This is a genomic window from Advenella sp. EE-W14, from assembly GCF_012923605.1.
Lineage (GTDB): Bacteria > Pseudomonadota > Gammaproteobacteria > Burkholderiales > Burkholderiaceae_B > Advenella > Advenella alkanexedens.
Genome location: NZ_JAAVNG010000009.1, coordinates 173,015 through 230,214, shown reverse-complemented (window position 1 = coordinate 230,214; position 57,200 = coordinate 173,015). Strand labels below are relative to the sequence as shown.

The window sequence follows — 57,200 nt, the reverse complement described above, 5'->3', positions numbered from 1 at the left end:
GACATTAATGCCTGTTCGGCCTCTTTGGTAAGCCGAATGCCGCGCAGACCCAGCCGGGCCCGGTTGAACTCCAGAAAATAGCCGGCCAGCATCAGGATGTCCTTGCCTCGCTCACGCAAGGGGGGGATATGAATAGGATAAACCGACAGACGGTGATACAAGTCTATTCTGAAGCTGCCATCCATTGTGCTGGCCTTGAGGTCACGGTTGGTGGCGGCAATAATTCTTACATCCACTTTTTTCGATTTGTCAGCGCCCAGGCGCTGGATCTCGCCATTTTGCAGGGTGCGTAACAGCTTGGCCTGAATATTCAGGGATAACTCACCCACTTCATCCAGGAAAATTGTACCACCATGGGCGGCTTCAAAGCGACCGGGGCGCTCTGTTTCCGCACCTGAGAAAGCACCTTTTACATGCCCGAACAATTCACTTTCCGCCAGGTTCTCGGGCAGGGCAGCGCAGTTGACATGAATCATGGGCTTGTTGTTACGTTTTGAATGACGGTGGATATGTTGGGCAAACAGGTCTTTGCCCACACCGGTTTCACCCAACAACAAAACCGGCAGGTTGGCATCGGCAATGACATTGAGTTCCTGCATCAATTTGCGGATAGGGTCGCTTTGCCCAATGATTTCCTGTTCGACCTTAATGACGGTATTTTGACCGGAAGTCATGCTGAGTTGGCGCAGGCTTTTATTGTCTTTTTCAAGTTGCGTCATACGGATGCAGGTTTGAATCAGCACGGCATGGCGGGCAAGAATATCCATGGATTCTTCGGTAAAAGTGTCTTCTATGGCATCCAGGGTGATGGCACCCCATGGTTTGCCTTCCACATGCAGGCTCATGCCCAGGCAATCATGGACCAGAAGGGGTTCACCGGCCCGGTCATCCAGCAGGCCATCATAAGGGTCGGGCAAAGGCGTGTGAGGATCGAACAAAATGGGTTCGCGCCTGGACAAAATGGCGGCAAAGCGGGGGTGTTCTGCAATTTTGAAGCGGCGACCCAGTGCTTCATGAACCAGACCCTTGGCAGAAACCAGTTTGAGGGCATCATCATCAATGGCCAAAAGCCCAACTGCACCGCAATTAAACTGGGTTTTGATGGTTTGAACCAGTTTTTCAAGCCTTAATGCGCCGGGCAATTCATCGTTCATATCGGCAAGGACACTATATAGCATGGTATTTTTTACCTTTCATGGTTAATTTTACCCTAATTGAGAAGGGTATTATATACCATCAATTTTTCAACTTATTGATATTTCGTTGAAAAAAATAATGGCATGAATATTGCTTAATGCTCCGTGTGTAATTGCGACAGGAGTCTGCACGATGAGTGCCTTACTAAAAAGCGAAATGGAATCGGATCAGGTGCCTTCTATTCTCAAGGTATTGAAACTGGGCAGTGATCAGCCGGATGTATTGATTTCTTACATTCAAATCAATTTTCACGATAAGCATCGAGCTCAATTGCCCGCATTGATCGAGCTGTCTAAAAAAATAGAAATGGTCCATGAAAATGATCCGGCATGCCCGACAGGGCTGTCCGATGTTCTGGCGGGCATATGGCAGGAACTGGACAGTCATATGTTGAAAGAGGAAAACGTTTTGTTTCCCATGTTGGGCAGGGGGATGAAGGAAATGGCGAGAGTACCGATCTCGGTCATGTTACTTGAGCATGAACAGCACGAAGAGGGAATTGACAGCTTACTGGCGTTAACCGGGAACCTGTTGTTGCCGGATAGCGCCTGTGGTTCATGGGAAAAATTATATTCTGGAATAGGGGAGTTTATTGAAGATCTGCGATTACATCTAGCACTTGAAAATGAAGTCTTGTTTAAATAAAAGCGAATTTCTGGCTGATGCTGGCTATTGATGAAACATAAGGCCAATACAGTTAATTTAAGGAATTAAAATGGGTAGTTATAAAAAATTATGGTGGATGTTAATCGCGATTCTTGCGGTAACGTTCAGTATTCTGGGATATTTCGGTGTCGAGGTATATCGCAATGCACCCCCTATTCCCGGAAAGGTTGTGACGGCTTCCGGTGATGTTCTGTTCACCAAGGAAGATATTCTTGATGGCCAGAATGCCTGGCAACATGCAGGTGGTATGCAGGTGGGGTCTATTTATGGTCACGGTGCATTACAGGCACCCGACTGGACTTCAGACTGGCTGCATCGCGAATTGATGGCCTGGCTGAATCTGGCTTCTCTGGACGAATACGGTATTCCCTATGAGCAAACGTCAGAAGAACAAAAAGCGGTTCTGAAGGTCAAGCTTAAAGCTGAGTATCGTACCAACACCTATGATCTTGAAAAAGATGAAGTGACCGTGTCCGATCGTCGTCTTGCCGCCATGAAAGACACGGCCAACTATTATGTGGCCCTGTTTGGTGATGATCCGGCACTGGATGGCTCTCGTGAAAGCTTTGCCATGAAAACCAATACATTGCCTGGCGAAGAGGATCGTTTTGATCTGGCCAAGTTCTTTTTCTGGACAGCATGGACCGCATCAACCGAGCGTCCTGATTACAATAATGCCACTTATACCAACAACTGGCCGCATGAGCCTTTGATTGATAATGTGCCAACCGCTGAAAACATCATCTGGTCCATTATTAGTGTGGTGGTCTTGATTGCCGGTGTCGGTTTCCTGGTATGGGGATGGGCCTTCCTGCGCAAAGAGGATCATGAGGAACATAAAGCACCTGACCGTGACCCCATTACAAGACTGGTTCTGACGCCATCACAAAAAGCTTTGGGCAAGTATTGTGTTCTGGTTGTGGCTCTGTTTGTCTTCCAGGTATTTATGGGCGGTGCCGTTGCCCACTATACGGTAGAAGGTCAAACGTTCTATGGTATTGAGCTTTCAAAATGGTTTCCGTATTCACTGCTAAGAACCTGGCACTTGCAAAGCGCGCTATTCTGGATTGCAACCGGATTCCTGGCTGCCGGCCTGTTCCTTGCTCCTATCATTAACGGTGGAAAAGATCCCAAATACCAAAAACTGGGTGTTGACATTCTTTTCTGGGCCCTGATTGTGCTGGTTGTGGGTTCTTTTATTGGCAACTACCTGGCTATTTCCAATATTATGCCGCGTGAACTGAACTTCTGGTTTGGTCACCAGGGTTATGAATACCTTGAACTGGGCCGTTTCTGGCAAATCGTAAAATTCATCGGTGTGGCTTTCTGGCTGGTCCTGATGCTGAATGGCATAGTCGGTGCGCTTAAACAAAAAGGTGACAAGCACCTGTTGATCCTGTTTACCGCATCATGTATTTGTATTGGTTTGTTCTATGCCGCCGGCCTGTTCTATGGCGAGCGCTCTCATATCACCGTCATGGAATACTGGCGTTGGTGGGTGGTTCACCTGTGGGTTGAAGGCTTCTTTGAAGTGTTCGCCACCACAGCCCTGGCTTTTATTTTCTCTTCCATGGGCCTGGTTTCAAAACGCATGGCAACTGCTGCCAGCCTGGCTTCTGCTTCATTGTTCATGCTGGGTGGAGTTCCCGGTACTTTCCACCACATGTATTTTGCGGGTACAACCACTCCTGTCATGGCTGTTGGTGCTTCTTTCAGTGCACTTGAAGTCGTTCCTTTGGTGGTTCTGGGTTACGAAGCCTGGGAAAACTGGAGACTGAAATCCTTGGCCCCATGGATGGAAAACCTCCACTGGCCATTGGTCTTCTTCATTGCCGTTGCTTTCTGGAATATGCTGGGTGCAGGTGTGTTCGGTTTTATGGTTAACCCACCTATTGCCTTGTATTACATCCAGGGTCTGAATACAACGGCCGTTCACTCTCATGCAGCACTGTTCGGTGTGTATGGATTCCTGGCGCTTGGCTTTGTTTTACTGGTCCTGCGTTATATCCGTCCAAACATGGTGTTTAGTGCCAGTTTGATGAAAACCGCTTTCTGGTGCCTGAACCTGGGCCTGGTGGGCATGATCGTAACCAGTTTGTTGCCAGTGGGGCTTATTCAGTTCCATGCCAGCCTGAGCGAAGGTATGTGGTATGCTCGCGGTGAAGCCTTCCTGCAGCAGGGTATTCTTGAAACCTTGCGCTGGATCCGTACCTTTAGTGACGTTGTGTTCATCATAGGTGCCCTGGCCGTTGCGTGGCAGGTATTTATTGGTGTTACCGGCAAATCCGGCCAAGTGCAAGCCCAAAAGGCTTACGCTGCTTAAATTATTAATAGTTAACGTGATTTGATGAATGGCCTGATCCCTGGGGATCGGGCCATTATTATTCATATATTATTCAAGGAATAATAAAAATATGTTAGATTTACGCGTTTTCCGATTGCATTGTTTTTGAATTTAATCGGGTTTATTTTTAATTTTGTTTTTTATAGGGACTGAATCATGGAGCTGGCAGGTCAGCCAACGGGGAACCCCATCTTGAATTTTATAAAAAATGGCAGTCTGGTGCTTCAGATTGTTATTGGTCTGGTGGCGGGTATTCTACTTGCTATCATCTGGCCTTCGGCCGTTCCTTCAATAAGTATTTTGGGAACCCTGTTTATCAATTTGCTTAAATCGATTGCACCCATCCTGGTTTTTATACTGATTATGGCTGCCATTTCGGGTCATCGGAAAGGTGCGGAAATCCAAATCAAGCCAGTGCTGCTACTGTATGTGCTGGGAACCTTTCTTTCTGCCTTGGTGGCGGTGATTGCCAGTCTGGCCTTTCCTTCCGTGCTTAATTTGCAGGTTGAGTCGGCCCAGTTAAATCCGCCCGGTAATGTACTTGAAGTACTTAGGAATCTGGCGTTAAGTATTGCGACCAATCCTGTGCAGGCTTTGCTGGAAGCAAACTATATTGGCATCCTGGCCTGGTCTATTGCATTTGGTATGGTTCTGCGTCATGCCAGTGACAGTACCAAGATTTTCATTACTGATTTTTCCAATGCGATAACCGCCGTGGTTCGAATAATCATTCGTTTGGCTCCGTTGGGTATCTTCGGTCTTGTGGCCACCACGATTGTTGAATCAGGTGCCGGCGAATTGCTTCGTTATGCTCATCTATTACTGGTATTGCTTGGATCGATGCTGTTTGTGGCTTTGGTGGTTAACCCGGTCATTGTTTTCCTCAAACTCAGGCGCAACCCATATCCTTTGGTGTTCCAGTGCTTGCGTGAAAGCGGTATTACGGCCTTCTTTACCCGCAGCTCGGCCGCCAATATCCCGGTTAATATGGCTCTGTGTGAAAAGCTTGGCCTGGATAAGGAAACCTATTCGGTTTCGATTCCCCTGGGGGCAACCATTAATATGGCGGGGGCTGCCGTTACTATTACAGTACTGACTCTGGCTGCGGTAAATACCCTGAATATCAGTGTTGATTTTCCAACGATTGTATTGTTAAGCATTGTTTCTACCCTTTCGGCATGTGGTGCGTCAGGTGTGGCGGGAGGTTCCTTGTTACTCATCCCGATGGCCTGTAGTCTGTTTGGCATTCCCAATGATGTCGCCATTCAGGTGGTGGGGGTGGGTTTTGTAATAGGGGTATTGCAAGATTCAACTGAAACAGCCCTTAACTCATCTACGGACGTGCTGTTCACGGCAGCGGCCATGTTATCCAAAGACCCGTTAAGATAACTGGCTGAATTTACCGGGAATGCGTATTTTCAAGCGGGGAACTGTTCAGGGGCGATATATTGATGTAGACTTTTGCCCTTGCCACTTTAAAAAGGTGGCGTACCCCGTACGTATTACTTAAAAGCACTTATATGCATTTTTCAACGTTTTCCAAAGTTCTTATAGGAATTATTATTGTTTTTACTGTTGCCTCGGTGGTGGTCGTTGGCAAACTGGAAACGCATTATGCTTCTGAGGCTGTGAAAATGCAGCAGGAAATCGAACTGACGTCTAAGAAACGCAATGAAGCCATCATCAATTCATTGACCAATATGACCCAAAACGTTAGTTTTTCTGATGAAGAACCTGCCATGGTTTATACCGGTTATATTATGGGGGCAGGGTACTCGGCTTATCAGTTCAGGGCCACGCAAGACCAGACATTGCGGGTCAGTCTCAAAGGAGATGATTTTCTGGATATTGTTTTATTCGGCCCAGAGACCAAAGTGCTGGAGCGGGATGCCGACTTTATTATTCCTGTTGAAGGGCTTTATGAGCTGCGGGTCATGTTCAAGGAAAGTATGGAAATCCAACAGGAAAAAGCTGCGCTTGAAAATACAGCGCAGGCAGTTCCCTATACTATCACTTTAACCCTGAAGTAGCGACTTATTGCGGGCCGGCTTTTTTTTCGCCACCCAGTGCACCCACCAGGTCATCCAGTAAATTTGCCAGTTCGGCACACATCAATGTCATGTCGGCATCAAAGCGCTCGGCATCATCCATATTGGAAAAATCGCTGCCTTCCGTCAGGATATCCAGTGGTGCGACGCGTTTGATATCCAGTGATTCGTTCAGGATAAATGACACTCTGTCTGCCCAGGTAAGCGCCAGGCGAGTGCATTGTTTGCCTGCCTCTATGTGTTTGGTGACATCTTCTTTTTCAGGCGTCTGGCGCACATAGCGGACGGTGGCACGGTTTTCGGCACTGGAGCGCAACTCGACATCCTGGTCAATGCTAAAGTTTGCAGGGGCTTCATCCTGGAGCAGCCACTCGGTCATGGCGGCAGATGGGGACAGTTCGGTGAACAGACTTTGAACCGGTAAGGGGTCCAGTACTTTTGCCAGCATGCCAATGACCTCATCGGATTTGGCTGCCGCGGCAGCGTCAATAATTAACCAATGGTTTCGGGTGTCTATCCATACTTTGGTGTCACGAAAAATACTAAAGGCCTTGGGCAACAACTCTTCGGTAACCTGTTCCTTGATTTCTTTAAGCTGTTTGCGCCCCGGGCGGTAGCCTTGCTGCTCTTCAATTTCCTGGGCTTTTTCCTTGGTGAACTGATTAATGACGGTTGCTGGCAGCAATTTTTTTTCAACGCGCAGTGCCAACAGGTACTGACCGTTTAACGCATGTACCAGGGCACCATTATTACCGGGTGAAACCCAGCCCATGTTCTGCATGTCCGACCGGTTGCCGGGCTGAAAAAGCTGTTTCTCGAGCTTGGCCTCGAGATCCTGGACAGAAAGTTGCCAAGCGGGCGATAAACGAAAGACTTTCAGGTTTTTGAACCACATATTTTTCTGCCAAAAGTATCGATTTTAACGTATGAAGGCAAAAAAAACCTGCCAGGGTTGCTGGCAGGAAAATACGGGAACGTGTACAACGCAAAAGTTGCGGGGCGTTGCACAGCGATGAGAAAAAAACTGTTGACAAATAGGTGCTTGAAATTTGACCAGGCAGTTTATTCCCATTTCCTAACTATAAAGATATCATCTGACAATGTCCTGAATTGCCAGGATAAACAGGTTAATATTTACTGTTTGGTGAAATTATGCAAATATTATCACTACTGTCTATGCATACAGTATAATTTAATGCGATAATATCCAATTGAGTTTATTTTGAAGTCACCCAATTAAGGACCCTCCATGGACGACAAACAATCCAAAACAGCATCAGCAGAACGCGCGAAGGCCCTGGCGGCCGCCTTGTCTCAAATAGAAAAACAGTTTGGCAAAGGCTCTGTCATGCGCTATGGCGACAACGAGGTGGCGCACGATATCCAGGTCGTTTCCACTGGTTCCCTTGGCCTGGATATTGCACTGGGTGTTGGAGGTTTGCCACGCGGCCGTGTTATTGAGATTTACGGCCCCGAATCTTCCGGTAAAACAACGCTTACCCTGCAAGTTATTGCTGAAATGCAAAAATTGGGCGGCACCTGCGCTTTTGTTGATGCCGAACATGCCCTGGATGTCCAGTATGCTGCAAAATTGGGTGTTAACCTAAGCGATTTGCTGATCTCCCAGCCAGATACCGGTGAACAGGCGCTTGAAATCACCGATGCCCTGGTGCGCTCCGGTTCGGTCGATCTGATCGTTATCGACTCGGTGGCGGCCTTAACGCCTCGCGCCGAAATTGAAGGCGATATGGGCGACAGCCTGCCAGGCCTGCAAGCCCGCTTAATGAGCCAGGCCTTGCGTAAATTAACGGCCTCCATCAAACGCACCAATTGCATGGTTATCTTTATTAACCAGATTCGCATGAAAATCGGCGTCATGTTTGGCAGCCCGGAAACCACCACAGGTGGTAATGCCCTCAAATTCTATGCCTCCGTTCGCCTGGATATCCGTCGTATTGGTTCCATCAAGAAAGGCGATGAAATCATTGGTAATGAAACCCGGGTCAAAGTGGTTAAAAACAAGGTTTCTCCGCCTTTCAAACAGGCCGAATTCGACATCATGTATGGGGCAGGCATTTCCCGTCAGGGTGAAATTATTGATCTGGGCGTTCAGGCCGGTATTGTGGACAAAGCCGGTGCCTGGTACAGCTACAATGGCACTAAAATTGGCCAAGGCAAAGACAATGTTCGTGAGTACCTTAAAGAAAATCCCGACCTTGCCTTTGAAATTGAAAACAGGATCCGTGAAAACCTGGGCATTATTTCCCAGGCACAATCCGTAGCGCCCACCGACGATGAGGCTGAAATCGAATAATGGCTCGTATCGAATGCGTACTCGTTTACTCAATCTTACGCTCTTAGGCTCTCATTCCCACGCTCCCGCGTGGGAATGCATATCAAATGAATCGCCATTACTTTAATGATTTAGATGATGATAACGATGACTTTGAAACGGTTCGTGTTTCAAAGTCACCGCCTGTGCCTGAAGCATCAAGCGCTGCCAAGGCAGGGCGTTCAGGTGACTCTTTCCAAGGTAAGGGGCTGTTTACCCGTAAGAACAGCCAGCCACCACACAACAATAGTCAGGAAACAGTACGAACTTCTGACTTGCAAAAAACAAAAAAAGCCACCCAGGCCGCCAATAAAAAAACGGGCCTCTCTTTGCTGGCAAGGGCAGTCAATCTGCTTTCCCATCGCGAACATTCAGAGCTTGAATTAGGCCGAAAACTGCTTCCCCATGCAGCATCCCCTGAAGAAGTTGAGCAGGTATTGGAACGACTGAAAAAAGAAAACTGGCAATCCAACCAACGGTTTACCCAAGTATTTGCACAGCAGAAATCATCAAAATGGGGAACGGCAAAAATCCTTCAGGAATTAAAACAGCATAAACTTAATGCTGAAGATATTTCCAACATCAAAGAAGAACTGGAACAAACCGAGCAACAACGTGCTTACGAAGTCTGGCTCAAGAAGTTTCGGGGAGTAAAATATGAAACCCCCCAGGAATACGCACGACAAATGCGCTTTTTACTGTCCCGGGGGTTTAGTTCTGATGTGGTGCGGAAGATAGTGGATGGAGATTATTTTGAGGATTAATCTCGCCAATAAGCCATTGAAACGCTAAGGCCTTTTCTTCCGGAACATTTGTCGTTCAGCCATCAGTTGCGGGTTTCTGCCAGAATACGCTCGGCTTCCTCTTTAACCCTTGCCGGTGCTGTTCCACCAATATGATTGCGTGAAGATACGGAACCTTCCAGCGTTAACACTTCAAACACATCCTCTTCAATGCTGGCATTGAATTCCTGCAATTGCTCAAGGCTTAAGTCAGCCAGGTCACAACCGGACTCTTCACATTTTCTGACGGCCAGTGCAACAGTTTCATGGGCATCCCTGAAAGGCAGGCCTTTTTTAACCAGGTAGTCAGCCAGATCGGTCGCTGTGGAAAAACCCTGCAGGGCAGCGGCACGCATGTTTTCAGGCTTGACCTTGATGCCACCCACCATGTCAGCAAAAATGGTCAGTGTGTCCCGTAAGGTATCGGCCGAATCAAACAGGCCTTCCTTGTCTTCCTGATTATCTTTGTTGTAGGCCAGGGGCTGGCCTTTCATCAGGGTTAGCAAGCCAATCAGATTGCCGTTGACACGTCCGGTTTTGCCTCGGGCCAGTTCGGGTACATCGGGGTTTTTCTTTTGTGGCATGATGGAACTGCCTGTGCAGAAACGGTCTGCCAGTTCAATAAAGCCGACACGGGGACTCATCCACAGAATCAATTCTTCTGACAGGCGTGAAATATGGGTCATCACTAATGAAACAACGGCGCAAAACTCGATGGCAAAGTCACGATCGGAAACCGCATCAAGCGAGTTGCGGCATACGCCCTCAAACTGCAGGGTATTTGCCACGCGTTCGCGGTCAATCGGGTAAGAGGTGCCAGCCAGGGCAGCAGCGCCCAAGGGCAGTTGATTGACCCGCTTGCGGCAGTCTTGCAGGCGCTGGGCATCGCGGGCAAACATTTCGGCGTAGGCCAGCAGATGATGGCCGAAAGTAACGGGTTGGGCAACCTGAAGGTGGGTAAAGCCGGGCATGATCGTATCGTGGTGCTCTAGCGCAACGGTTGCCAGTGCCTGGCGCAGTTGCACCAGCAACTGGCTGGAAATATCAATTTCCTCACGCAGCCATAAGCGAATATCGGTGGCTACCTGGTCGTTTCGTGAGCGTCCTGTATGCAGGCGCTTACCCGCATCTCCGATCAATTCAACCAGACGTTTTTCAATATTCAGGTGAACATCCTCAAGATCAAGCAACCACTCGAACTGGCCCTGTTCAATTTCAGTCAGGATTTGCTGCATGCCTTTTTGAATATCGGCAAGATCTTGAGCAGAAATGACCCCAACATGAGCCAGCATATCAGCGTGGGCCAAGGAACCCTGAATATCAAAGCGTGCCAGCCGTTTGTCAAAATCAACCGAAGCGGTATAGCGTTTGACCAGATCGGAGACCGGTTCGCTGAAACGGGCAGACCAGGCCTGTGCCTTGTTGTCAAATTGATTTTGCGAAGATGTATTGTTGGTCATAATTATGCGGGAGTATGAAAAAAAGTAAAAAATTGGAAGAAGAAATTTATACTAATTATAAGTATTTTATTCGTTGAGAAAGCACAACTGTGTTTTAATTAAAAGTTTAATGGATATTTGATTTTTCTATCATGGAAGCACCTATTTTAATCGGTTTGGCTCAAATTAATGCAACGGTGGGGCGTTTTGCAGACAATGCGGCGCTTATCGTGCAGGCGGCACAAAAGGCTCATGAGCATGGTGTGGATATCCTTGTTTTGCCTGAACTGGCGCTGGTGGGCTATCAACCTGAAGATTTGCTGCTGCGACCCGAATTCATCCATGCGCAGGCTTCCGAGTTCGAGAAATTATGTGCCAATCTGGCAGGCTTTACCAATCTGCATATATTAATAGGGCATGTTTTCAAAACCCCCAAAGGCATACATAATTGTGCTTCGCTGGTGGTTAACGGCAAGGTAGAAGGGGTTTATTTCAAGCAGGAATTACCCAATTATTCCGTCTTTGATGAAAAGCGTTACTTTACTGCCGGCACAGAACCTTTTGTTTTTACGCTTAAGGGCCATTGTTTTGGCGTGGCTATTTGTGAAGATACCTGGTTGCCTACCGTGCCCCAACAGGCTGCCCAGGCCGGTGCCCAAACATTGCTGGTGTTGAATGCATCACCTTACACCATGAATAAAGATGATCTGCGTATTGAAGTCATGCAGGGAAATATCTGTGAACATGGTATGTCTGTTGTTTATTGCAATATGGTAGGTGGACAGGACGAGCTGGTTTTTGATGGTAACTCTTTTGTGCTCGATGCACAGGGCCAGCTTGTTCAGGAACTGAATACTTTTGTCCAGACTCTGGGTATTGTGGAATTAAAAGAAAAACAATTAACGGCAGCACAAGCCTTGCCACTGGCCCAAGTGGACAATAGCCTGCCATTCAATAGCTTGCTCAAAAACAATGATGAACCTCTGGAGTCCGAGATCTGGCGCGCATTGGTGCTAGCCACGCAAGACTACCTTGGCAAGAACTTTTTTAAAAAAGCCTTGCTGGGTTTGTCAGGCGGCATTGATTCAGCCGTGGTGCTTGCTGTTGCTGTCGATGCCATTGGCGCCCAAAATGTGCAGGCGGTCATGATGCCGTCAGAATATACGGCAGATATTTCAGTGACTGATTCCCAGGACATGGCACAGCGATTGGGTGTTAGTTACCATGAAATTGCCATTGCCAGCATGTTTGAGGCTTACCTGAACGCCTTGTCGCCCATTTTCAACAGTCTTCCTGTTGATACAACGGAAGAAAATTTGCAGGCACGTATTCGTGGCACCCTGTTAATGGCACTTTCCAACAAGTTTGGTTCGGTAGTTTTAACCACTGGCAACAAATCCGAACTGGCAACCGGCTACTGTACCTTGTACGGGGATATGGTGGGTGGTTTCGCCATGCTTAAAGACTTGCCCAAAACCTGGGTTTACCGCCTTGCCCAATGGCGTAACACTATTACTTCAGTCATTCCTGAAAGAATTATCACCCGTCCTCCATCAGCAGAGCTTAGGCCCGATCAAACCGATCAGGACAGTTTGCCCGAGTACGATATCCTGGACGGCATCATTGAACGCATGATGGAACAAGACCAGGCGTCAGAAGAAATTATTGCGGCCGGCTATGTCCGTGAAGAGGTTGAGAAAGTGGCCCGTCTATTGAAAATCAATGAATACAAACGTCGCCAGGGTGCACCTGGCCCGAAATTAACGAGAAGGGCATTTGGACGTGACTGGCGCTATCCAATTACCAATGGATATCGTTTCTAGCATCCTCAAATAACCTGCTCAGGTTAAAATTCAAAATAATGAACATGATAAAAGGACAGACAAGGTGAAATTAGTAACTGCAATAATCAAACCTTTTAAACTCGATGAAGTACGCGAAGCCTTGGCTGAAATTGGGGTGAGTGGCCTGACGGTAACTGAAGTCAAGGGCTTTGGTCGCCAGAAGGGACACACTGAGCTTTATCGGGGTGCAGAGTATGTTGTAGATTTTTTACCCAAGGTGAGAATCGAACTGGCCATCCCCGACAGTCAGGTTGACGCGGCTCTTGAGGCCATCGTAAAAGCGGCCCGCACAGGAAAAATTGGAGATGGCAAAATTTTTGTCACTCATATTGAAAAAGCAGTCCGGATTCGTACGGGCGAACTGGATGACCAGGCACTCTAGAAAATATAATGGCCTGGTATTCAAGCCCAGGCATTTTTATGCTACATTCTGTTTTTTGTTTTGACTTGCAGCAGGAATGATTTCATTCCAGAATGCAGGTAAAAAACACTCGGTTACCAATAGAGGCTGCCCGTTTTTCCAGAATGTAGACCGTCTGGCAAGTGTTGGTCTGGCTGGTACAGGATGTAAAACCTTGGCCAGCGTGTTGTAAATGGGCATGGTTCTTTTAACAAGCCCGCATTCAAAGTTTGACCGTACGATGGCCCGATCAGTGTAAAGAATGTCCGCCAAAGGACGGGTTCTTAATTTCCTGATGCCTTGCCAAACGCCATGCGAGGCTTTTAATGGAGTCAGACTGCGTGCGGCAACAGCCGGAATGCCATTGATGGACATTATAATTTCACGGACCCATACAGGACTGGATGCAAACTGCCTGCACGTGCCTGCCTCATCATAGGGCAGGCTTTGTATGCATTCTTTCAATATCCTTATCTCAACAATGCCAAGTTGTCGCAAACCGCCTGTGAGTGCGCCCGGTCGAAACAACCATTGCTTTTGCAAGCCTTCAAGTTTTGGAGGGGGAGCGGATAACCAGTTGGGAGTATCTGTATAAGTGTTCATTACTACAATTGTTCATTTTTTATAAATGGAATATATCAATAATTCACTCAGCATTGAGTTGAAATGCTAAAAAAATTGAGAAATAAATGGAAAAAGCAAGAATTTCTAAACTCATGTCCGAAAAAGGGATGTGTTCACGCCGTGAGGCAGATGCCTACATTGAACGCGGGTGGGTAAAAGTGGATGGCAGAGTGGTGGGACTGGGTGACAAAGCCTATCCCAACCAAACGATTACACTTGATAAAATGGCGCAGGCAAGACAAACCGCAAGGGTAACCATTATCCTTAACAAGCCGGTTGGCTATGTGTCCGGACAGGCTGAAGGCGGGTATCGACCCGCTGCCAGCCTGATCACCCCGGAACGCCAGTTTGATAAAGGCCGTCAACGGTTTGAGCCCTCTCATCTTCGAGGTCTTGCGCCTGCAGGCAGGCTGGATATCGACTCACAGGGCTTGTTGGTATTGACCCAGGATGGTCGTATTGCCAAGCAGTTAATTGGTGAAGACTCAGAGGTGGAAAAAGAATATTTGGTTAGGGTTGAAGGTAGAATGATGGGTAATGGCCTGAGTCTGTTGAATCATGGCCTGACTCTGGATGGTCAGGCCTTGCGCCCGGCAGAAGTTTCATGGTTGAATGATGATCAGTTAAAATTTATTTTACATGAAGGCAAAAAACGTCAAATTCGTCGCATGTGTGAATTGGTTGGCCTGAAAGTGGTTGGCCTTAAACGGGTGCGTATGGGCAATGTCACTCTGGCAGACTTGCCGGTAGGGCAGTGGCGATACCTGAAAGGACACGAACGCTTCCTCTAACATTGATTGGTAATAGTATGAGTATAAAAAAATTTGTAAAATTCACTATACTTGGATCGACTGCTCTGCTTGCCGGTTGCGAGACCGTAGAGCTATTTCCTGATGGTCGCCAAGGAGGAACTTTGCGGAGCGATGTTCCTGTATTGCCTGCCGAGCAGGTGCCTGTCGTGCAGCCACCTTCGTTGCCTCAACAGTCCCAGGTTGCCTCTTCCCTGGTCATTTATGTGTCATCCATGACGCCGCTGGCGGGCTATATCCCTGTTCAACAAAGTGGTCAGCTTGTTTATGTGGATCCAACCCAGACTTTAGTCCGGAATGACTTGCAAAATGCCATTGCCAAACAGGATAGTGCGGGCAATGTTTTTGTTGATTTGCATTTTTCCCCTCAGGGTAGTGCAAAACTTGCCGATTTTACCAGTCGCAATATTGGTAAAAATCTAACCGTTACCATGAATAACAAGCTGGTTTCCATCCTGGCCATTAGCCAGGCTATTGATACAGGGCATTTGTTTGTACCCATGAGTACTGCTGCGCAAGCCAGTGATCTTGAACAGCGGATACAGGACGGTGAATAATTAAGCGATATCAGCTTGTCAATAAAGGCAAATGTGCCCAGCCACGGGTTGATTGACCGGCAACGATAATGGCCTGAGTTGGATATTTTGACAAACTCAGGCCATTTACATTAAATGTCGATGGTGGCGATGACCGGGGTATGATCGGAGGGTTGTTCATTCCGGCGTGGTTGTTTATCTATCACGCATTCAGTACATAAATCCCGCAATGGCTTTGAAAGCAGAATATGATCAATTCGCAAACCGGCATTGCGCCGGAATCCCATCATGCGGTAATCCCACCAGCTAAACGATTTTTCTTCCTGCTCGAACAGTCGAAACGAATCGCTTAACCCCAAATTGAGCAAGCGCTGGAAAGCCTCACGTTCAGGCGGCGAGACCAAAATGTCACCACTGTATTTCTCATGGATATCACGGTCCTCCGGAGCCACATTATAATCGCCCAAAACCGCCAAATTGGGATATTTCTGAAGTTGTTGTTCCAGGTATTGATGCAAGGCCTTGAACCATTCAAGTTTATAGGCATATTTTTCACTGTCCAGTGAGCTGCCATTTGGGCAGTAGGCACAAATGATCCGTATGTCTCCGATTGAAGAGGGGACGGTAATGCTGACCAGTCTTTGCTGTTCATCAGGGAAAAACGGGTTGTTCAGCGTGATATCAAATGGTTTCTGTCTGGAAATAATGGCTACACCGTTATAGGTCTTCTGACCGGTCCAAGCACATTCATAGCCCAGTTCTTTAAAGGCATCAAGCGGAAATTTATCGGTTTCCTGCTTCAGTTCCTGAAGACACAGGGCATCAACGGGGTTTTCCTGTAGCCAGGCAATCACTTGTGGCAATCTTACCTTTAGTGAGTTGACGTTCCAGGTTGCAATTTTCATGTATGAATAAATCCTTTGAGATAGAAGGCGATCTGGGTTAAATTTAAAGGCTATTTTAGTTCAAAATAATGTTTACGTTTTTTTTTACCCAAAGGAGTGAAGAGATGAGCGGCATTTTCGTGGTTTCTGGTGTTAGAACGGCTATTGGCACTTTTGGTGGTTCCTTAAAAGATGTGCCGCCCTGCGAATTGGGTAGCACGGTAATTAAGGAGGCGCTTGCCAGGGCAAATCTTGCCGGGTCCGATGTGGGGCATGTTGTCATTGGTCATGTCGCCAATACCGAGCCCCGTGATATGTATGTTTCCCGTGTGGCATCCGTAAACGCGGGTGTCTCCATCGAAACTCCCGCGCTCAATGTGAACCGTCTTTGCGGATCGGGATTGCAGGCCATTGTATCTGCCGCGCAAAGCATCATGCTGGGAGATACATCGGTGGCCGTGGCAGGCGGTGTTGAAAACATGAGTCGTGCTCCCTATATACTGCCGGCCCATCGTTTTGGCGCCCGTATGGGAGATAGCGTTGCCATGGACATGATGACAGGGGCTTTGTCGGATCCTTTTGAAAATATCCATATGGGGGTCACCGCCGAAAATGTGGCAAAGAAATTCGAAATCACCCGTGAAGAGCAGGATGCCTTGGCTCTGGAATCACATCGCCGGGCCATTCATGCCATTGATAACGGTTACTTTAAAGAGCAAATTGTTCCAATCGTACAAAAATCACGTAAAGGTGATGTAATATTCGATACCGACGAACATGTGCGCCGCGATATCACCCTTGAAGGCCTGTCAAAACTAAAACCGGTTTTTGTTCGCGAAAACGGTACGGTAACCGCAGGCAATGCTTCAGGCATTAACGATGGTTCTGCGGCTGTGGTGCTCATGAATGAGGAAATGGTCAGGGAACGCAATGCCAAGCCGCTTGCCCGTCTGGTGGCTTATGCGCATGCGGGCGTAGAGCCCGGGTTAATGGGAATCGGTCCGGTGCCGGCAACGCAAAAAGCATTGGCCAAGGCCGGTCTTACCATTAATGATATGGATATCATAGAGGCTAATGAAGCTTTTGCGGCACAAGCCTGTGCCGTCAGCAAAGCGTTGGGGTTTGATCCGGCAAAGGTCAATCCCAACGGCAGTGGCATTAGTCTGGGGCACCCTATTGGGGCAACCGGCACTATTATTACAGTAAAAGCCTTGTACGAGCTGCAACGTATTCAGGGCAAGTACGCACTGGTTACCATGTGTATTGGTGGTGGTCAGGGTATTGCAGCGATTTTTGAGCGAGTTTAATGGCAAGCAGAAAACTGGAACCCCATCCTGTACATGATACACCTTCAATGTCAGAACAGGATGGCATACGTTATTTACATTTCGACAGTGTCTGGATGCAAGGTGCCATGCAGGTTTCCAAACCTTCACGCCTTGTTTTTGAATATACCGAGCAAATGATGGCCTGGTTGCTGTTCCTGTCTCCACCCAAAGATAAAAGCATTGGCATTTTGGGTCTTGGAGCAGGGGCATTAACGCGTTTTTGCCTCAGGCATACGCAAAGCCAGGTAATCACTGTGGAGTGGAATCCGATGGTGACGGCAATATGCCAGTCTTATTTCCGTCTGGGCCATCACAAAAGGCACTCCATGATTCATGAGGATGCCCATGAGTGGGTGACCGATCCCCTCAACCATGACAGCTGTTCTGTGCTCATGGTGGATTTATATGATTACACCGCCCAAGGGCCGGTATGCAATTCATTAGTGTTTTATCAGGGATGTCACCGCGTGTTGGGTGATTTGGGTATTGCTGTCATCAACCTTTTTGGACATCACCCCAGTTTCCATTCCAACATCAGGAATATCAATAAAGCTTTTGCAAACAGGGTGATCATGTTTCCTGAAACCGAGGATGGTAACCGGATCATTCTGGCTTTTACCGGACCAGCGCTGGAAATTGAGGCAGAAGTGTTGGCCGCACGGGCGGTCGATGTCGAGCGTCGTTATGGTCTGCCTGCAACAAAATGGATAAAGGCTTTGTCTGTAGAGCCTCAAGCTGATGGTTTATTGAAGTTTTAGGCGATGTCTTGGCACATGCTGGTTTTTACCAGTGTTACGGGTAAATGGCATGTGTGAGAATTTGGAATTATTATTTAGTCTGTGGAGTTGTCATGTTGGTGAAAAAATTTAAATTGGGTTTTGGAACTGCTTTATTGGCAGCCGTATTGGCATCTAATATGGCTTATGCCCAGGAAAAATCCGTGGCCATTACTGCCATTGTTGAACACCCCGCACTTGATTCGGTTCGTGATGGCGTGATCGAGGCACTTGAGAAAAATGGCTACGTAAAAGGTAAAAACCTGGACCTGGATTACCAGAGCGCACAGGGCAATACAGGTACGGCAGCACAAATTGCACGTCAGTTTATCGGTGACAAACCTGATGCCATCGTAGCGATTGCCACACCTTCTGCCCAGGCTGTTGTGGCCGCCACCAAGCAAATTCCTGTAGTGTACTCCGCAGTTACCGACCCGGTAGCGGCACAACTGGTTTCAACCGTCGAAGCTTCTGGCACGAACGTGACCGGGGTGTCTGATGTGCTTGAGCTTGAAAAACAGGTGGATTTGATCAAGCGCGTTGTACCCAATGCCAAGAAAGTGGGTATGGTGTATAACCCTGGCGAGGCCAATTCTGCGGTTGTTGTAAAGCGCTTGAAAACTTTACTTCCCATGGAGGGTATGGAGCTTGTTGAAGCATCAGCTCCCCGGTCTGTTGATGTGGGCTCTGCCGCACGAAGCCTGATTGGCAAAGTGGATGTTATTTATACCAACACCGACAACAACGTGGTATCTGCCTATGAGGCACTGGTTAAGGTTGGAAATGAAGCCGACATTCCCCTGATTGCTTCCGATACTGACAGCGTCAAGCGTGGTGCCATTGCTGCCTTGGGTATTAACTATAAAGACCTCGGTATCCAAACAGGTGAAATTGTAGCCCGCATCCTGAATGGGGAAGATCCGGGCACCATTCCTTCACAAACCAGCTCAAAACTGGAGCTTTATGTGAATCCTGCCGCGGCTAAAAACCAGGGTATTGAACTGCCTGAAGAGCTCCTGAAATCGGCTGCTGTTGTTGTGGAGTAAAAATGACTGAATTGCGAATCCCGTTTTTAACGGGATTTGCAATTCAAGCTGGAATTTAACGGTATTGATGTGTATCGTTGTACTTTATCCGACCAATAATTACTCATAAAACATGTCCTTATTTTCCTCTCTTGGTGCATTTGAACTGGGTTTCATTTACAGTCTTGTGGCACTTGGTGTATTTATTTCCTTTCGCATCCTTCGATTTCCAGACCTGACTGTAGACGGAACGTTTGCCACGGGTGGCGCCATTGCGGCACTGGTTATCAGCATGGGAGGTGATCCTTTTTTGGCAACGGCGTTAGCCATGCTGGCCTGCGCGTTTGCGGGCATGCTAACTGGTTGGCTTAATGTAAAACTGGGAATCATGGATTTGCTGGCCAGTATTCTTATGATGACTGCCCTGTATTCCATTAACCTGAGGATAATGGGGGGGCCGAATATACCGCTTATTACCAGTGATACCGTCTTTTCTCTCTTGCAGCCCGCTTCCCTCGAAGAGCATTTCTGGCGCCCACTTCTTTTATTATTGATTGTGGTCATTGTCAAATTGCTTTTGGATCGCTATTTTGCCACTCAATCAGGGCTGGCCATGCGTTCAACCGGTTCAAATCTCAGGATGGCCAGGGCACAGGGTATTTCAACCGACCGCATGGTCATGTTAGGCATGGCCATTTCAAACGCCCTGGTCGGGCTGGGTGGCGCCTTGTTTGCACAATCGCAAGGCGGATCCGATATTTCAATGGGAATAGGCACCATTGTGATCGGCCTGGCAGCAGTTATTGTTGGACAAAGCATCATTCCTGCCCGTAGGTTTGTTTATGTAACGCTGGCGGTGATTATTGGTGCTGTACTGTATCGTTTTTTCATTGCCCTGGCCTTAAACAGTGACTTCATCGGGCTCAAAGCGCAAGATCTTAATCTGGTGACTGCCTTGCTGGTTACATTTGCACTGATTTTGCCCAAACTTAATAAAATGCTGAAAGCGAAAAAAGGTTAATGTCATGCTGAAAGCAGAAAATTTACGAATCACTTTTAATCCAGGCACACCGATTGAAACCCGTGCCTTGCAAGGTATGTCCTTAACCATCCCGGAAGGTCAGTTTGTCACGGTCATTGGTTCGAATGGTGCCGGGAAATCCACTTTCTTGAATGCCATTGCCGGTGAAACCATGGTGGATTCCGGTCGCATACTGCTTAATGATATTGATGTCACTCGTGTTCCAGGCTGGCAACGGGCCGGCAATGTGGCGCGTGTTTTCCAGGACCCGATGGCAGGCACCTGCGAAGACCTGACGATCGAAGAAAACCTGTCTTTGGCTTATAACCGGGGGCAGTCAAGGGGACTTGCTCCTGCCATCAAGCCGTTCATGAAAGCACTTTTCAGGGATCGCCTGGCCATTCTTGGATTGGGGCTTGAAAATCGCCTGACTGATCGTATCGGTCTGCTTTCAGGTGGGCAACGGCAAGCGGTCAGTTTATTGATGGCAGCCTTGCAACCGAGCAAGATTTTATTGCTTGATGAGCATACGGCGGCACTAGACCCAAGAACCGCCCATTTTGTGCTTGAGTTAACACAGAAACTGGTCGCGGAGCAAAAATTAACCACCATGATGGTAACCCATAGCATGAAACAGGCTCTTGAAATTGGCGAAAGAACTGTTATGCTGCACCAAGGTCAGGTCGTGCTTGATGTCAGTGGGGAAAAGCGCAAAGGAATGAGTGTTTCCGACTTGCTGCAAATGTTTGAAAAAGTCAGGGGTGAGCAGGTTTCTGATGATGCCCTTTTATTGGGCTAGTCAAAACAATTTCATTATGCTGATCTAAAATGTGCGATTATTGCATCGATAAGCATTTTTTTGCCTGTTTACGCCATTTATCCATTTTTTTATATTTGAATAACCAAATAAATACCTATAGAGTTTAACTGTTGCTTAGGCAATTGTTTTTCTTGTGGCGAACAGAATGTTGCTTAGGCAATTATTTTTCCACTATAATTTGCAGTATCTTTTAATCGAATCAACATTTTCAATAAAAATATCCTTAAGGGTATTTTTCGGGTCACAGTCAAATGAGAATAAAATCAACCTTTGCCAATCATAAAATCGCGGCATTGCTTGCATGTTCGGTGCTTCTACTAAGTGGTTGTGGAAAAGAAGATGCGGCCGATCCCGCTGCAGCCGGAGGCCCTCCCGTGTTTCCGGTTTCCACCATTAAAGTAGAGCCCGCTGAGGCCCGTATTTACACCACATTATCTGGCCGGGTAGCGGCCATTAAAGATGCCGAGGTTCGTGCCCGGGTCACTGGCATTATACAAAGCATTGAATTCAAGCAGGGCAGTGTTGTCAAAGAAGGGCAGTTACTGTTTAAAATAGATCCGGCCACCTATCAGGCTGCGGTCAATCAGGCTGCCGCGGCGCTTGAGCAGGCAGAAGCCAATGCGCAAAGTGCGCGGTTACTGGCAAAACGTTATTCAACCCTGGTCAAATCTGCGGCGGTAAGCCGTCAAGAGTATGATAATGCGATTGCCCAGGCTGCCCAGGCAGAAGCAGCAATCAGTCAGGCCAAGGCTGCCCTTGATGCCGCCCAAATCAATCTTGGTTACACGGATGTCACCTCACCCATTGATGGAATTATTGGTGAGGCATTTGTCACTGAAGGTGCTTTGGTGAGTGCGGCCAGCGGCACCCACCTTGCTACTGTGCAACAGATTGACGAGGTTTACGTAGATTTCTCACAAACCACTGGGGAGTTAAGCAATCTGCGCAAGGCCCTGGCCGAGGGTCAGCTTAAACAGAGTGAAACAGGCATGGCCGTTGTCCAGCTTGAAATGGAAGACGGCTCTCTTTATCCGGAAAATGGCAAACTGCTTTTTACCGGTGTCACTGTCAACCCGACAACCGCCCAGGTTACCTTGCGTTCTGTTTTTCCTAACCCGCAACATCTCCTGTTGCCGGGCATGTTTACTCAGGTCAGGCTTGAGCAGGGCGTTAATTCACAAGCATTGATGGTTCCAAACCAGGCCTTGCAACGCACACCAGACGGTTTGGTAAAACTGTTGTTGGTTAAAGACGATAAGGTCGTCTCAGTCGCGGTTGAAGAAGGTAACTCAGTCGATGGCAAGACCATTATCAATAAAGGCCTGAGTCCCAATGACGAAGTCATTGTCGAGGGCTTTCAGAAAGCGCAGCCAGGTGGCACGGTAAAACCCATGCCCTGGAAAAAAACGTCGGATGAAGAAACTGCCGACTCCAATAAATCTGCCGAAAGCTGAGAAGATATATGTCCAACTTCTTTATTAATCGCCCGATTTTTGCCTGGGTTGTTGCCATTATCATTTTCTTCGCAGGCGTGATTGCGATTCCGTTCATGCCGGTAGCACAATACCCGGAAGTTGCCCCGCCCACCATTAACATTAGTGCCTCTTACCCTGGCGCTTCTGCTGAAGATGTAGCGCAACAGGTTACCAGCGTCATTGAAAATGAGCTGAATGGAGCGGAAAACCTGCTTTATTATTCATCAACCAGCGATGCTTATGGCCGTTCAGACATTGATGTCATTTTCAAGCCGGGTACCGATCCCAATATGGCCCAGGTTGAAGTGCAGAACAAAGTGGCCAACGTCTCTTCCAAACTGCCCCAGGCCGTTATGGATCAAGGCCTCAGGTTCAGCAAGAGTTCAGCCGGTTTCCTGCTGATTGTTGCCCTTAGTTCTACTGATGGGTCGACCTCGGCGGCCGAGTTGGGTGACTACATCACCCGGAATATTCAAAACTCGATTTCCCGGATTGAAGGGGTGGGTACTTTTCAGCTGTTTGCCGCACCCAGGGCCATGCGTATCTGGACTGATCCTGCCAAACTGACCAGTTATGGCATGACCATGACCGATGTGAGTGCCGCTCTGGCAGCACAAAACAGGGCTATTTCAGCCGGTACTTTGGGTGCCCCCCCAACACCTGAAAACCAGACAACCAGTGCCATTGTTTCCACCAACGGCCAGTTGGAAACCGTTGATGAGTTTGCCAATATCGTTTTGCGTGCCAACCCTGATGGTTCTGTCGTTCGTGTGAAAGATGTGGCCAGGGTTGAGATCGGCTCAGATTCCTATCAGTTCAGCTCTCGCCTGAATGGTGCACCATCCGCTTCGTTTGCCATTTCCCTGGCCCCCAATGCGAATGCGCTTTCTACGGCAAAACTGATCAAGGAAGAAATGGAAAGCCTGTCACGTTATTTCCCCGAGAACGTGACATACAGCATTCCTTACGATACGGCACCTTATGTCGAGGCATCCATCACGCAAGTGGTACATACGCTGGTAGAGGCCATGATTCTGGTGTTTATTGTCATGTTCGTGTTCTTGCAAAATGTCAGGTATACGGTCATTCCTGCTGTCGTTGTGCCCATTGCCCTGATGGGAACAGTGACCACCTTGCTGTTTCTGGGTTACTCCATTAACACGCTTACCATGTTTGCCATGGTTCTGGCCATTGGTATTTTGGTGGATGATGCGATTGTGGTGGTTGAAAACGTCGAGCGGATCATGTCTGAAGAAGGGCTTTCACCGAAAGATGCCACCTATAAGGCCATGCCACAAATTGGCGGAGCCATTGTTGGTATTACATTGGTCCTGATGACGGTATTTCTTCCGCTGGTTTTCATGAGTGGCTCAGCCGGCGTTATTTACCGCCAGTTTGCCGTATCCATGATTGTCTCAATCGGTTTCTCGGCTTTCCTTGCTTTAACCTTTACCCCTGCTTTGTGTGCAACTATTCTGAAACCCGTAGCCAAGGGGCATCATGAAGTCAAAAAAGGTTTTTTTGGCTGGTTTAACCGCGTCTTCGATAAAACAACCAACGGCTATTCCGGTTGGGTGGGTGCCTTTATCAAGCGAGGCGGACGCATGATGTTCATCTATCTGATTCTTTCAGTTGGCATGGCATATATGTTCCTGCGTTTGCCCAGCTCATTTCTTCCCGATGAAGACCAGGGCTTTATGATTGCCAATATTGAATTGCCATCGGGTGTTTCGGCCAACCGAACCATGGAAGTCATTGATACGGTAGAAGAATATTTCTCAAAATTGCCTGAAACGGAAAATATCATTACGGTTCAGGGGTTCAGTTTTAGTGGCACGGGTCTTAACTCGGCGATTGCATTCGTTCCACTGAAAGGATTTTCCGAACGGCAGGGGCCCGGACAATCTGCTCAGGCACTTTCAGCCAAAGCAACCGGCAGTCTGTTATTTGGTATTCCCGATGCCATGGTATTTGCCGTTATTCCACCTGCGATTCCCTCGTTGGGTACAGCTACCGGTTTTGATTTAAGGCTGCAGGACAGGGGATCACTGGGTCAATTGGCTTTACGTGATGCTGCCAATCAACTGTTGGGATTGGCCCAGAAAAGTGACATCCTCACGCAAGTGCGCATTTCAGGCCTGGGGCCAGGGCCACAGCTTAACGTGAATATTGATCGTGAAAAGGCGGCGATATTGGGCGTTAATATGACTGAAGTTGCCAATGTGCTGGGCAGCGCAATCGGTTCGGGTTATTTGGGTAAATTCCCCAATACCGGATGGATGCAAAACGTTTGGGTTCAATCTGACGCCCAATTCCGCATGACCCCCGAAGATATTCTCAAGCTCAAGGTGCATAACGCCTCTGGAGAACTCGTGGACATGTCTTCTTTCGTCAAGCTTGACTGGACCCAGGGACCAACCCAGGTCAGCCGCTTCAACAGTTTTGATGCCATCACCATTAGTGGTCAGGCCCAACCGGGCTATTCCAACGGTGAAGCCATGGCTGAAATCGAGCGCCTGATTGCACAATTGCCTTCTGGCATTGGCTATGAATGGGCGGGCTTATCATTTCAGGAAATTCAGGCCGGTAACCAGGCCCCCATTACCATGGCCCTGTCCCTGATTGTGGTTTTCCTGGTTCTGGCTGCCCTGTATGAAAGCTGGACCATTCCGGTGTCTGCCATGCTGATCGTTCCTCTGGGTATGCTCGGTACCGTTGGCCTGACGACCTGGACAGGTATGTCCAATGACATTTATTTCCAGGTGGGCATGATCACTGTTATTGGTTTATCCGCCAAGAATGCGATTCTGATTGTAGAATTCGCCAAAGATGCCTATGCATCGGGCAGGGATCTGATCGAATCAACGATGCAGGCGGCCCGACTTCGTTTCAGGCCTATTCTCATGACCTCTTTTGCTTTTATTCTTGGTGTGTTACCGTTGGTATTGGCAGATGGCGCCGGTGCCGCAGGTCAGCGTGCCGTTGGTGTTGGTGTGATTGGTGGAATGCTGGCTGCCACGCCTTTCTCTGTACTCTTTGTTCCCGTCTTTTTTGTTGTCGTCATGAAAATTTTCAAAACACGGCCACGTTTATTAGGCGAGCAAGCCCAGTCTTTCGAGACTGAACAAGAAGCGTACGCTTACCGGCACGAGATTTATAAAGATGTTGCCGAAATAGAAACGCTGGATCCCTCAGATTCAGGCGAAAACAAAGATCAACCTACTGAGAGTAACCCTGAAAAATGAATATCGTGAAACATTTCTCTCCCAAGTTGTCGGTAGTCTTGTTGGCAACTGTATTGACCGGGTGTTCTTTAAACCCCAAATACGAACGTCCTGGGCTGCCAGTTCCTGACCAGTTTCCGGGACAAGACAGTTCATCCTCACAGTCTGACGGTCTCCAGCATACGGCTGACCTGGGATGGGAAACTTTTTTCAAGGATGAACGCCTGAAAGCGCTGATTCCTATTGCGCTTGAAAACAACCGTGATATGCGGATAGCAGTTCAGCGGGTCGAAGAGGCTCGTGCCCTGTATGGCATTCAACGCAGTGACCAATTTCCTCAAATTGGTGTCAATGCACAGCAAACGGCTCAGCGCATGCCTGAGGATATGCGTGCGGGTGGTGCTTTGGCGCCCTCGGTATCCCGCAGCAATGTCGCAGGTATTGGCATGACCAATTTTGAACTTGATTTTTTTGGTCGACAAAGAAGTTTATCTGAAGCGGCCTTTGAACAATACCTGGCAACGCAACAGGCCCGCACCACCGTTCAAATCAATCTGATCGGTCAGCTTGCATCCACGTACTTTACGGTCAGAAATCTTGAGGCGCAAAAAGAACTGGTTAACAAAACCATCAAGTCGCGTCAGGGAACGTATGATCTGGTTCAAAGTCGATACAAAGGTGGTGTTGCCACAATACTTGATGTCAATCAGGCAAAAACCACACTTGAAGGGGCCAAAGCGATCCTGGCTGAAATTACCCGTGCTGAAATGCGTGCCAGAAATGCCTTGCAGCTAATTCTTGGTCAGCCCATTCCTGACAATTTACCGCCAGCACCGCCTTTTACCGGTGATGTTGTCATGGCCAAATTGCCCACGGGACTACCTTCAGATTTGTTAACCCGTCGACCAGACATCCTTGCAGCCGAGAACAGGTTGAAAGCGGCCAATGCCAATATTGGTGCAGCCCGGGCAGCCTTTTTTCCATCCATTTCCTTGACGGGACTCTTGGGTATTGCCAGTCCCGATCTGGGTTCCCTGTTTGATGGTGGTAATGGTATGTGGTCATTTAATCCTGTTATTAATATTCCCATATTTACCGCTGGAAAATTAAGCAATAACCTTAACCTGGCTGAAATACGCAATGATATTGCCGTGGCCGAATACGAAAAGTCGATTCAGACCGCTTTTCGTGAGGTGCTTGATGCCCTGGCAGGTGAGTCTACTTACCAGTCACAGCTTGATGCTTTGAGAGCACAGCAGGCTTCTGCCTATGAAACGCTTAAAATTGCCAATTTGCGCTATTCAAACGGTATAGACAGTTTCTTGCAGGTACAATCAGCAGAGGTTGCTTTATTTGCTGTTCAGCAAAGTTTTTTGCAAACCGGGTTTGATTCCATTCAGAACCGTATAGAACTTTATAAAGCATTGGGTGGCGGTTGGACACAAACCTCCATTATTTCAAAATAAATTTTGTATTCCGTATTTTATGATTGATTTAGGCGTAAATATTGATCACGTGGCGACTCTCAGGCAGCAACGCCATAGCGTATATCCAGACCCTATCAAGGCAGCTCTGTTGGCTGAGCAGGCTGGGGCAGATGTCATCACATTGCATTTGCGTGAGGATCGTCGCCATATTCAGGATAAGGATGTTTATGCCATTCTTCCGTTGCTCACCACCCGGATGAACCTTGAGTGTGCCATCACTCCTGAAATGCTGGATATTGCCTGTGATGTCAAGCCGCACGATATTTGTCTGGTACCCGAACGTCGCCAGGAATTAACCACGGAAGGTGGGTTGAATGTAATTGAATCCTTTGAACAGGTTAAATTGGCTGTTTCAAGATTGCATGATGCCGGCTCAAGGGTTTCCCTGTTCATTGATCCCAATATCGATCAAATTCATGCAGCTGCCAAGGCAGGGGCTACCGTGATCGAATTGCATACGGGTACCTATTCCGAGGCAAGGGGAGAGCAGGTAGAGGCGGAATTGGAACGTCTAAGGATTGCGATTGCTGAAGGACTTGGAGCTGGCCTGAAAGTACATGCCGGTCATGGTTTGCACTATCAGAATGTTCAGGCCATTGTTGCACTTGGAGGTATCTCAGAGTTGAATATCGGTCATGCCATCGTGGCTCAGGCCATTTTTGACGGTTGGGAAAAGGCAGTTCGCGACATGAAGGCGTTGCTGCGTTAATCCCTCCTTAACTGAATAATATTTATACAGGTTATGCCATGAATGAAGCAATTAATTATCTTCTGAATCGTAATTCCATGAAAATGGTTACCGCTCCGGCTCCTTCTGACGAGGAGCTGGCACTTATACTGCAAACAGCCATGTCGGCGCCTGATCATGGTGCGCTTCGCCCATGGCGATTCAAGATTATTCGTGGCGAAGCCATTAAAAAGTTTGCCGATTTTTCCATTGCTTTAAAACAGGCCAGTGCCGAGCCATTTAATCCCGATAAGGAAGCGGCTACACGTCAATGGCTTGCGGAAGTACCCCTGATCATTGCAGTTGCTTGCCATATTGATTACAGCAATACGAAAATCAGTGAGTCTGAACGTATGCTGGCAACAGGCGCGGCTGTTACCAATATTTTGAATGCGACACATATGCTGGGATATGGTGCGTTCTGGAGTACAGGTATTGCCACTTATATCGATGAGTTCCAAACCGGGTTGGGATTTGATGCACTTGATTATCGGTTCATGGGCTTTTTGGCTATTGGTACCCCCAAAATGCCTGTGCCGCAAAAAGAGCGTTTAAGTTACGAGCTTTTTACCGAAGAGTGGACAGGTCCGATTACTGAAAAGAACTAATACTAAGACTAAGGGGGAATGCCGCGAGCTTAGATTATTCAGGCATTGCCCCTGTCACGCCAGACCATATCAGAATGGGCTTTATTCATATACAATTTTCTGACAGGTTCTTGATAAGCGGCATTTGGCTAATCAATAAACAGCACAGTACCTGTTTCAGTTCACATTTTCTCGTGTCGGGTTAATTTGTTCAATTTGCAAAGGCATGCTTAACAGGATGCTTTCCTGATGAAGCTTGTTGATTATTTCAAATAACAATTCGCTTTTGATACGTCCTGCCAGGCGCGGACTGATCACGAAGCAAGTCGCTACCATGATCAGGCTACCGCCTTCGATGCCATCAAGACGAATGTAGGGTTCCAGGCCCTGATCGTCAAGAACATCCTCGTTATTTTCAAAAATTGCCAGGATGATGTCCCTGACTTGTGCTGGATTGACTGACAGTGGCAGGGGAAGACGGATTTGCACACGACCTTCGCTTTTACTAAGGGTCATGTTTCTGACGGACTTGGTGATAAACTCGGAGTTGGGGACAATCAAAGTAGAGCGGTCTCCCAGTTGAATTTCAGTAGCCCTGACGTTGATGCGGCGAATATCACCTTCTTGTGTGCCAATAACCACCCAATCACCTACTTTAACCGGTCTTTCAACCAACATGATTAAACCGGATATGAAGTTTTGCACAATGGCCTGAAGACCAAAACCGATACCCACAGAAAGGGCACTGGCAATCCAGGTCAGTTTTTCAAGACTGATTCCCAGGGTGGATAACATGAGGCTTACGGTAATAATGGCCACAATGTAACCCAGAACGGTCACAATACTTAAGCGTACGCCCGTATCAATATTGGTATTGGGGAAATATTTACTGACAAGCCAGTTTTTAAGCAGGCGGCCAACAATAATTCCACCCAAAACGATCATGATTGCACTTAACAGCATACCTGGCGTAATGAAATTTTGCCAGGTATGCAAAAAATTATCCAGCTTGCCATCCCGGTTAAATAAACCGGCCAGGCTGTTTCCAAACGGAACCAGCAAAACTATCACCAAGGCATAAAACAGCAGCAGCTTTGTCAGGGCGGACAAAATGGTGGATAGTTGATTCAGGAAATTGGGTGTAATGTCATATTGTTCAATCAGGTGTTTACCAATAAGCCCCTGGGCTGCGATACTGGCCTGGAATAAATCCTCACTGAGTTTAAATAAGATATAAAAAGTTGACAGGATGATGACATTCCAGAGCAGCTGGGTAATAAGGAAAGAGCCCAGTGCAACGAATCCAACGAGTGTAAATACCAATGTGCCAATAACAATCATCCAGCACAGAGTACGAAGAACATAGGGCCATACCGTGCCAGGCACCTTATTTTGCTCATTCTGATTAGCTTGGGGAGTAATCCGGTAATAGCGGGAAATTTTGCCTAAAACCAGAAAACCCAGCACCGCCATCGTAAGGTTTGAAATAACCCTGAGTCCCACTTCTGTACCAAGAGAAATCCCAACCTTTGAGCTGCTGATAATGATTGCCTGGTGAATCACAATGAGGGTGGCAATTAACCAGGGATAGGGTTTGAGCGCATGGACCAGGGTGTCGCTAAGCGGAGGCAGACGCCAGGACTGATGACGGACCGAGAATAATGCATTGCCCAGACCGGTGACCAGTGAAGCGAAAATGATTGTATAGATCAGGGAAACCAGGTATTCATGAATGTCCGGGCTGACAATCCCGTTCCAGTTAAGACCGGCATATAAAAAATACGTGGATAAACCAGTAATAATGACATTGTTAAGAATAATTCCAAAGGCAACCAGGGAACGTCGTGCCCGACCTGTCGGTATTCTTTCCATTGCAATCAGGCGAATCAGATTTTGCAAAAGACGGTTAAGCACAAAAGCGGTCATTAATGAAAGAAAAATGCCCGCATAAAAAAATTTTTTATTTTCCGGTTCAAGGGCTTTCACAAAAATAGCCAATACAGAATCTGTAAATTGCTGTACTCGAGGAAAATCCGAGGACCATGAGCGTGAAAAGCGTTCCCAGAATGACAAAGTAAGTGGAGATCTGACCCTTTCAAACAATTCAGCCTGAAACTTGGCCCTGCTTTCCGCCATTAATTTAAAGCTTCGCTGGTCGGCTTCACTAATCAGCAATTTGGCGAGTTTGATATTGGCATCCAGTCGTTCACGTTCTGTTTGCAAGGCACTGCGCTGCGCCTCAATGTCTTTTGCCTCAGGGGTAAGGGGGCTTTGCGATTCATCAGGTTTTGGGGTGTCGGCCAGGTTGCTTAACTTTGTATCAATGTCGGCAAGTTCCTGGGTTTTGGCATTAATAATTTGCTGCGCGCTAGCCTGGATGGCTTTTAATTTATCCAGTATTTTTTGAATATTGTCATTGTTTTCAATTGACTTGGGAAGTTCCGCAAGGCTTGCCTGGATCTCTTCAAGAGCCGGTGCTTTTTGCCCATTTTCCGCATAAACGCTTGTACTGAATGACAGGAAAACGATCAAAATAGACAGAATCAGTCTGGGCAGCATGGTATTTGAATAAAAGAGTTATTTTCCGATACGTTCCAGGCGCAGTATATAAGAACGCATTAACAGCATCGCAGTGACGGGGGAAGTAAGAAATAAAAAGACAACAATTAATATTTCGTGAAAGAAAACCCGGTCAGCCAGATGAAAAGAAACCAGTATAGACGCCAACAAGGTAAAGATGGCACCAAACGTGTTACCCAATGTAGGGGCATGAATACGACTTTTGAAATCTTCAAACCGGAGCAGTCCGATTGATCCAATCAAAGTAATAAGGCCACCCGTCACTAAAAAAACAGCAGCGGGAATTGCGATCCAGGCAGGAATATCATTCATGGCTCGATCACCTCACCACGCAGCAGGAATTTTGACAGCGCTGAAGAAGACACAAAGCCCAATAAACTGATGAGCAATGCAATGTCAAAGTACCAGGACGTTCTGTAAAGCATGCCCAGCACGATGATCAGCAACATGCCGTTGATATACATAGTATCAAGACCCAGCACCCGGTCTTGGGGTGTTGATCCCTTGACGAGTCTGATAAAGGCACAAAAAGTGGCCAGTGAAAAGCAGCAAATGGCAAAGTAACATGCCCAGGTCAATATCAAGTTCATTCAAATATCTCAATCAAATTTGCTTCGTAACGATTCTTGATGGTGTGAATCCAGTCGGACTCCTCTTTCAGGTTAAGAACATGAAGGCGCAGGATGAAATCATCTTCAGTCAGACCAGACCAGACCGTACCAGGTGTATAAGTGATAATGCACGATAAAATGGCCAAACCGTGAGGATCGCGGATGTCCAGTGGAATATTGATGAAACCTGGTGTTCGGTGAGCACTTTTTCCTTTCAGGATTAATATTCCCACCACCCAGTTGGAATAAGCAATATCAACAATAACCAGGCAAATCAATTTCAGGATAGTTAAGGTTTTTTTAGGGTGACCGTGTAAAGGCCGCAAGCGCTGTGATGCCAGAACAAGCCCTAGTGACAGTATTGAACCGAGCACAAACTGGCCGATTGTCAGTGCATTGGCCAACAGCATCCATATAAGCAAAAGAAATGCAGACATGGGAAACCAGAAAAAGAATTTTCTCATTAGTGTCCCCCTACCATGGTTTTGTTGGATGCCTGTGTAATCACTGCATTGATATACTGATTGGGATCATCAAGCGAACTTGCCGTTTCAGCCAGAAAATCCATGACAGGTCCGGCAAAAATTGAAAGCGCAATACAGCTTAGCAATAAAACACTAACGGGAATAGCTTCTCGAATACTAAGTTTAGGCGTTTGCAACGTTTCCGCATTCCAAAAAAGCCTTACGCCTGATTTACCCAGAGCAATGACAGTGGCAAGGCCGGATGCCAGCATGGCAATTACCAGTAGCCAGGCGCTGAGGGAAGGTCCCGATAACTTGTTATCGGTGAGTTCAAGTGCAGAAGACAATAAGGCAAACTTTGCCACAAAACCGGAAAACGGCGGCATACATGCAATCAGAATGGCGCAGGTAAAAAATGACAGACCAAGAAAGGCCAGTGCGGCTGGAATTGCGACACCAACAACGTCACCGGAATAATCGGTTGTTTTGTCCTCATCAAGGCCAAAAGCTTCAAAACTGACAGAAAGCACGTTGGAACCAAAGGATTCTGTGCGTTTGATCAACTCAACCAACATGAAAAAAGCACCGGTGGTAAGCACGGAACTGATCAGGTAAAAAAGGGAAGGACCTGTTAAAGTCACACCCGGCATTCCCAACGCCGTAAGCAGGGTGCCGGAAGACAGAATGATGCTATAGCCAACCAGTCGTCCTGTATTTTTTTCGGCCAGAATACCTAAAGTACCAAATAAAAGGGTACCCAGACCAATGGCGTACATCCAGTCGCCACCAAAGGCGGCAGGAGCTCCGGTGGGTAAAAGCAGGGAGCCCATTCTGACCAAAGCATAAATGCCTACCTTGGTCATGATGGCAAATAGCGTGGCAACAGGAGCACAAGCGGCCGCATAAGCATTGGGTAACCAAAAATTAAGTGGCCAGGCCGCTGCCTTGACTAAGAAGGCAATGCCCAGAATGGCACAGGCGGTTTCGAAAAGTTTGCGATTTTCAGCATCCAGCATACCGGCTTTGATACCAAGATCGGCCATGTTGAGCGTACCGGTAACCCCGTAAATAAGGGAGATGCTGATGAGCAGTAAAGAAGCGCCAATTAGGTTGACGGTAATGTAATGCAAACCTGAAGAAACTCTTCGGGAGCCAGAACCATGCAGCAGCAAACCATACGATGCAGCCAGGAAAATCTCGAAGAAGACAAAAAGATTGAACAGGTCACCGGTTAAAAATGCACCATTAAGCCCCATCAGAATGAATTGGAATAAGGGGTGGAAATGAATGCCAACCCGATCCCAGAACGCGGTTGAGTAAATAAGCGCACATATGCCCAGCACAATAGTAAGAACCAGCATAACCGCTGAGAGCTTATCCACCACGAACACAATACCAAAAGGGGCTATCCAGTTACCCAGCAAATACACGCCAATATCATTGTTCCAGTCGCTGGAAATATCGCCTGCTGTCATGAACAGCAAGGTTACTGCAACAGCAAACTGAATGGTAACCGACAGGAAAGCCAGCCCGGTAAGGGCCTTGCGACGGGAGTCTTTCAAAAGCAGCATGAGGGCGCCTGCCATCATGGGCACTGCAACAGGTAAAATGGGTAAATGATCCAACCAACCCATCATGAATTGAACTCCGTACCATCGACGTGATCGGTATTGGACAGCCCGCGCAAGGCCAGTAACACGACCAGATATAAAGCCGTTGTGGCAAAACCGATAACGATAGCGGTCAGTACCAGAGCCTGGGGAACGGGATCGGCATAATTGGAAACATCAGCAATCGTACCTGATTCAATGATGGGAGGAGAGCCAACAGATAATCGGCCCATTCCAAATATAAACAGGTTTACGGCGTAGGAAACCAGGGTAAGCCCCATAATGACCTGAAAGGTACGGGGTCTGAGCAAGAGCCAGATGCCCGAGCCGGCCAATACCCCTATGGCTAATGAGTAGATAATTTCCATTTAATTAACTCGATCTGAAAAATTCAATTGTGTCCCGGTTCCTGCTTTGGTTTCCGATTCGGCAACCGGTGCTTTACGATAGAAACGCAGGGACTGGTGAGCAAGGGCAACCAGCATAAAGGTTGTTGCGCCCACAACGAGTGCATAAACACCAATATCAAAAAGGATAACGCTGGAAAGATGCAGCTTCCCGATGACAGGCAAGTAAATATCCCAACTGATGGCTGACAGGAAAGGTTGACCTACCCACCATGCAAGCATGGAAGAGCCACCGGCAATTAACAAGCCAACGGAAATCCAGTACTGTGGCCGAACCCTTGAGCGTGTTTCAACCCAGTGAATGCCACTGAGCATATATTGCAGGATGATTCCGGTTGCAAAAATCAACCCGCCTACAAAACCACCGCCGGGCAGATTATGGCCGCGCAACAGGAAATACAATGAAATAAGGGTAATAACTGGCAGCATTAGCCTTCCCAGTACATTGGGAGCCAATAAAATACCTTTGGGCAAACTGTGCTCATTGGTGAGGCCATTGCCATCAATGGTTTGAATTTCATGACGGTTTTCAAGGGCGTGGATACTTTCCTGTGGCGGACGGAAGCGACGCAGCAGCGCATAGACGGTAATGGCCACAATGCCCAGAACACTGATCTCACCATAGGTATCAAAGCCACGGAAGTCGACCAGAATGACGTTAACTACGTTATTACCACCGCCTTCAGGCAAGGCTTTTTCCAGGAAAAAGGCAGAAAGACCCTCTGGTTTATCGCGAGTCAGCATGATATAGACCAGTGCAGACAATCCCAGTCCGCTACATATTGCAATGGCCAAATCACGGAACCGGCGAATAAATGACCGTAACGGTGTTATCTGGGACTCTTCAATGACACGACGTGGCAACCAGCGCAAGCCCAGCAAAATAAGAACAACGGTAACCGTTTCAACCACCAATTGCGTCAGCGCCAGATCGGGCGCTGAAAGCCATGCAAAAGTGATGCAGGTAACAAGCCCGGCTCCACCAGAAAGCACCAGGGCACGGAAGCGATTGTACTTGGCCAGATAAGCCGCTCCTATGGCGCAGGCACCACCAACGGTCCATAGAAGGGCAAAAGCCGGATCAAAAGAAAACGGTTCTTTTAAATGCAACCAATTTCCACCAAGCAGCGGCAGCATGCCGACCACCACGGTAATTACCACAATCCACAATACCTGTGGTTGCAAACGTTTGCTGGAAAACCATTCAAGCAGGATATAGGCAATGCTATCGATGCCATTCATGACGGCATCAAAAGACTTTCTACCATCAAAACGGTATAAAATCGGTGTCTGCCCGGGATATGAGCGAAACAGGGGTTTAAGCACATATAGCAGGGAAACACCACCAACCAGGGCCAGGATACTCATAACGAGCGGAAGGTTAAAGCCGTGCCAGATAGCCAGGCTATAAGCAGGCAAGTGGTCTCCCAGAATGGAGGTGGCCGCCAGTTTGAGCGTTGAGCCAATGATTAGTTCGGGGAAAACACCGATAAGAATACACAGCAGAACCAGAACAGCACTTGGAAAAAGCATCCAGTGGGGGGGGTCATGTGGTTTTCGAGGCAGATCGGTGGCGGGTTTGCCAAAAAACACCTGAATGATAAAGCGCAGGGAATAAGCAACGCTGAATGAACTTGCCAAAACAGCCAGGCTTGGCAACCAGTAACCGGCATAAGAGGTTTGGTTTACAAAGAGTGTTTCGGAAAAGAACATCTCTTTGGAAAGGAAACCATTAAGCAAAGGCACGCCCGCCATGGCGGCCGAAGCCACAATAGCCAGGGTGGCCGTGATAGGCATGGCCTTTCGCAATCCTGAGAGCACCCCCATGTCACGTGTTCCGGTTTCATGGTCAACAATCCCGGTTGCCATAAACAGGGAGGCCTTGAAGGTGGCATGGTTGATCATGTGAAAAATGGCGGCAATCAGGGCCAGTTCGCTATTCAGACCCAAAAGCAGGGTGGTAAGACCCAGATGGCTGATTGTGGAATAGGCCAGCACACCTTTCATGTCCTGCTGGAAAGTGGCGGCAAAAGCACCTATGAGCAATGAACACATTCCGGCACCGCCAATGATCCAGAACCACTGGTCGGTACTGGCAAGCACCGGCCAGAAACGGGCCAGGATAAAAACACCAGCCTTGACCATGGTAGCCGAATGTAGATAAGCGGATACCGGAGTTGGCGCAGCCATGGCATTGGGCAGCCAGAAATGGAAAGGGAACTGGGCACTTTTGGTAAGTCCGCCCAAGGCAATCAACACCAGAATGGGAATATACCAGGGGTGATTGCGGATCAGGTTGCCCGAAGCCAGTATTTCATTTAGTTCATAACTGCCGACAATATGGCCAATCATTAACATGCCGGCCAACAGGCAAAATCCACCTGCGGCAGTAATGGTAAGTGCCATGCGTGCACCGCGACGTGCATCTTGCCGGTGATGCCAGTAAGCAATGAGCATGAATGATGAAAGACTGGTCAATTCCCAGAATATGACCAGCTGAATAACGTTGCCCGAAAGAACGACACCGAGCATTGACCCCATGAATGCCAGGAAAAATGAAAAAAATCTGGGTACCGGATCGGCTGGGTCCATGTAATAACGGGCATACAGAACCACCAAGGCTCCCATTATGGTGACCAGAAGCGAAAATAACCAGGCAAAGCCATCCATTCTGAATGTCATATTGACGCCCATGGAAGGCAACCAGCTTATTGTCTGGACCAGTACCTCTCCGTTAAATACGGCAGGTGCGGCATAAATAACCATTCCTGCACAGACAAGCGCAATAATGCCAGCAAGCCAGGATTCCTGGTTTCTGGCATTATGAGGCAAAATGGCAGCCAATATACTGCCAAGGAAAGGGAGTACGACAATTAAAACAAGGGGCATTTGACAAGGGGATCAAAAATTGAATTGTTACAACCCTGATGATACGATATTTTCATATGTTACTTGTCTCAGATTTGCATAAAATTCAAAATATTTTTCGTATAAATCATTTTTCAGACAAAGTTGCAGTTATTTATAGAGATTTTCACGTTATTTGATGACGATTGTGATGAACTCATGACAAATCCGTTATTGCTCATGCCCCATAAGTGCTACTTATTATATTAATTACTCACATCAACCAATCTACCTTGATACAAAATAGACCCGGTTGGTTTGCCTGAAGGGGAACCACCAGCCGCTTCAAGACTGATTTGAAAAAGTTGCCCGGGCTTCACTTTACCCAACATTTCCGGAGTAAGCGTGATAATGGCATTCGATTTAATAGCGCCCAGTGAGCGATAGTCGTTGTTGCCCGTGTCTGATTGTGTCCAGATTTCCATTTCAAGATTGTCGGCAATGTTTTGCTGAATCATTGGTTTGATCTGTGCGATGCCTTCCTGATTAACTTTTACCACCCAGGCAGGCTGGCTATTTTGCCCGGGCGCTGACAACACGGCAATCATTCTGGTCATATTGGAGGTGGATGGAAAAATAATCACAAGAAAAAGCAAGGCAGTCGCCAGTACCAGGCTGGATATTTGCCATAGTCTTAGGTTTTGGCTGAGTTTTTTGCTTAGTTCCTTGATGCGCGCCTGCAAACCGGAAAACCCGGACATGTCATGATCTTGAATGGCATCAAGAATGCCACCGACTTCCTCGGTGTTTTGCATGTTGTGCTTGATGCTGCTCCATAAGCGCGGATGCAAAGGCTGTTCGGGCAATTGATCCAGGTAATGGGTGAAGTGATCCTCCCAGATCAGGGCAATGCTGGCTGCGGTGCTGTCCTGATTGAAAAGCTGAAGTACATAACGTTCTTCTTCGCCGCTTAGCCCACCCAATACATATTCGCCAATTTTTTCATTATCAATGTGATAAGGAAAATTACCCAACTTTTTGGATAAATGACGCAAGCCCAATAAAATATTTTCCTTGAAACGGCCCAAAGGCATATTAAGCAGGGTGGCGGTTGAGGCTTGCTCACCTGAACTGAAATACATGTTGATCAAACAGCTTTGTGGCTCAAGTGGCAATTCTTCGAGAAAAGCATGAAAACCCGTATGTGGTGCGTGAGAAGCATGTATGTCGGCCTGCAAAAGACTAAGCGTTTCAACCAGTGCAGAATCCCTGTTTTGCAAAGTCGCCTGGATCTGTTCGTAATTTTGCTTGTACAGGACACCGATATGGTAGCGCAAGATGCTGTAAATCCATCCTTTGGCCGGGCCGGCTTCTTCGTTATATGTATTGGCATTTTTCCAGATAGTGACAAAGGCACGCTGAACCGCCTGTTCCGCATAGTTTAAATTGCCAAAAATACGGAATGCCAAGGCCAGCATTTGAGGAGCATCGTGTTTATATAAGCTTTGTATGGCGCTTTTTTGTCCTTTTCCGCAGGCTTTTAGCGTCTTTTCATATTGAAAAGAAGTAGACTTGTTAAACATGTTCTTTTCCCAGTCTTTATATTTAAATTACCAAAATATTTTTCAAGTTTAACCTTAAAAACAATTTTATCGTATGTCTTTCAATACTGACACCCATTCCTATCTGAAACAATTTAATCTGGATGACAAGGTCACCTTCTTGACCGGCTCAACAAGAGGGTTGGGTCTTGAAATTGCCAAGGCAATGGCGCAAAGTGGTGCAACCGTGATCATCAATGGCAGAACACGGGAAAGTGTCGCTGAGTGTATAAAAAAATTGGCTGATGAGGGAATCACCGTGCGAGGGATTTGTGCGGATATGTCTGATTTTGCACAAATAGACGCTGCATTTGAAAAAATAACACAGGATTACGGTCGCTGCGATATTCTGGTTAATAATATGGGAATGCGCATTCGCAAGTCTCTTGCTGAAAGCACCTTGCCAGATATTCTGGCGCTCACTCAAGCTAATCTGACTGCAGCCGTTTACACTTCCAAGAAAGCGGCCGAATTAATGACTAAAAACGGTTTTGGACGAATTATTTCCATGACATCCATAGCGGGTGAACTGGCGCGTTCTGGTGATGCTGTATACCCGGTAACAAAAATGGGCCTGACCGGCTTAATGAGGTCTCTGGCCGTGGAATATGCCCGCCAGGGCATTACCAGCAATGCGATTGCTCCCGGTCCTTTTGCTACTGAAACCAATAAATCCCTGGCCGAAGACAAAGTAAAAGGTCCGGCTTTCGTGGCTCGGGTACCCATGCAGCGCTGGGGCAAGCCCGAAGAGATCGCTGGCGCGGCGGTTTTTCTGGCTTCGGGCCTTGCTTCTTATATCAATGGACAAGTTATTACCATTGATGGTGGGATGTCAGTTAATTTTTAAATCGAGTTTTTTAATCAGCGGCTCCCAGCGAGCTTTTTCCTGCTTCATGTACTCCCTGAACTGCTCGGGTGTACCTGGAATCGGGTCCATATACTGGGCCTGCAACTTCTCTTTTACGACAGGGTCATTCAGTGCGTCAACCAAGGCATTGGCCAGTTTGTCCTGTATGGCTTTATCCACTTTTGATGAAATAATAAAGCCTGACCAGGCTGAGCCTTCAATGCCCGGTATGCCCGCCTCTGAAACAGTGGGGATCTCGGGCAGGGCACTGACTCGTTCTGCCGTTGTTTGAGCCAAAGCGGTTAAGCGGCCATCATTAACCAGTGGCAGCACGGCAATGGGGGCCAAAGCGGTAAACTGTGTATCGCCCGCCAGTAAAGAATTCATGGCATTAGGCGAAGAGGCATACGGCACAGCCGTTGCGACACCATTGAAAGCCTGCAGCATCAGCTCCATGGATAAATGAGAACCTGTGCCAGTACCTGGTGTGGCGTAATTGAACTTGTCCGGATTTTCCTTGATTCTATCAACCAGCTCCTGAAGGTTTGTGATGCCTGAATCACTTCGCACGGCAATGATATTGGGCTGTGTGACTGCCATCGTAAGCGGAGAGAGGTCTTTTTCCGGATCGTAGCTTAAGTTATTATAAATAAACGGGTTGTTGACCAAGGGGCCGGTAATTGAAATGCCAAAGGTATAACCATCGGGTTTGGCATGTGCGACGGCAGCTGTACCTATATTGCCGCCAGCACCGGGCTTGTTGTCAATGACAATGACCTGTCCCAGTGTGCCGGATGCTTTTTCTGCCACAATGCGTGCAATCTGGTCCGGGGTTGATCCGGCCCCAAACGGTACGATAAGCTTCAATTCGTGCTCGGGCCATTTGGCGGTATCGGCAAGGACGGCAGATGAACCGGAAAATCCTATTGCTGCCAATGCAAGCAGTGGCAGGTTTTTTTTAATCAAATGAACAAGTCCGATGTTTGACAATGTAAATCTCCTTGGTAACTGTGAGGTATGGACTTAATACTTCCCCATTAAAATGTCGAAGTATTTTTCCATTAATTTGGTACTTTGATTATCTGGGTAAATCATGTAGCCTTTATCCCTGACTGCTTTGTATTTTTCATAAGGGATACTGCTTTCCAACTCGGCAAAGCGTGATTCACAGACAGGGAACAGGTCCTTTTCGGCGGGCTCTTCCTGGTATTGCAATACATATTCCCGGGTCATGCAAAAAATAATGGCCTTTTCTCTTTCATGGTTGGGATAGGTTTGTTCTTGCGCATGAGTGGCTGTCATGATGAGCGCAGCGCCAAGCAGGGTACATCCCATGTTTATGAGCATTTTTATCATTATTCCAGTTCTCCGGCATCTAGCCCAAGCATGATTTGGGATGTGGTGGCAAACGTTTTTTTGTCTTTGGGAGAAAGACTGTTGTAGACATCCTCTAGGATGTATTTCTGGCGATATGCCCGCTGAAAGCTTTCGTACAAATGGGTTTGCTGATCCAAATAATCGGCAAGTGGCACTTTTTTAATGAATTCCCCATACCTGAATTCACACAGTCTGAGAGACTCGGAGGCATCAAGTGTCTTATTGTCTTCAATGACCACATTAGTCTGGCCCGACAAGATGCCTTCCATGCACAAAGAAATCAGGTCTGTTTTTATTTCAGGCGGATAAGGTTCTGGAGTGCAGCCTGACAGGACAACAGTACCAAAGACCAGGGCAATGAATGGTTTTACGGTTTTTATCAATTTCACGGTTGGTTTTACCCGGAATGTCTACTAATATAATAGGGATGAGTGCGATTATATAGCGATTGAACGCAACGAAATGTTCATTATTGCTTATGCCTGCTTTATTGTGCCTTGAATCATTTCACACGGATTATTCTATTGAATAAATTTTTGCTGCTTTTGTTGCTGGGTCTGCCACTGGGTGTCTTTGCCCAAAGCAGTACCGATATTGATCTGAGTGATATTCCAGAGCTGGATAGTGACGTTATTGTCATGGGAGCCTGTGACCATTGCGGCAAGAATATAACCCTGCAAAGTCTGATGACCAATCCGTTGCCGGATGCGAGATTCTCCTCTTCATATGGCTGGCGAATGCATCCGGTTTTTCAGGAAATGCGCTTGCATACGGGAGTTGACTATGCTGCGCCGGCAGGAACGCCTGTTACGGCCATACAGGCGGCCAAAGTGGTTTACCTGGCTAACCGCGGGGGATACGGCAAAACCGTAGTGCTGAAACATGATAATACTTACAGCACGCTTTATGCCCATCTTGAACGCTATGCCCCCGGACTGGTTCTGGGTTCGTATGTAAAGAAAGGGGATTTAATCGGTTTTGTGGGATCAACCGGTAACTCCACCGGGCCGCACCTGCATTATGAAATCAGAAAAAATGGGCAGCCTGTGGATCCGTCCAGTGGCAAAGTGATACCGTTGCCTACGGTCGTAAAAGTAAAAGGACCGGGCATTAGCATTAAACAAAAAAATGCCCGAATCCGAACCATCTTGAAATGAACAGGCGTAATTATTTTTTACTCAGTGGACAAGCGGTCTTGACGCCAATGATGGCATAAAGTGGACAATAACTAATAAAGCCGGTTACCAGGGGAATAATGCCCAGGTAACCCCACCATCCGATTGTTCCGGTAATCGCCAGCACAATCAAAACCACGCCCACGATAATACGCAAAAGTTTATCGATACCGCCAACATTTTTATTCATGATAAAGCCCTTTTGATGGATTAACAAAAAACTGACAATTGGAAATTATGTTGAACACAAGCAATGACATGGAAAATGCCTTAGGATGAGGCCGTATCATTGCAGTATAAGCGGTGCAATGTTTCAAGCATGGCAACGGCTTTTGGGTCTGCCAGGGAGTAGTAAACATTTCTGCCTTCCTTGCGTGTTTGTACCACCCCGTTTTTTCTGAGAACCGTTAAGTGTTGCGAAAGATTGGGTTGATGAATGTCCAGTAATTCTTCAATCTCGCCCACTGTTTTTTCACCCTCAAACAAATGGCAGATCATGAGCAAACGGTCTTCATTAACCATGACCTTAAGCAACTTTATGGCTTCAGTAGCGCCTTGCCGCATGGCAAAGGACATATCCGTAGTAAGTGTTGTGTTCATAATTTCAATCTAAGATGGTTAACATTATATACTCAAATATAATATTAATAAATATAATATTTAAAAAGAAGATTTGATTTGGCGCAAACAGTTGAGAGACCACAGCGTACATTTAGTTCAGATTTGCCGTTCAGATTCTGAAAAACTATTCAGCCGGACTATCAAACAATTTAGAGGCCTTGCTTTCCAAAACATTTCCCTCGCGATAATACCTCATTAAGGTATTAATATTTTGGTGACCGGTCATTAACATGGTTTCGGCAATGGGAATATTTTGCCTGGCTGCCTCGGTCACAAAGCCCGATCGCAGTGAATGCGCGGAATATTCTTCACTTAATCCAGCCTGTTTGCAACGGGATTTAATAATATTGTTCACCGAAACCGGGCTGAGTTTTTCACCGATAGCCCCACCTTTGTTAACTTGCCTGAAAATATAACCATTTTTTATCTGGCTGGCGGCAATCCAATTGGCCAGTGCCTGGGCGGCCTGACCGGAAACCGGCTTATAGGCATTGGCGGATGCCTGTCCTGTCTGATTGGTTTTTGAATATAAAAGCAAATATAAGTAATCTCCCGTCTCGGGTTTATGGATGAGTCTGTCAAAATGGGCATCCGATACCTCGGATCTGCGTCTTCCGCCGCTGGCCCAGGCGAATAATATCAGGGCTCTATCCCGCAGGCCTTTAATCGAGTCGTCACAGGTTTCCAGCAACTGGGCAAGCGGTTCCTTGGTAAGTGCCGGGCGCTGGACGGAATGCATGCCTTTTTTTGCATAAGCTTTTTGTGTTTTGCCAATCAACTCCTGTACGCGAGGATCTTTACAGGGATTCGGACTGGCAAAAGCAATTTGGTGTGCCTTGGACAAGACAGCCAGGCGATGCAAAAGGGTGGCTATTGAAAAGTGGCCCCGTTGCGCCTTGAATTTGTTTTCAACCAGAAATACATCGAGCTCGGCGGGCAAACCAATGGTGTCACCTGTTGGGGTATGGCGCACGGCATGATCAACAATAAATTGCAGCACCACGGGTACTTGCAGGGGAAGGGTGAATGCCTGGTTATAACGCATTCTGTACCAGACGGCCCAGTATTTCATGGCGCTTTTGTAGCTGTTCCGCGTATTTTGAGACTCACCTTCAGACACGATGTCGGCAATTGCCTTTTGGGTGGCTTCATGCAATGAGGTGGGATCCAGCAATGGCAATTGGTTCAGCAATTTAAGGCTTTGTGTGGGCATAAACACCATTTTGACGTAAAAACATTGGGTAAATTCCATATTTGTAATATATAATATGTATTATGTATTGTATATTACAAATAAATCAAATAGCTTATGATAATTTTTACTTATCGAAAGCTATATTCTAAAGTGTATTCAAAATGATGCAATTAAAAAGTTCAGGGCGTGGAATTCAACAGGAAGATGTCTGGAAAGCGGCAGATGAATTGTTGCTTGAGGGGCAGCGGCCAACCATAGAGCGGATCAGGTTAAGAATAGGGCGGGGTTCACCCAATACCATCAGCCCCATGCTGGAAAACTGGTTTGCCATCCTGGGCAAACGCATTAATGGAACGTCCTTTAACCAGAAAAACACAATAACAGCCCCCGAACCGGTCGAGCAGGCCATACGGCATGTCTGGGCGCTGGCTCTTGAACAGGCCACAATAATCGCCAAAAACTCGGTTAAAAACCAACAGGAAGAAAACGAACGGGCAAAACAAATACTGGATGATGAAAAAAAGGCCTTTGAACACAGTAAACAATTGCATGAGGCAGCCTTAAAAGAACAGAAAAAGCTATTGGCCACGATGGCCGCCCAACTGCAAGACACAAAGAACATCCTGGCACAAAGAAACCGCGAATATGAAAGTCTGAATAATGAAGCAGGGCGTTTGAAAATTCAGATTGCCGACTTGCTGGTAGAAAACAAGGCCCAGCAAGAAGCGGCAGAGCAGGTGTTGGAAAATGCCAATCAGCAACACATCAAGGAAAGGGAAGGGCTCGAAACCCGTTTCAGGTCGCTGGAATTGCGTTCAGTCAGTGAAATTGATCGTGCCCGGCAGGAAACAAAACTGGTTCAACAAAAGCTTGAACAAAGTCTTAAGACACAAAAGCAAAACGAGCAAGCGTTAAAAAACCAGCTGGAAGAGGCGCATGAAAAATACCGTCAATTATCACAGCTTAATGAAACAGTTCGTCTGAAAATGCAGGCAGTTCAAGATGAATACCACGTGCTTGTTACGCAATTTGAACAATATAAATCCCAGAACGAGCAACGGTTTGAACTGCTGAAAAAAGAAAACGAAACACTGACAAACGCATTGGCACAACGGCAACAAAACCTTGAATTACAAAAGGAAATGGCGCAATTACTTGAAAAAATAAATGCGTTAGCTTTAACCGAAAAAGATCATGAGAAGGATAAATCCGATAAAAGCAGCTTGAATAAGTAAAGCGGCAAGACTATGATCATTAACGTTGTAGACCAATACGAGTAGACAAAATATGAAAATCAAATTCCTGGGTGCAGCCGGCGAGGTAACCGGTTCCTGCTTTTTGGTGCAAACCGGTAATATTCAGTTTTTGGTTGATTGCGGCATGTTGCAAGGCGGTCGTGAAGCCCCCATCCGGAATCGGCAACCCTTCGACTTTGATCCCCACGAGTTGGATTTTGTGCTGCTTACCCATGCCCACATTGACCATAGCGGCATGCTGCCAAAATTGATAAAAGACGGTTATTCGGGATATATATACACCACCCGGGCAACGGCCGACTTGCTTGATGTTCTGTTACCTGACAGCGCACACATACAAGAAGTCGATGCCGAACGGGCCAGTCGCAAACCACGTTCACGACAAGGCAGGCATTACGGGCTCACTACCCCCATCTACTACATGGCTGATGCACTGCAAACGCTTAAGCATATAAAAGAAATTGGATACGAAAGCATCATAGATCTGGCGCCTGGCATAAAATGTCGTTTTCAGGATGCCGGCCATATCCTGGGATCCGCCATTATTGAAATCTGGATTACCGAGGATAACATTACCCGTAAAGTCGTGTTCAGCGGCGATCTTGGCCAACCAGGCAGACCCATTTTACGTGATCCAACAATCATTGAAGAGGCGGATATCCTGGTTATGGAGTCCACTTACGGTGACCGGCCTCACCGTACAAGCAACTCGACGGAAGAAGAAATCGTTGATATTTTCAAACGGACTTTACCCAAGGGAAATGTTATTATTCCCGCTTTTGCAGTGGGGCGAACCCAGGAAGTCATTTACCAACTACTGCAATTGGCACGTCATGACAAAATAAATGATCTCAAGGTTTTTGTTGATTCCCCGATGGCAACCAAGGCAACGGCCATTACCATGAAACATATGGAGCTGTTTGACGAGGAAGCCAAAAAAATGTTGACCTGGCAGGAAATCGGTACCGAATTACCCAATCTTTATTTCACCGAAAGTGCTGAAGAGTCACAACTGCTGAATAAAATCCGTTCAGGTGCGATTATTATTTCTGCCAGTGGTATGTGTGACGCGGGCCGCATTAAGCATCATTTGCGCCATAACCTGGGAAGACCAGAGTGCGCCATCATGATTACGGGGTTTCAAGCCATGGGATCATTAGGCCGTCGTCTGGTTGATGGCGTTAAAAAAGTGCGTATTTTTGGTGAGGAAATCAATGTCAGGGCAACTATTCATACTATCGGGGGACTGTCTGCCCATGCTGATCAGCCGGCCCTGTTGAACTGGGCCAAAGGGTTTAAAAAAGCCCCAAAACATATTTACCTGGTCCATGGTGAACCCAATCCCGCAGAAACGCTGGCGAACCGGCTGATGGAAGAATTGAATTGGAATGTACATATTCCCAAAAGACAGGAAACGATTTCATTCAATTAAGACTAACACTTAAGGTTAACTGAACTGTAATAACACATGATTGATTATGAAAAGCGCAAAGCGCTGCAAAAAAACATAAAAGAAGGTGTCACCTACCGGCTTGCCCAGGAAGACCTCGATTTTCTGGCCAGTGATGAACTGCGTGGCCAGCGCCTGGAACTTGAATACCTCAAAACAGACAAGATACTGAATGAAAACTGCATACGTTCCACGGTTGTGGTATTTGGGAGTGCGCGCATAAGCTCACCCGAAGAAGCCAAAAGCAAAATGGAACAAATCGAGAAAATGCTTGATGGTTCACCGCAAGATGAAGTCATGCTTAAGGCTCATAAAAGGGCAGAGCGCAACCTGCGAAATGCACATTACTATGAACAGGCCATCCGTTTTGCAAAGATGATTTCAGAACACTTTCAAAAAGAGGGCGTATGTGATTATGTCATTATGACAGGTGGTGGTCCAGGCATTATGGAAGCGGCCAACCGAGGGGCTTATGAAAGCCAGGCACGTTCAATAGGCCTGAATATTACCTTGCCTTATGAACAAACCCCCAATCCTTTTATCACGCCTGAGCTGGCTTTCCGGTTTCATTATTTTGCCATCCGGAAAATGCATTTTCTTGTCAGGGCTAAGGCATTGGTTGTTTTCCCTGGCGGATACGGAACCATGGATGAGCTGTTTGAAGTATTGACTTTAGTGCAGACTAAAAAAATGGATCCCATCCCAATCATCCTGTTTGGTTCTGAATTCTGGAAGCGCGCCATCGACTTCGAGTTTCTGGTTGACGAAGGCATGATTAACGAACACGACCTGGCCTTGTTCAAAATGGTTGATTCCATTGAAGAAGCTTTCACGATGCTGCAACGGTTTCACGCCGAACATATGTAAAACAGTCGTGTGAGTTTAAGCGCTTATATTAGTACTGGCATTCGACATTTCCATCAACCCGGTTATTGCCGCCTGAAAGGCGGCTACCCTGACCACAAACAATATTGCCATCAACGGTCGTGTTTTTCACGGAAAATGAGGGTGTATGGGTTTTAGCTTCTATATTGCCATCGATACGGCTATCAGAGATTTGAATCTTGCCGGCTTTTTTTGAAATCACGTTACCGTCAACTTTTGCATTTTTAAGTACCAGCGTGGCACCTTGAAAGACTTCGATATTGCCATCAACACGGGTTCCATTCAGGTTGCAGTGAGCGCCTTGGGGCACTTTGATATTGGCGTCGATTTGCTTATTGCCAATAGAACCCTGACAAGATAAATCATCCGCAAGGGCGGGTTGCATAAAGGCGGTTAAAGCGGCGCAGCTTGCCAATAATACTTTCAAGCGTGAATTCATATCTTTACCTATGAGTTGTATTGCTGATGATCAAGCAAAAGTGCATTAAGCAGCAATCAGCAAATAAAAAAGACCATATATTATATAAGCAAATATGTTACCAACCAATGACAGAGGTTTTAGTCATAGGTTATAAGCGAATGGGGGAATGCAATCATGCATAAATCATTTACTTTACATAATATACATTATGCGAACAACAAGACTGCCAAAATTCAAGTGATGTTTAGAGTCTCACCGGGTAAAAACTCTATCGTTTATTCGTTACAATGCCGTGTGGAATAAGCTGTAACCCGTCAATACATAGCGGTGCTATTGTACCCGAATCACAAAAACATCACCTAACATTTCAGGGAGCCTAAATGCAAACCATCGGTTTAATAGGTGGAATGAGTTGGGAATCAACCATTCCTTATTATCGCCAAATTAACGAGGCTATCAAAGAACGGCTGGGTGGCCTGCACTCGGCAAAAATAATCCTGTATAGCGTTAACTTCCAGGAAATAGAACAGCTGCAGCATCAAGGAAAATGGGATGAGGCCGGAAAAATACTGGCCGATACCGCCCTGCTTTTACAACAGGCTGGCGCTGATTTTCTGGTGTTATGTACCAATACCATGCATAAAGTGGCGCCTGCTATTGAATCGACCACACAAATCCCGTTATTGCATATTGCAGACCCTACCGCCCAAGCCATTAAACAGGCAGGATATAAACGCGTAGCCTTGCTGGGAACCCGTTTTACCATGGAGCAGGATTTTTACCGTGGCAGATTAAGCCATAAACATGGCATTGAGGTTCTGGTACCCGGAACCGAGGACAGGAGTCAGGTACATCAAATTATTTATGATGAACTTTGCCTGGGCATTTTAAAAGAGTCATCACGCCAGACATATCGGGAAGTTATCCAGCGGCTGGCCAGTCAAGGCGCTGAAGCCGTAATATTGGGCTGCACTGAAATATCCTTGCTGATTGGTGCTAAAGATTCACCGCTTCCCCTGTTTGATACCACCGCGATTCATGCCAGCGCAGCGGCAAAACAGGCTTTGCAAAAAAAAGTATTTTAAGTGCCGCAAACAGGGTTACTGATTGACCTTAAAAACATCGCTTATTATGCTCACGATTAGTCTTTTGAAAACGGTTGTCCCTCAAAATCCACGGTAAGCAGGTTGCCATCCATAGGCCCCATGCCAGGAGAATTCAATGGCATTCCGGGTGCGGCAATACCTTTGACGGATGCATTGGCCAGCATTTTATGTACGGCTGTGGCAGGGACATGCCCCTCAATGATTTGACCTGAGCTGTCAACTACAGCGGTATGGCAGGAAGCCAGATTTAACGGTACACCAAGCTTTTCTTTTACGGCAGTCATATTGCCGGTTTTAATCGATTTAATCTTGAAGCCGGCATCTTGCATATGCTGGTTCCAGCCATCACAACACCCACAATTGGGATCCTGGAAAACGGTGATTTCATTATTGCCTGCATGGGTAAAAGCAGACATGGACAGGACGGCAGTTGCAGCTAATAACCATTTTTTCATTATTAAAGCCTTATTGTATTGTTTGAATAAATTCAGGGTCTTATTCTAACATTTACTATCTCAGCAAAAATCCCATTTCTTTCATTATTTCAATAACTTGTAAAAATTATTATTTGTAACGGAGCAAAATGGCCATTAATTTTTCATGAAATGTCCGGGTATTAAGATAGTGTTCCGGGATTAAATCAGTGATATCAACCGCCCGATCTGATCTGCCACAAATAGTAACTATCTATATCATGGTATTTACCCATTTGATTAACTGCAAATTTTATCTACACTAGGGCCAAAAATTAGGAGGATTCAATGAAATTAAAACAAGCATTTGTACTGGCAACCACCGTTGCCAGCCTGTCACTGGGCAGCCTGGCACATGCAACGTCCAATTATCCCAATCAACCCATTCGGGTTATCGTACCTTTCGCACCAGGCGGTTCTACCGATATTGTGGCCCGTATTGTGGTACAGGAAATGTCCAAGATCCTGGGTCAATCAATGGTCATTGAAAATAAAGCCGGTGCGGGTGGCGCCATTGGTGCCGCAGAGGCAGCACGGGCAAAACCCGATGGCTACACCCTGTCCCTGGCCACAGTCTCGACCATGGCCGTCAATCCAGCCTGCCGCCCCAATGATTTGCCATACGATCCACAAAAAGATTTCGCGCCGGTCAGCAATTTTGTCAATACTCCAAACGTTATTGTCGTTAATCCTGGTGTTCCAGCCAACAATTTTGCAGAGTTCGTGCAGGTACTTAAAGACAATCCCGGAAAATACACCTATGCGTCACCGGGCATTTGCAGTATTGGCAACCTCAATGGTGAAGCCTTCAAGCAGGCAGTTGGCGTAGATTTGGTACACGTACCTTATAAAGGCTCCGGTCCGGCTGTTGCTGACACCCTGGGCGGTCAGGTGCATAGCCTGTTCGATAACCTGCCTTCTTCCATGCCTCATATCCAGACTGGCAAGCTTAACGCCATGGCGGTCGCCTGGCCCGAACGCATGAAAGACATCCCGGATGTGCCAACCTATGCGGAAATGGGTTACCCGCAATTGAATAATGGCGTCTTCTATGGTTTGCTGGCTCCCGCAGGAACACCACCAGAAATTATTGAAAAGCTAAACAAGGCCACACAAGATGCCCTTAAAGAGCCCAAAATTATTGCTGCGCTTGAAAAACAGGGGGCCTTCCCAGCTGGCAATACTCCCGAAGAATTTGCCCAACAAATCAAAGACAATTACGACCTGGCAAAATCGGTGGTTGAAAAAAGCCAGCTTGAAATGAAATAAAACCACAATTTTTCATATTCATTTCAAGTTAACAAGTATTTTTCAGTGCCTTTACAGTTACGCTGTAAAGGCACTGTTTTATGGGGAAAAGCAACACTTGAACGGCTAGAGTTCATGCTGCTCAACAATTAAAGTTTCAATCCGATAGAATGAAACATTTACCCTCTGACACCTGTAATATCACACCTTCATGTCAACACCCTCTTCTCCCGCCTATTCCCATACGATAGGAATTATTGCATTAATAGGCTCCATGGCCTCATTGTGTATTGGCACTTCATTTGCCAAATCCCTGTTTTCGGAAGTGGGTGCGCAAGGCACAACAACCTACCGATTGGCATTCTCCGCCTTGCTCCTGTGGTGCGTATGGCGCCCCTGGCGCTTCAGGCTCAATCGTAAGGATGCCTTAAGTATTGTTTTGTACGGTTTGTCCCTCGCATCCATCAATTTTTTGTTTTACATGGCCCTACGTACCATTCCCCTGGGTATTGCAATCGCCATTGAGTTTATCGGTCCGTTGGGTTTGGCCATTTACTCGTCACGCAAAAAAATTGATTTCCTTTGGATTATCATGGTGGCAACGGGCTTATATATGCTTATTCCCCAACAAGATTCAATAACAGCCCTGGATCCAGTGGGTGTTGTTTATGCTGCGATTGCAGGTGCAGGTTGGGCTTTATATATCATTTTTGGTCAGCGTACCCGTAATATTCATCCCGGTCAGGCGTCCTGTTTGGGTATTACAGTTGCAGCCTTGGTGGTTTTACCTTTTGGTATTGGTCACGCAGGAACCACGCTGTTGAATCCATCCCTTATGTTATTTGGATTGGGTGTAGCCATCATGTCCAGTGCAATCCCCTATTCCCTTGAGATGATTTCCCTGCGCGCCCTACCCCGTAAAACCATGAGTGTCTTGCTTAGCCTTGAACCCGCCATGGGTGCAGTGGCAGGTGTTATCCTATTGCATGAATTACTGACTTTTGCTCAATGGCTGGCCATTGCTTTTATTGTAAGTGCCTCCATAGGGTGTGCGGTTACATCCCGGCATCCCATTCGAGATGATATGGAGAAAAAACCAACATGAAATCCCTGTTTTCTTTTTCCGCGACCAAGGCCGATGGCCATATTCTTGACTTTGCCTGTTTGCAAGGAAAAGTGGTCCTTATCGTCAACGTGGCCTCCTACTGTGGGTTTACGCCTCAATATAATGGTCTTGAAAAACTCTATCGGACTTATAAAGACCAGGGGTTTGAAATTATTGCCTTTCCCTGCAACCAGTTTGGCCGTCAAGAACCGGGCACAGACGAAGAAATTGTCTCTTTTTGTCAATTGAATCATGATGTCGGTTTTACCATCATGAGTAAAATTGATGTCAATGGCAGCCATGAGAATGAAGTGTACACATGGCTAAAACAGGAAAAACCTGGCATTTTAGGCAACCAAAGCATTAAATGGAACTTTACCAAGTTTTTGATTAACCGCCAGGGTGAGGTTATCGGACGCTATGCGCCTGTGACCAAACCTGAGCAACTGGAAACCGATATAAAGGAAGCATTATCATGATTGATCTGTATTATTGGACAACACCAAACGGTCATAAAATTACAATGTTCCTGGAAGAGACAGGCCTTGAATATAAAATTATTCCTGTCAATATTTCCAAGGGAGAACAATTTTCACCTGATTTTCTGAAAATAGCGCCTAATAATCGTATTCCAGCCATTGTTGATCATGCCCCGATTGATAAGGGTGAGCCTATTTCCATTTTTGAATCAGGTGCAATATTGCATTACCTGGCTAATAAAACCGGTCAATTCCTGTCTTCCGATTTGAGAATAAGAACGGAAACCCTGCAATGGCTGTATTGGCAAATGGCGGGTTTAGGCCCCATGGCTGGCCAAAACCATCATTTTTCCCAATACGCCACTGAAAAAATCCCTTACGCCATTGATCGATACCGTAATGAGACCAATCGTTTGTACGGGGTACTTAACAAACACCTGGAAGACAGGGTTTATATCGCAGGTCAATATTCCATTGCCGATATGGCCTGTTATCCATGGATTGTTTCACATGAAAAACAGGGACAGAACCTTGAGGATTTTCCTAACCTGCAACGCTGGTATGAATTGATAAAAGCACGACCAGCAACGATACGTGCTTATGAGATTGCCCGTGAAATTAATCCTTCACCCACCGTGCATGATGATGAAGCAAGGAAAATATTGTTTGGGCAAACAGCAAAATCCTTGGATAAACACTAACGTTTGCAGCAAAAAGAAACCCTGGTTTTAACGGATTCCTCTGGCGGATCTGTTAAAACCAGGGTTTAACACCGCAAACTTTTACAAAAAAACCATTAAGGGTAAAGACCACGTAGCTCACGGGCCTCGAGGATACGTGTGCAGGCCACAATAAATGCCGCTGTACGTAAACTGACCTCATGGTGTTTTGCAACATCAGAGACAGCACGATAAGCATCACGCATCAGGCGCTCAAGGCGTTGGTTGATTTCCTCTTCACTCCAGAAAAAGCTGGAGAAATCCTGTACCCATTCAAAATAACTGACAGTTACACCACCAGCGTTGGAAATCACATCAGGTACAATATATATCCCTTTTTGAGTTAGGATGTCATCGGCTTCCGGGGTGGTTGGGCCATTGGCGCCTTCCACCAGGATTTTTGTCTTGATCTGATCCGCATTTTTGATGGTGATTTGATTCTCAAGAGCGGCAGGAATCAGGAATTCGCTGCTAACTTCCCAGAAATCTTCATTGGAAATGGCGGTTGCTTCAGGGAAACCCATGACACCAGGATGATCTTCAACGAAATTTAACAAATCATGAATATCGATGCCATTTTCATTGAAAATAGTACCGGTATGATCTTGTATCGCAACAACTTTGGCACCGGTTTCATGGAATAATCGGGCAGCTGTGCCACCTACATTACCAAACCCCTGTACGGCCACCCTTGACCCGGACACACTAAGACCCAAATCTTTGGCCGCTTCGCAAGCTGCTACAAACACACCACGGCCTGTTGCCTCTATGCGACCAAGACTACCACCCAATGCAATAGGCTTGCCGGTAACAACACCCGTTGACGTGGCACCTTCATTCATGGAATAGGTATCCATCATCCAGGCCATGGTTTGAGAGTTGGTGTTGACATCGGGCGCTGGAATATCTTTGCTTGGGCCAATAATGAGACCAATCTCACTGGTATATCTCCGTGTGACACGTTCAAGTTCTTTTTTGGAATACTTGCGCGCATCAATGCGAATACCGCCTTTGGCACCACCAAAAGGCAAATTGACCGCTGCATTTTTAATAGACATCCAGGCTGCCAGGGCCATGACTTCGGACAGGCAAACGTCCTGGTGAAAACGTACGCCGCCCTTGCCCGGTCCACGTGATGTATTGTGCTGAACACGGTAGCCCTCAAAGTGGGCAATGGTACCGTTATCCAATTCAATGGGAACATCTACAATCAATGAGCGCTTTGGTCGCTTCAGTGTTTCTACCCAGCGGGCCAGGGAACCCAAATAGGGGGTTACCCGATCAATTTGCTGAAGATAAATACCCCATGCGCCCAAGTCATTTGGATTCAGATATGAAGGCAGCAAGTGCGAAGTGGTAAATTCTGAAGTCATTAAAGCTCTCCGATGAAATGAGCCGTCTTACTAACTTCTTGAATTGTACTTGTTCTGTTTTGAATTATTAATCTGTCCCCGTTTAATTAATATTAAATTTTAATGGGGACAGATTGAGTGTTGTTTAATTGACATTAGTAACGGCAACCGTATAAATCGAATTTCCGCTTTTAATATCCATTTTCATGATCAGCCCTTTTGCAGGACAATACCATTCAGTGACGGTAACCGGCTTATTGCCGGCAGACTTGCCTGAAGGAATAAGTGTGGATTGAATCTGACCACTGGAAAGAGTACCCGTGTAAGTGATCGGCTTACAACTCATCGGCCCCATTTGTGTATGAATTTGCTGTTCTTTTCCAACTTTTCTTTGGGTAGACTGCAAAAATGCATTTTCTATGTTGACTTGGCTAATAGGCACTGAGGAAGGCAAAGACATGGACGCCTGGGCATCAGCCCTGTAGGTTTGTGCAGGCAAGGAGTCGGATTGCTCATTCATGATATTGGCTGGCTTGAGAAAGTATCCATTGACCCGGCTATTTACGACGGAACGCATGACGGTACCCAGCAAGCCTGCCGAATCAAACGAGCCACTAAGGGTAGAGCCCCCACTGTTGACCATGAGCCGAAAATTGCCCGAACCATTGATCTGCTGTCCGGCTATGGGTGCATTTGCCTGGATATGCAAATCGGCATGGCAATCATTGCCGGCCGCTTTTGTTACCTGGTTGATCCTGATCATAAAATGCCCCTTCCCCCCATTAATATTCCCTTCAATTTTCCCGTTGGGCTTTAGCCAGGGACTTTGACAATAAACCTGTTCAGCATGTGCATTTGTCCAGCCTACCAACAGGGCAAGAGAAAACAAAAGATTCAGTGGAAGAATACGGGAATGATGTTTCATGAAGAAATCCGGTTATCGAAGCATAATTTCGACAAGTCCGGGCTGCTTTAGTTCCCGGGCCAAATCAATGGCATTTTTACCCAGCTGGTTAACGGCTCTGGGATCGGCACCCGCAGCCAACAATGCTTTGACCGCTTGGGGATTTTTAGAGGTTACCGCCATATAAATAGGTGAGCTGCCTTCTGCAGCCGGTGCATTGGGGAAAGCGCCATTAGCCAGCAACATATTGATCATATCAACATGTCCCATTGAAGCAGCATAATGCAAGGGTGCCCACCCCAAACGGTTGACGTCCGCACCCCGAAAAATAAGTCCTTCTGCGCGACGCACATCACCGATAATGGCCAAATACATCAAGGGTGTTTCATTATTAATGTTTTCAATATTAAGGTTGATATTAGGGTCTCTGACCAGAAGATCAAAAACATCCATTGATTTATCACGAATAGCCTGCATGATGGGAGGTTGACCATTCTGGTTAAGCGCATTGACATCACGGCCTTTGGCAATGGCCGCCTTAACGGAAGATACCCGATTGTTCTTGATGTCGTTCCACCAGGAAATCGATGTATTGGCAAATGACGTCATGGTCACAAACATGGCACCAACCAGCAAGGAAGATTTCAATTTACTAATGCGCATTACCCACCTTTTAAATTAATTGGATCATAACAAACATAACAAATAAGCAGTATACAAAACGTAAATATATTCAAGGAAACCCAAACAGGCAAATTTGCCTTGATTTACGGTTGTGCTTTGTGGAACAACCTGAAAAAGTTCTCGGTACTGGCCTCTTCAATCTCTTTTAGTGTCACCCCCCTGAGATCGGCAATTTTTTCGGCCACGTGAATCACTTTCGACGGGTCATTCAGTTTACCCCGGAAAGGAACCGGTGCCAGATAAGGCGAATCAGTTTCAATCAGCAAACGTTCTAACGGGACTTTTTGAGCCACTTCATGCAATTGATGGGCATTCTTGAAGGTGACAATACCCGAGAGTGAAATATAAAAATTCTGCTCAATGGCTGCCTGAGCCACTTCCCACGTTTCGGTAAAGCAATGCATGACACCACCACACTGATGCGCACCCTCTTCTTTCATGATGCGGATCGTATCTTCAGCGGAAGAACGGGTATGAATGATTAACGGTAAACCAGACTGAACGCCTGCCCTGATATGTACCCGAAAACGATCCCGTTGCCAGTCCAATGGCTCACTGAGCCGGTAATAATCAAGACCGGTTTCACCAATGGCCACAATTTTCGGATGCAAGGCATGCTCACACAGCATCTCAACGGTCGGTTCCGGTGTGTCTTCGTAGTCAGGGTGAACACCAACCGAACCGATAAGGTGCGGATATTTTTCTATCAGCGCAATAATTCTTGGCCAGTCAGGTAAATTTACGCTGACGCACAAAGCGCGCCCGACATTATTCTGTTTCATTTTATCCAGAATATTTTCCAGATCCTGGCTTAATTCAGGGAAATCCAGATGACAGTGAGAATCGACAAACATGATTAATACTTATGAAAATTTAATTACGACTTTGAAATACAGCTTAATGCAACCCGTTGCAAGGTAGAGATGATAAACAAACGGGCATTAAGCGGATGGTCGGCAATACGTTGCTGCTCTGCCAGCCATTTAAAGAGCTGGGCAATTTTATCCGCAGCCATATTGCCTGCGATACCAGAAACATTTTTACCCAAGGTGGGAAAATAACGGGAGGCTTGCCCATGGCGATTAAGATTGATATCAAAAACAAACCGTTGAAGGCTGTCCAGCCATTGCGTTGCCGGGATTTTTTCCAGTAATTCCGCCAATTTATCAAGGTTGGGCATTTCCCGGTGCGCCAGTTTGTCAGCGAACGCCGAGAGCCAGTATTTAACGGGCTCATAATCGGACTGACTGAAGGCCAAAGCGCTTAACGGCGCGCCACCGGTGGAAGCCAACCAAACCTCACCATCGGTCACCCCGTTTTTCTGTAGCCAGGACAGGGCCACCGAGCGTTCCGGTATGGGCAAGGCCAGACGACGACATCGTGACAGCAAAGTAGGCAGCAATCGCTG

56 protein-coding genes (2 of these 56 running past the window's edge) are annotated in these 57,200 nt (G+C 46.8%); 30 read left to right on the top strand and 26 right to left on the bottom strand.

What is annotated here, in order from left to right; translation table 11 throughout:
* A protein-coding gene (gene norR / locus HCX92_RS08380) for a nitric oxide reductase transcriptional regulator NorR (protein ID WP_169294495.1) crosses the window boundary here: on the bottom strand, window positions 1-1,178 show its 5' portion. 364 nt of this gene lie to the left of the window's left edge; the window shows 1,178 of its 1,542 coding nt (coding positions 1-1,178); its start codon is at window positions 1,176-1,178; its stop codon lies beyond the left edge, outside the window.
* A 151-nt stretch (window positions 1,179-1,329) separates the two neighbouring features.
* On the opposite strand from norR, the gene HCX92_RS08375 reads away from it, so the two are divergent.
* The 4 genes from HCX92_RS08375 to HCX92_RS08360 all read left to right on the top strand — a co-directional run bounded on the left by HCX92_RS08375 (window position 1,330) and on the right by HCX92_RS08360 (window position 6,237).
* Complete coding sequence (locus HCX92_RS08375; protein ID WP_246587386.1) at window positions 1,330-1,842, top strand: hemerythrin domain-containing protein; 513 nt, start codon at window positions 1,330-1,332, stop codon at window positions 1,840-1,842.
* Window positions 1,843-1,912: 70 nt separating this feature from the next.
* Window positions 1,913-4,186: a nitric-oxide reductase large subunit gene (locus HCX92_RS08370; protein ID WP_169294494.1), complete on the top strand. Its 2,274-nt coding sequence runs from the start codon at window positions 1,913-1,915 to the stop codon at window positions 4,184-4,186.
* A 177-nt stretch (window positions 4,187-4,363) separates the two neighbouring features.
* A complete protein-coding gene (sstT, locus tag HCX92_RS08365; protein WP_169294493.1) occupies window positions 4,364-5,596 on the top strand; it encodes a serine/threonine transporter SstT in 1,233 nt (410 codons plus the stop codon).
* A gap of 131 nt (window positions 5,597-5,727) precedes the next feature.
* The gene (locus HCX92_RS08360; protein ID WP_169294492.1) at window positions 5,728-6,237 is read left to right on the top strand and encodes a hypothetical protein; all 510 of its coding nucleotides are present in this window, start codon (window positions 5,728-5,730) and stop codon (window positions 6,235-6,237) included.
* Window positions 6,238-6,241: 4 nt separating this feature from the next.
* Here HCX92_RS08360 and HCX92_RS08355 read toward each other — a convergent pair whose 3' ends face one another.
* Window positions 6,242-7,150, bottom strand: a complete 909-nt coding sequence (locus HCX92_RS08355; RefSeq protein WP_169294491.1) for a recombination-associated protein RdgC — start codon at window positions 7,148-7,150, stop codon at window positions 6,242-6,244.
* A gap of 354 nt (window positions 7,151-7,504) precedes the next feature.
* On the opposite strand from HCX92_RS08355, the gene recA reads away from it, so the two are divergent.
* Complete coding sequence (gene recA / locus HCX92_RS08350; RefSeq protein WP_169294490.1) at window positions 7,505-8,569, top strand: recombinase RecA; 1,065 nt, start codon at window positions 7,505-7,507, stop codon at window positions 8,567-8,569.
* Between the two features lie 86 nt (window positions 8,570-8,655).
* Window positions 8,656-9,351, top strand: coding sequence for a recombination regulator RecX (gene recX, locus HCX92_RS08345; protein WP_169294489.1), 696 nt, complete (start codon window positions 8,656-8,658; stop codon window positions 9,349-9,351).
* 62 nt (window positions 9,352-9,413) lie between these two features.
* On the opposite strand, the gene argH is transcribed toward recX, so the two are convergent.
* Window positions 9,414-10,829: an argininosuccinate lyase gene (gene argH, locus HCX92_RS08340; RefSeq protein WP_169294488.1), complete on the bottom strand. Its 1,416-nt coding sequence runs from the start codon at window positions 10,827-10,829 to the stop codon at window positions 9,414-9,416.
* Window positions 10,830-10,960: 131 nt separating this feature from the next.
* On the opposite strand from argH, the gene HCX92_RS08335 reads away from it, so the two are divergent.
* Both HCX92_RS08335 and HCX92_RS08330 read left to right on the top strand, forming a co-directional pair.
* Window positions 10,961-12,631 (top strand): NAD+ synthase, encoded by a 1,671-nt coding sequence (locus HCX92_RS08335; RefSeq protein WP_169294487.1) that lies wholly within the window; start codon window positions 10,961-10,963, stop codon window positions 12,629-12,631.
* Between the two features lie 64 nt (window positions 12,632-12,695).
* The gene (locus HCX92_RS08330) at window positions 12,696-13,034 is read left to right on the top strand and encodes a P-II family nitrogen regulator (protein ID WP_169294486.1); all 339 of its coding nucleotides are present in this window, start codon (window positions 12,696-12,698) and stop codon (window positions 13,032-13,034) included.
* A 36-nt stretch (window positions 13,035-13,070) separates the two neighbouring features.
* Here HCX92_RS08330 and HCX92_RS08325 read toward each other — a convergent pair whose 3' ends face one another.
* A complete protein-coding gene (locus HCX92_RS08325; RefSeq protein WP_169294485.1) occupies window positions 13,071-13,655 on the bottom strand; it encodes a chorismate lyase in 585 nt (194 codons plus the stop codon).
* A gap of 86 nt (window positions 13,656-13,741) precedes the next feature.
* On the opposite strand from HCX92_RS08325, the gene HCX92_RS08320 reads away from it, so the two are divergent.
* Both HCX92_RS08320 and HCX92_RS08315 read left to right on the top strand, forming a co-directional pair.
* Window positions 13,742-14,467 carry a pseudouridine synthase gene (locus HCX92_RS08320; protein ID WP_169294484.1) on the top strand — a complete coding sequence of 242 codons (726 nt, stop codon included), beginning with the start codon at window positions 13,742-13,744 and terminating at the stop codon, window positions 14,465-14,467.
* 17 nt (window positions 14,468-14,484) lie between these two features.
* A complete protein-coding gene (locus HCX92_RS08315) occupies window positions 14,485-15,042 on the top strand; it encodes a hypothetical protein (RefSeq protein ID WP_169294483.1) in 558 nt (185 codons plus the stop codon).
* A gap of 110 nt (window positions 15,043-15,152) precedes the next feature.
* On the opposite strand, the gene xth is transcribed toward HCX92_RS08315, so the two are convergent.
* Complete coding sequence (xth, locus tag HCX92_RS08310; RefSeq protein ID WP_169294482.1) at window positions 15,153-15,926, bottom strand: exodeoxyribonuclease III; 774 nt, start codon at window positions 15,924-15,926, stop codon at window positions 15,153-15,155.
* A 104-nt stretch (window positions 15,927-16,030) separates the two neighbouring features.
* Here xth and HCX92_RS08305 point away from each other — a divergent pair, with 104 nt between their 5' ends.
* From HCX92_RS08305 to HCX92_RS08260, 10 genes are all read left to right on the top strand, one after another.
* Entirely contained in the window at window positions 16,031-17,212 is a 1,182-nt protein-coding gene (locus HCX92_RS08305; protein WP_169294481.1) for an acetyl-CoA C-acyltransferase family protein, read from the top strand.
* Complete coding sequence (locus tag HCX92_RS08300; protein WP_169294480.1) at window positions 17,212-17,991, top strand: spermidine synthase; 780 nt, start codon at window positions 17,212-17,214, stop codon at window positions 17,989-17,991. The genes HCX92_RS08305 and HCX92_RS08300 overlap by 1 nt, the downstream gene beginning before the upstream one ends.
* Window positions 17,992-18,149: 158 nt before the next feature.
* Window positions 18,150-19,055 (top strand): ABC transporter substrate-binding protein, encoded by a 906-nt coding sequence (locus HCX92_RS08295; protein WP_246587398.1) that lies wholly within the window; start codon window positions 18,150-18,152, stop codon window positions 19,053-19,055.
* 112 nt (window positions 19,056-19,167) lie between these two features.
* Entirely contained in the window at window positions 19,168-20,055 is an 888-nt protein-coding gene (locus tag HCX92_RS08290; protein WP_169294478.1) for an ABC transporter permease, read from the top strand.
* Between the two features lie 4 nt (window positions 20,056-20,059).
* Entirely contained in the window at window positions 20,060-20,854 is a 795-nt protein-coding gene (locus HCX92_RS08285; RefSeq protein WP_169294477.1) for an ABC transporter ATP-binding protein, read from the top strand.
* Between the two features lie 272 nt (window positions 20,855-21,126).
* Window positions 21,127-22,329 (top strand): efflux RND transporter periplasmic adaptor subunit, encoded by a 1,203-nt coding sequence (locus HCX92_RS08280; protein WP_169294476.1) that lies wholly within the window; start codon window positions 21,127-21,129, stop codon window positions 22,327-22,329.
* Window positions 22,330-22,337: 8 nt separating this feature from the next.
* A complete protein-coding gene (locus HCX92_RS08275) occupies window positions 22,338-25,595 on the top strand; it encodes an efflux RND transporter permease subunit (protein ID WP_169294475.1) in 3,258 nt (1,085 codons plus the stop codon).
* Window positions 25,592-27,040, top strand: a complete 1,449-nt coding sequence (locus tag HCX92_RS08270; protein WP_169294474.1) for an efflux transporter outer membrane subunit — start codon at window positions 25,592-25,594, stop codon at window positions 27,038-27,040. The genes HCX92_RS08275 and HCX92_RS08270 overlap by 4 nt, the downstream gene beginning before the upstream one ends.
* 19 nt (window positions 27,041-27,059) lie before the next feature.
* Entirely contained in the window at window positions 27,060-27,770 is a 711-nt protein-coding gene (locus tag HCX92_RS08265) for a pyridoxine 5'-phosphate synthase (protein WP_169294473.1), read from the top strand.
* Window positions 27,771-27,808: 38 nt separating this feature from the next.
* Entirely contained in the window at window positions 27,809-28,396 is a 588-nt protein-coding gene (locus HCX92_RS08260; RefSeq protein ID WP_169294472.1) for a nitroreductase, read from the top strand.
* A 156-nt stretch (window positions 28,397-28,552) separates the two neighbouring features.
* On the opposite strand, the gene HCX92_RS08255 is transcribed toward HCX92_RS08260, so the two are convergent.
* The 8 genes from HCX92_RS08255 to HCX92_RS08220 all read right to left on the bottom strand — a co-directional run bounded on the left by HCX92_RS08255 (window position 28,553) and on the right by HCX92_RS08220 (window position 38,477).
* Window positions 28,553-30,934: a DUF3772 domain-containing protein gene (locus HCX92_RS08255; RefSeq protein WP_169294471.1), complete on the bottom strand. Its 2,382-nt coding sequence runs from the start codon at window positions 30,932-30,934 to the stop codon at window positions 28,553-28,555.
* Between the two features lie 18 nt (window positions 30,935-30,952).
* Entirely contained in the window at window positions 30,953-31,267 is a 315-nt protein-coding gene (gene mnhG, locus HCX92_RS08250; protein WP_169294470.1) for a monovalent cation/H(+) antiporter subunit G, read from the bottom strand.
* Window positions 31,264-31,545: a K+/H+ antiporter subunit F gene (locus HCX92_RS08245; RefSeq protein ID WP_169294469.1), complete on the bottom strand. Its 282-nt coding sequence runs from the start codon at window positions 31,543-31,545 to the stop codon at window positions 31,264-31,266. The genes mnhG and HCX92_RS08245 overlap by 4 nt, the downstream gene beginning before the upstream one ends.
* Window positions 31,542-32,030 (bottom strand): Na+/H+ antiporter subunit E, encoded by a 489-nt coding sequence (locus tag HCX92_RS08240; protein WP_169294468.1) that lies wholly within the window; start codon window positions 32,028-32,030, stop codon window positions 31,542-31,544. The genes HCX92_RS08245 and HCX92_RS08240 overlap by 4 nt, the downstream gene beginning before the upstream one ends.
* Window positions 32,030-33,667: a monovalent cation/H+ antiporter subunit D gene (locus HCX92_RS08235; RefSeq protein ID WP_169294467.1), complete on the bottom strand. Its 1,638-nt coding sequence runs from the start codon at window positions 33,665-33,667 to the stop codon at window positions 32,030-32,032. The genes HCX92_RS08240 and HCX92_RS08235 overlap by 1 nt, the downstream gene beginning before the upstream one ends.
* Window positions 33,664-34,008: a Na+/H+ antiporter subunit C gene (locus HCX92_RS08230; RefSeq protein ID WP_169294466.1), complete on the bottom strand. Its 345-nt coding sequence runs from the start codon at window positions 34,006-34,008 to the stop codon at window positions 33,664-33,666. Before HCX92_RS08230 ends, HCX92_RS08235 begins: the two co-directional genes overlap by 4 nt.
* Window positions 34,009-36,936, bottom strand: a complete 2,928-nt coding sequence (locus tag HCX92_RS08225) for a monovalent cation/H+ antiporter subunit A (protein WP_169294465.1) — start codon at window positions 36,934-36,936, stop codon at window positions 34,009-34,011.
* Window positions 36,937-37,160: 224 nt separating this feature from the next.
* On the bottom strand, window positions 37,161-38,477 hold the full coding sequence (locus HCX92_RS08220) for an anti-sigma factor domain-containing protein (protein WP_169294464.1): 1,317 nt from the start codon (window positions 38,475-38,477) through the stop codon (window positions 37,161-37,163).
* 73 nt (window positions 38,478-38,550) lie between these two features.
* Between HCX92_RS08220 and HCX92_RS08215 the strand changes: the two genes are divergently transcribed.
* Window positions 38,551-39,342 carry an SDR family oxidoreductase gene (locus tag HCX92_RS08215; protein WP_169294463.1) on the top strand — a complete coding sequence of 264 codons (792 nt, stop codon included), beginning with the start codon at window positions 38,551-38,553 and terminating at the stop codon, window positions 39,340-39,342.
* On the opposite strand, the gene HCX92_RS08210 is transcribed toward HCX92_RS08215, so the two are convergent.
* Genes HCX92_RS08210 through HCX92_RS08200 form a run of 3 tightly spaced genes read right to left on the bottom strand, consistent with a single transcriptional unit; the run spans window position 39,328 to window position 41,108 of the window.
* Complete coding sequence (locus tag HCX92_RS08210; protein WP_248290024.1) at window positions 39,328-40,332, bottom strand: tripartite tricarboxylate transporter substrate binding protein; 1,005 nt, start codon at window positions 40,330-40,332, stop codon at window positions 39,328-39,330. The two genes, HCX92_RS08215 and HCX92_RS08210, sit on opposite strands and share 15 nt — an antisense overlap.
* Window positions 40,333-40,365: 33 nt before the next feature.
* A complete protein-coding gene (locus HCX92_RS08205) occupies window positions 40,366-40,689 on the bottom strand; it encodes a hypothetical protein (RefSeq protein ID WP_211182323.1) in 324 nt (107 codons plus the stop codon).
* An 8-nt stretch (window positions 40,690-40,697) separates the two neighbouring features.
* A complete protein-coding gene (locus HCX92_RS08200; protein ID WP_287811560.1) occupies window positions 40,698-41,108 on the bottom strand; it encodes a hypothetical protein in 411 nt (136 codons plus the stop codon).
* Between the two features lie 135 nt (window positions 41,109-41,243).
* On the opposite strand from HCX92_RS08200, the gene HCX92_RS08195 reads away from it, so the two are divergent.
* Window positions 41,244-41,876: a M23 family metallopeptidase gene (locus tag HCX92_RS08195; RefSeq protein WP_169294461.1), complete on the top strand. Its 633-nt coding sequence runs from the start codon at window positions 41,244-41,246 to the stop codon at window positions 41,874-41,876.
* Between the two features lie 10 nt (window positions 41,877-41,886).
* Here the strand turns inward: HCX92_RS08195 and HCX92_RS08190 are convergent, their stop codons facing one another.
* The 3 genes from HCX92_RS08190 to HCX92_RS08180 form a co-directional block, all read right to left on the bottom strand.
* On the bottom strand, window positions 41,887-42,084 hold the full coding sequence (locus HCX92_RS08190) for a DUF2892 domain-containing protein (RefSeq protein WP_169294460.1): 198 nt from the start codon (window positions 42,082-42,084) through the stop codon (window positions 41,887-41,889).
* 80 nt (window positions 42,085-42,164) lie between these two features.
* Window positions 42,165-42,494 carry a helix-turn-helix transcriptional regulator gene (locus HCX92_RS08185; RefSeq protein ID WP_211182322.1) on the bottom strand — a complete coding sequence of 110 codons (330 nt, stop codon included), beginning with the start codon at window positions 42,492-42,494 and terminating at the stop codon, window positions 42,165-42,167.
* 145 nt (window positions 42,495-42,639) lie between these two features.
* A complete protein-coding gene (locus HCX92_RS08180; RefSeq protein WP_169294459.1) occupies window positions 42,640-43,728 on the bottom strand; it encodes a site-specific integrase in 1,089 nt (362 codons plus the stop codon).
* Window positions 43,729-43,871: 143 nt separating this feature from the next.
* Between HCX92_RS08180 and HCX92_RS08175 the strand changes: the two genes are divergently transcribed.
* The 3 genes from HCX92_RS08175 to HCX92_RS08165 are packed head-to-tail and all read left to right on the top strand — an operon-like array spanning window position 43,872 to window position 47,283.
* Entirely contained in the window at window positions 43,872-44,945 is a 1,074-nt protein-coding gene (locus tag HCX92_RS08175; RefSeq protein ID WP_169294458.1) for a DNA-binding protein, read from the top strand.
* Window positions 44,946-44,997: 52 nt separating this feature from the next.
* Complete coding sequence (locus HCX92_RS08170; protein ID WP_169294457.1) at window positions 44,998-46,398, top strand: MBL fold metallo-hydrolase RNA specificity domain-containing protein; 1,401 nt, start codon at window positions 44,998-45,000, stop codon at window positions 46,396-46,398.
* A gap of 36 nt (window positions 46,399-46,434) precedes the next feature.
* Complete coding sequence (locus HCX92_RS08165) at window positions 46,435-47,283, top strand: TIGR00730 family Rossman fold protein (RefSeq protein WP_169294456.1); 849 nt, start codon at window positions 46,435-46,437, stop codon at window positions 47,281-47,283.
* 28 nt (window positions 47,284-47,311) lie between these two features.
* Here HCX92_RS08165 and HCX92_RS08160 read toward each other — a convergent pair whose 3' ends face one another.
* Window positions 47,312-47,740, bottom strand: coding sequence for a hypothetical protein (locus HCX92_RS08160; protein WP_169294455.1), 429 nt, complete (start codon window positions 47,738-47,740; stop codon window positions 47,312-47,314).
* 362 nt (window positions 47,741-48,102) lie between these two features.
* Between HCX92_RS08160 and HCX92_RS08155 the strand changes: the two genes are divergently transcribed.
* A complete protein-coding gene (locus HCX92_RS08155; RefSeq protein WP_169294454.1) occupies window positions 48,103-48,807 on the top strand; it encodes an aspartate/glutamate racemase family protein in 705 nt (234 codons plus the stop codon).
* Window positions 48,808-48,863: 56 nt separating this feature from the next.
* Here HCX92_RS08155 and HCX92_RS08150 read toward each other — a convergent pair whose 3' ends face one another.
* On the bottom strand, window positions 48,864-49,283 hold the full coding sequence (locus HCX92_RS08150) for a DUF411 domain-containing protein (protein ID WP_169294453.1): 420 nt from the start codon (window positions 49,281-49,283) through the stop codon (window positions 48,864-48,866).
* A 306-nt stretch (window positions 49,284-49,589) separates the two neighbouring features.
* On the opposite strand from HCX92_RS08150, the gene HCX92_RS08145 reads away from it, so the two are divergent.
* From HCX92_RS08145 to HCX92_RS08130, 4 genes are all read left to right on the top strand, one after another.
* Window positions 49,590-50,570, top strand: coding sequence for a tripartite tricarboxylate transporter substrate binding protein BugE (locus tag HCX92_RS08145; RefSeq protein ID WP_169294452.1), 981 nt, complete (start codon window positions 49,590-49,592; stop codon window positions 50,568-50,570).
* 190 nt (window positions 50,571-50,760) lie between these two features.
* Entirely contained in the window at window positions 50,761-51,654 is an 894-nt protein-coding gene (locus HCX92_RS08140) for a DMT family transporter (RefSeq protein WP_169294451.1), read from the top strand.
* Window positions 51,651-52,133, top strand: a complete 483-nt coding sequence (locus HCX92_RS08135) for a glutathione peroxidase (protein WP_169294450.1) — start codon at window positions 51,651-51,653, stop codon at window positions 52,131-52,133. Before HCX92_RS08140 ends, HCX92_RS08135 begins: the two co-directional genes overlap by 4 nt.
* Window positions 52,130-52,834, top strand: a complete 705-nt coding sequence (locus HCX92_RS08130) for a glutathione binding-like protein (RefSeq protein WP_169294449.1) — start codon at window positions 52,130-52,132, stop codon at window positions 52,832-52,834. The genes HCX92_RS08135 and HCX92_RS08130 overlap by 4 nt, the downstream gene beginning before the upstream one ends.
* A 95-nt stretch (window positions 52,835-52,929) precedes the next feature.
* Here HCX92_RS08130 and HCX92_RS08125 read toward each other — a convergent pair whose 3' ends face one another.
* The 5 genes from HCX92_RS08125 to holB all read right to left on the bottom strand — a co-directional run.
* Window positions 52,930-54,225, bottom strand: coding sequence for a Glu/Leu/Phe/Val dehydrogenase (locus HCX92_RS08125; protein ID WP_169294448.1), 1,296 nt, complete (start codon window positions 54,223-54,225; stop codon window positions 52,930-52,932).
* Between the two features lie 124 nt (window positions 54,226-54,349).
* Window positions 54,350-55,129 carry a hypothetical protein gene (locus HCX92_RS08120; protein WP_169294447.1) on the bottom strand — a complete coding sequence of 260 codons (780 nt, stop codon included), beginning with the start codon at window positions 55,127-55,129 and terminating at the stop codon, window positions 54,350-54,352.
* A 12-nt stretch (window positions 55,130-55,141) separates the two neighbouring features.
* A complete protein-coding gene (locus HCX92_RS08115; RefSeq protein ID WP_169294446.1) occupies window positions 55,142-55,771 on the bottom strand; it encodes an ankyrin repeat domain-containing protein in 630 nt (209 codons plus the stop codon).
* A 104-nt stretch (window positions 55,772-55,875) separates the two neighbouring features.
* Window positions 55,876-56,646: a TatD family hydrolase gene (locus HCX92_RS08110; RefSeq protein WP_169294445.1), complete on the bottom strand. Its 771-nt coding sequence runs from the start codon at window positions 56,644-56,646 to the stop codon at window positions 55,876-55,878.
* Between the two features lie 23 nt (window positions 56,647-56,669).
* A protein-coding gene (gene holB / locus HCX92_RS08105) for a DNA polymerase III subunit delta' (RefSeq protein ID WP_169294444.1) crosses the window boundary here: on the bottom strand, window positions 56,670-57,200 show its 3' portion. The gene runs 513 nt beyond the window's last position; 531 of the gene's 1,044 nt are visible here — the last part of the coding sequence; its start codon lies beyond the right edge, outside the window; the stop codon is at window positions 56,670-56,672.

Coding starts and splice junctions, on each gene's coding strand:
- HCX92_RS08305 (WP_169294481.1), top strand. CDS start 16,031: ATGAGCGGCATTTTCGTGGTTTCTGGTGTTAGAACGGCTATTGGCACT.
- HCX92_RS08155 (WP_169294454.1), top strand. CDS start 48,103: ATGCAAACCATCGGTTTAATAGGTGGAATGAGTTGGGAATCAACCATT.
- HCX92_RS08165 (WP_169294456.1), top strand. CDS start 46,435: ATGATTGATTATGAAAAGCGCAAAGCGCTGCAAAAAAACATAAAAGAA.
- HCX92_RS08320 (WP_169294484.1), top strand. CDS start 13,742: ATGGAAAAAGCAAGAATTTCTAAACTCATGTCCGAAAAAGGGATGTGT.
- HCX92_RS08325 (WP_169294485.1), bottom strand. CDS start 13,655: ATGAACACTTATACAGATACTCCCAACTGGTTATCCGCTCCCCCTCCA.
- argH (WP_169294488.1), bottom strand. CDS start 10,829: ATGACCAACAATACATCTTCGCAAAATCAATTTGACAACAAGGCACAG.
- HCX92_RS08335 (WP_169294487.1), top strand. CDS start 10,961: ATGGAAGCACCTATTTTAATCGGTTTGGCTCAAATTAATGCAACGGTG.
- HCX92_RS08140 (WP_169294451.1), top strand. CDS start 50,761: ATGTCAACACCCTCTTCTCCCGCCTATTCCCATACGATAGGAATTATT.
- HCX92_RS08115 (WP_169294446.1), bottom strand. CDS start 55,771: ATGCGCATTAGTAAATTGAAATCTTCCTTGCTGGTTGGTGCCATGTTT.
- HCX92_RS08375 (WP_246587386.1), top strand. CDS start 1,330: ATGAGTGCCTTACTAAAAAGCGAAATGGAATCGGATCAGGTGCCTTCT.
- HCX92_RS08205 (WP_211182323.1), bottom strand. CDS start 40,689: ATGCTCATAAACATGGGATGTACCCTGCTTGGCGCTGCGCTCATCATG.
- HCX92_RS08125 (WP_169294448.1), bottom strand. CDS start 54,225: ATGACTTCAGAATTTACCACTTCGCACTTGCTGCCTTCATATCTGAAT.
- recA (WP_169294490.1), top strand. CDS start 7,505: ATGGACGACAAACAATCCAAAACAGCATCAGCAGAACGCGCGAAGGCC.
- HCX92_RS08110 (WP_169294445.1), bottom strand. CDS start 56,646: ATGTTTGTCGATTCTCACTGTCATCTGGATTTCCCTGAATTAAGCCAG.
- HCX92_RS08175 (WP_169294458.1), top strand. CDS start 43,872: ATGATGCAATTAAAAAGTTCAGGGCGTGGAATTCAACAGGAAGATGTC.
- HCX92_RS08185 (WP_211182322.1), bottom strand. CDS start 42,494: ATGAACACAACACTTACTACGGATATGTCCTTTGCCATGCGGCAAGGC.
- HCX92_RS08255 (WP_169294471.1), bottom strand. CDS start 30,934: ATGCTGCCCAGACTGATTCTGTCTATTTTGATCGTTTTCCTGTCATTC.
- HCX92_RS08215 (WP_169294463.1), top strand. CDS start 38,551: ATGTCTTTCAATACTGACACCCATTCCTATCTGAAACAATTTAATCTG.
- HCX92_RS08120 (WP_169294447.1), bottom strand. CDS start 55,129: ATGAAACATCATTCCCGTATTCTTCCACTGAATCTTTTGTTTTCTCTT.
- HCX92_RS08235 (WP_169294467.1), bottom strand. CDS start 33,667: ATGATGGGTTGGTTGGATCATTTACCCATTTTACCTGTTGCAGTGCCC.
- sstT (WP_169294493.1), top strand. CDS start 4,364: ATGGAGCTGGCAGGTCAGCCAACGGGGAACCCCATCTTGAATTTTATA.
- HCX92_RS08280 (WP_169294476.1), top strand. CDS start 21,127: ATGAGAATAAAATCAACCTTTGCCAATCATAAAATCGCGGCATTGCTT.
- HCX92_RS08220 (WP_169294464.1), bottom strand. CDS start 38,477: ATGTTTAACAAGTCTACTTCTTTTCAATATGAAAAGACGCTAAAAGCC.
- HCX92_RS08360 (WP_169294492.1), top strand. CDS start 5,728: ATGCATTTTTCAACGTTTTCCAAAGTTCTTATAGGAATTATTATTGTT.
- HCX92_RS08270 (WP_169294474.1), top strand. CDS start 25,592: ATGAATATCGTGAAACATTTCTCTCCCAAGTTGTCGGTAGTCTTGTTG.
- recX (WP_169294489.1), top strand. CDS start 8,656: ATGAATCGCCATTACTTTAATGATTTAGATGATGATAACGATGACTTT.
- HCX92_RS08285 (WP_169294477.1), top strand. CDS start 20,060: ATGCTGAAAGCAGAAAATTTACGAATCACTTTTAATCCAGGCACACCG.
- mnhG (WP_169294470.1), bottom strand. CDS start 31,267: ATGAATGATATTCCTGCCTGGATCGCAATTCCCGCTGCTGTTTTTTTA.
- HCX92_RS08290 (WP_169294478.1), top strand. CDS start 19,168: ATGTCCTTATTTTCCTCTCTTGGTGCATTTGAACTGGGTTTCATTTAC.
- HCX92_RS08130 (WP_169294449.1), top strand. CDS start 52,130: ATGATTGATCTGTATTATTGGACAACACCAAACGGTCATAAAATTACA.
- HCX92_RS08225 (WP_169294465.1), bottom strand. CDS start 36,936: ATGCCCCTTGTTTTAATTGTCGTACTCCCTTTCCTTGGCAGTATATTG.
- HCX92_RS08370 (WP_169294494.1), top strand. CDS start 1,913: ATGGGTAGTTATAAAAAATTATGGTGGATGTTAATCGCGATTCTTGCG.
- HCX92_RS08245 (WP_169294469.1), bottom strand. CDS start 31,545: ATGAACTTGATATTGACCTGGGCATGTTACTTTGCCATTTGCTGCTTT.
- HCX92_RS08150 (WP_169294453.1), bottom strand. CDS start 49,283: ATGAAAAAATGGTTATTAGCTGCAACTGCCGTCCTGTCCATGTCTGCT.
- HCX92_RS08240 (WP_169294468.1), bottom strand. CDS start 32,030: ATGAGAAAATTCTTTTTCTGGTTTCCCATGTCTGCATTTCTTTTGCTT.
- HCX92_RS08190 (WP_169294460.1), bottom strand. CDS start 42,084: ATGAATAAAAATGTTGGCGGTATCGATAAACTTTTGCGTATTATCGTG.
- HCX92_RS08135 (WP_169294450.1), top strand. CDS start 51,651: ATGAAATCCCTGTTTTCTTTTTCCGCGACCAAGGCCGATGGCCATATT.
- HCX92_RS08230 (WP_169294466.1), bottom strand. CDS start 34,008: ATGGAAATTATCTACTCATTAGCCATAGGGGTATTGGCCGGCTCGGGC.
- HCX92_RS08170 (WP_169294457.1), top strand. CDS start 44,998: ATGAAAATCAAATTCCTGGGTGCAGCCGGCGAGGTAACCGGTTCCTGC.
- HCX92_RS08160 (WP_169294455.1), bottom strand. CDS start 47,740: ATGAATTCACGCTTGAAAGTATTATTGGCAAGCTGCGCCGCTTTAACC.
- HCX92_RS08145 (WP_169294452.1), top strand. CDS start 49,590: ATGAAATTAAAACAAGCATTTGTACTGGCAACCACCGTTGCCAGCCTG.
- HCX92_RS08275 (WP_169294475.1), top strand. CDS start 22,338: ATGTCCAACTTCTTTATTAATCGCCCGATTTTTGCCTGGGTTGTTGCC.
- HCX92_RS08295 (WP_246587398.1), top strand. CDS start 18,150: ATGGCTTATGCCCAGGAAAAATCCGTGGCCATTACTGCCATTGTTGAA.
- xth (WP_169294482.1), bottom strand. CDS start 15,926: ATGAAAATTGCAACCTGGAACGTCAACTCACTAAAGGTAAGATTGCCA.
- HCX92_RS08265 (WP_169294473.1), top strand. CDS start 27,060: ATGATTGATTTAGGCGTAAATATTGATCACGTGGCGACTCTCAGGCAG.
- HCX92_RS08315 (WP_169294483.1), top strand. CDS start 14,485: ATGAGTATAAAAAAATTTGTAAAATTCACTATACTTGGATCGACTGCT.
- HCX92_RS08180 (WP_169294459.1), bottom strand. CDS start 43,728: ATGCCCACACAAAGCCTTAAATTGCTGAACCAATTGCCATTGCTGGAT.
- HCX92_RS08260 (WP_169294472.1), top strand. CDS start 27,809: ATGAATGAAGCAATTAATTATCTTCTGAATCGTAATTCCATGAAAATG.
- HCX92_RS08300 (WP_169294480.1), top strand. CDS start 17,212: ATGGCAAGCAGAAAACTGGAACCCCATCCTGTACATGATACACCTTCA.
- HCX92_RS08355 (WP_169294491.1), bottom strand. CDS start 7,150: ATGTGGTTCAAAAACCTGAAAGTCTTTCGTTTATCGCCCGCTTGGCAA.